General features: G+C 47.1%; 52 protein-coding genes. 38 read left to right on the top strand and 14 right to left on the bottom strand.

Going from position 1 to position 48438, the window contains the following annotated elements; translation table 11 throughout:
• The 5 genes from EOO50_RS12575 to EOO50_RS12595 form a co-directional block, all read right to left on the bottom strand.
• Positions 1-328, bottom strand: a 328-nt coding sequence (locus EOO50_RS12575) for an alpha/beta hydrolase (protein ID WP_290840620.1), incomplete at its 3' end; no start/stop codon positions are given.
• A complete protein-coding gene (locus tag EOO50_RS12580) occupies positions 328-1902 on the bottom strand; it encodes an NADP-dependent glyceraldehyde-3-phosphate dehydrogenase (RefSeq protein ID WP_290840621.1) in 1575 nt (524 codons plus the stop codon). The genes EOO50_RS12575 and EOO50_RS12580, both read right to left, overlap by 1 nt.
• 362 nt (positions 1903-2264) lie before the next feature.
• Positions 2265-2576, bottom strand: a complete 312-nt coding sequence (locus tag EOO50_RS12585) for a rhodanese-like domain-containing protein (RefSeq protein WP_290840622.1) — start codon at positions 2574-2576, stop codon at positions 2265-2267.
• Between the two features lie 33 nt (positions 2577-2609).
• Complete coding sequence (locus EOO50_RS12590; RefSeq protein ID WP_290840623.1) at positions 2610-3215, bottom strand: thioredoxin family protein; 606 nt, start codon at positions 3213-3215, stop codon at positions 2610-2612.
• Positions 3216-3219: 4 nt separating this feature from the next.
• Complete coding sequence (locus EOO50_RS12595; RefSeq protein WP_290840624.1) at positions 3220-3738, bottom strand: redoxin domain-containing protein; 519 nt, start codon at positions 3736-3738, stop codon at positions 3220-3222.
• A gap of 141 nt (positions 3739-3879) precedes the next feature.
• Here EOO50_RS12595 and EOO50_RS12600 point away from each other — a divergent pair, with 141 nt between their 5' ends.
• The 16 genes from EOO50_RS12600 (at position 3880) to EOO50_RS12675 (ending at position 19078) form a co-directional block, all read left to right on the top strand.
• Positions 3880-4332 (top strand): MarR family transcriptional regulator, encoded by a 453-nt coding sequence (locus EOO50_RS12600; protein ID WP_290840625.1) that lies wholly within the window; start codon positions 3880-3882, stop codon positions 4330-4332.
• A gap of 21 nt (positions 4333-4353) precedes the next feature.
• Complete coding sequence (locus tag EOO50_RS12605) at positions 4354-4989, top strand: NAD(P)H-dependent oxidoreductase (protein WP_290840626.1); 636 nt, start codon at positions 4354-4356, stop codon at positions 4987-4989.
• Positions 4990-5021: 32 nt separating this feature from the next.
• Positions 5022-5588: a YceI family protein gene (locus tag EOO50_RS12610; protein ID WP_290840627.1), complete on the top strand. Its 567-nt coding sequence runs from the start codon at positions 5022-5024 to the stop codon at positions 5586-5588.
• 785 nt (positions 5589-6373) lie between these two features.
• Positions 6374-7774: an anthranilate synthase component I family protein gene (locus EOO50_RS12615; RefSeq protein WP_290840628.1), complete on the top strand. Its 1401-nt coding sequence runs from the start codon at positions 6374-6376 to the stop codon at positions 7772-7774.
• A gap of 297 nt (positions 7775-8071) precedes the next feature.
• A complete protein-coding gene (locus EOO50_RS12620; RefSeq protein ID WP_290840629.1) occupies positions 8072-8635 on the top strand; it encodes an aminodeoxychorismate/anthranilate synthase component II in 564 nt (187 codons plus the stop codon).
• Positions 8636-8671: 36 nt separating this feature from the next.
• Positions 8672-9664, top strand: coding sequence for an anthranilate phosphoribosyltransferase (trpD, locus tag EOO50_RS12625; protein ID WP_290840630.1), 993 nt, complete (start codon positions 8672-8674; stop codon positions 9662-9664).
• A complete protein-coding gene (gene trpC, locus EOO50_RS12630) occupies positions 9661-10452 on the top strand; it encodes an indole-3-glycerol phosphate synthase TrpC (protein ID WP_290840631.1) in 792 nt (263 codons plus the stop codon). Before trpD ends, trpC begins: the two co-directional genes overlap by 4 nt.
• A complete protein-coding gene (locus EOO50_RS12635) occupies positions 10449-11051 on the top strand; it encodes a phosphoribosylanthranilate isomerase (protein WP_290840632.1) in 603 nt (200 codons plus the stop codon). Before trpC ends, EOO50_RS12635 begins: the two co-directional genes overlap by 4 nt.
• A complete protein-coding gene (gene trpB, locus EOO50_RS12640) occupies positions 11048-12229 on the top strand; it encodes a tryptophan synthase subunit beta (RefSeq protein WP_290840633.1) in 1182 nt (393 codons plus the stop codon). Before EOO50_RS12635 ends, trpB begins: the two co-directional genes overlap by 4 nt.
• Positions 12230-12343: 114 nt before the next feature.
• Positions 12344-13105, top strand: coding sequence for a tryptophan synthase subunit alpha (trpA, locus tag EOO50_RS12645; RefSeq protein ID WP_290840634.1), 762 nt, complete (start codon positions 12344-12346; stop codon positions 13103-13105).
• Positions 13106-13202: 97 nt separating this feature from the next.
• Positions 13203-13829 (top strand): TetR/AcrR family transcriptional regulator, encoded by a 627-nt coding sequence (locus EOO50_RS12650; RefSeq protein WP_290840635.1) that lies wholly within the window; start codon positions 13203-13205, stop codon positions 13827-13829.
• On the top strand, positions 13816-15153 hold the full coding sequence (locus EOO50_RS12655) for a TolC family protein (protein WP_290840636.1): 1338 nt from the start codon (positions 13816-13818) through the stop codon (positions 15151-15153). Before EOO50_RS12650 ends, EOO50_RS12655 begins: the two co-directional genes overlap by 14 nt.
• A gap of 6 nt (positions 15154-15159) precedes the next feature.
• Positions 15160-16257, top strand: coding sequence for an HlyD family secretion protein (locus EOO50_RS12660; RefSeq protein WP_290840637.1), 1098 nt, complete (start codon positions 15160-15162; stop codon positions 16255-16257).
• A 277-nt stretch (positions 16258-16534) separates the two neighbouring features.
• A complete protein-coding gene (locus EOO50_RS12665) occupies positions 16535-18130 on the top strand; it encodes an MDR family MFS transporter (protein ID WP_290840638.1) in 1596 nt (531 codons plus the stop codon).
• 95 nt (positions 18131-18225) lie between these two features.
• Positions 18226-18579, top strand: coding sequence for a hypothetical protein (locus EOO50_RS12670; RefSeq protein ID WP_290840639.1), 354 nt, complete (start codon positions 18226-18228; stop codon positions 18577-18579).
• Between the two features lie 43 nt (positions 18580-18622).
• Positions 18623-19078 (top strand): GNAT family N-acetyltransferase, encoded by a 456-nt coding sequence (locus EOO50_RS12675; protein WP_290840640.1) that lies wholly within the window; start codon positions 18623-18625, stop codon positions 19076-19078.
• A 164-nt stretch (positions 19079-19242) separates the two neighbouring features.
• Here the strand turns inward: EOO50_RS12675 and yaaA are convergent, their stop codons facing one another.
• From yaaA to EOO50_RS12690, 3 genes are all read right to left on the bottom strand, one after another.
• The gene (gene yaaA, locus EOO50_RS12680) at positions 19243-20001 is read right to left on the bottom strand and encodes a peroxide stress protein YaaA (protein WP_290840641.1); all 759 of its coding nucleotides are present in this window, start codon (positions 19999-20001) and stop codon (positions 19243-19245) included.
• An 85-nt stretch (positions 20002-20086) separates the two neighbouring features.
• Positions 20087-21142, bottom strand: a complete 1056-nt coding sequence (locus EOO50_RS12685) for an RluA family pseudouridine synthase (protein ID WP_290840642.1) — start codon at positions 21140-21142, stop codon at positions 20087-20089.
• Entirely contained in the window at positions 21135-21758 is a 624-nt protein-coding gene (locus EOO50_RS12690) for a PASTA domain-containing protein (RefSeq protein WP_290840643.1), read from the bottom strand. The genes EOO50_RS12685 and EOO50_RS12690 overlap by 8 nt, the downstream gene beginning before the upstream one ends.
• 244 nt (positions 21759-22002) lie before the next feature.
• Here EOO50_RS12690 and EOO50_RS12695 point away from each other — a divergent pair, with 244 nt between their 5' ends.
• The 6 genes from EOO50_RS12695 (at position 22003) to EOO50_RS12720 (ending at position 26937) form a co-directional block, all read left to right on the top strand.
• Complete coding sequence (locus EOO50_RS12695) at positions 22003-22980, top strand: D-alanine--D-alanine ligase (protein WP_290840644.1); 978 nt, start codon at positions 22003-22005, stop codon at positions 22978-22980.
• 57 nt (positions 22981-23037) lie between these two features.
• Positions 23038-23502, top strand: a complete 465-nt coding sequence (gene coaD, locus EOO50_RS12700) for a pantetheine-phosphate adenylyltransferase (RefSeq protein WP_290840645.1) — start codon at positions 23038-23040, stop codon at positions 23500-23502.
• Between the two features lie 183 nt (positions 23503-23685).
• On the top strand, positions 23686-25413 hold the full coding sequence (locus EOO50_RS12705) for a M14 family metallopeptidase (RefSeq protein WP_290840646.1): 1728 nt from the start codon (positions 23686-23688) through the stop codon (positions 25411-25413).
• A 104-nt stretch (positions 25414-25517) separates the two neighbouring features.
• Positions 25518-25991, top strand: a complete 474-nt coding sequence (locus tag EOO50_RS12710) for a hypothetical protein (RefSeq protein WP_290840647.1) — start codon at positions 25518-25520, stop codon at positions 25989-25991.
• A gap of 265 nt (positions 25992-26256) precedes the next feature.
• Positions 26257-26709, top strand: a complete 453-nt coding sequence (locus EOO50_RS12715; protein WP_290840648.1) for a nuclear transport factor 2 family protein — start codon at positions 26257-26259, stop codon at positions 26707-26709.
• Positions 26710-26730: 21 nt separating this feature from the next.
• Positions 26731-26937 carry a GyrI-like domain-containing protein gene (locus tag EOO50_RS12720; RefSeq protein ID WP_290840649.1) on the top strand — a complete coding sequence of 69 codons (207 nt, stop codon included), beginning with the start codon at positions 26731-26733 and terminating at the stop codon, positions 26935-26937.
• A 50-nt stretch (positions 26938-26987) separates the two neighbouring features.
• Here the strand turns inward: EOO50_RS12720 and EOO50_RS12725 are convergent, their stop codons facing one another.
• On the bottom strand, positions 26988-27407 hold the full coding sequence (locus tag EOO50_RS12725; RefSeq protein WP_290840650.1) for a DUF1801 domain-containing protein: 420 nt from the start codon (positions 27405-27407) through the stop codon (positions 26988-26990).
• Positions 27408-27578: 171 nt separating this feature from the next.
• Positions 27579-28175, bottom strand: a complete 597-nt coding sequence (locus EOO50_RS12730) for an NUDIX domain-containing protein (RefSeq protein ID WP_290840651.1) — start codon at positions 28173-28175, stop codon at positions 27579-27581.
• Between the two features lie 7 nt (positions 28176-28182).
• Between EOO50_RS12730 and pyrE the strand changes: the two genes are divergently transcribed.
• From pyrE to EOO50_RS12755, 5 genes are all read left to right on the top strand, one after another.
• Positions 28183-28830, top strand: a complete 648-nt coding sequence (pyrE, locus tag EOO50_RS12735) for an orotate phosphoribosyltransferase (protein ID WP_290840652.1) — start codon at positions 28183-28185, stop codon at positions 28828-28830.
• 11 nt (positions 28831-28841) lie between these two features.
• The gene (locus tag EOO50_RS12740; RefSeq protein WP_290840653.1) at positions 28842-29234 is read left to right on the top strand and encodes an SRPBCC family protein; all 393 of its coding nucleotides are present in this window, start codon (positions 28842-28844) and stop codon (positions 29232-29234) included.
• A gap of 150 nt (positions 29235-29384) precedes the next feature.
• Positions 29385-29825: a response regulator gene (locus tag EOO50_RS12745; protein ID WP_290840654.1), complete on the top strand. Its 441-nt coding sequence runs from the start codon at positions 29385-29387 to the stop codon at positions 29823-29825.
• A 14-nt stretch (positions 29826-29839) separates the two neighbouring features.
• Complete coding sequence (locus EOO50_RS12750; RefSeq protein ID WP_290840655.1) at positions 29840-30448, top strand: biliverdin-producing heme oxygenase; 609 nt, start codon at positions 29840-29842, stop codon at positions 30446-30448.
• Positions 30445-32709, top strand: a complete 2265-nt coding sequence (locus EOO50_RS12755; RefSeq protein ID WP_290840656.1) for an ATP-binding protein — start codon at positions 30445-30447, stop codon at positions 32707-32709. Before EOO50_RS12750 ends, EOO50_RS12755 begins: the two co-directional genes overlap by 4 nt.
• Position 32710: 1 nt before the next feature.
• On the opposite strand, the gene EOO50_RS12760 is transcribed toward EOO50_RS12755, so the two are convergent.
• Positions 32711-33439, bottom strand: coding sequence for a biotin--[acetyl-CoA-carboxylase] ligase (locus EOO50_RS12760; protein WP_290840657.1), 729 nt, complete (start codon positions 33437-33439; stop codon positions 32711-32713).
• A 95-nt stretch (positions 33440-33534) separates the two neighbouring features.
• Here EOO50_RS12760 and rsfS point away from each other — a divergent pair, with 95 nt between their 5' ends.
• The 9 genes from rsfS (at position 33535) to EOO50_RS12805 (ending at position 41977) form a co-directional block, all read left to right on the top strand.
• Positions 33535-33906 carry a ribosome silencing factor gene (rsfS, locus tag EOO50_RS12765; protein WP_290840658.1) on the top strand — a complete coding sequence of 124 codons (372 nt, stop codon included), beginning with the start codon at positions 33535-33537 and terminating at the stop codon, positions 33904-33906.
• Positions 33907-33921: 15 nt separating this feature from the next.
• The gene (gene ftsH / locus EOO50_RS12770; protein ID WP_290840659.1) at positions 33922-35853 is read left to right on the top strand and encodes an ATP-dependent zinc metalloprotease FtsH; all 1932 of its coding nucleotides are present in this window, start codon (positions 33922-33924) and stop codon (positions 35851-35853) included.
• 114 nt (positions 35854-35967) lie between these two features.
• Complete coding sequence (locus tag EOO50_RS12775; RefSeq protein WP_290840660.1) at positions 35968-36570, top strand: lactate utilization protein B/C; 603 nt, start codon at positions 35968-35970, stop codon at positions 36568-36570.
• A gap of 1 nt (position 36571) precedes the next feature.
• Positions 36572-37372, top strand: a complete 801-nt coding sequence (locus tag EOO50_RS12780) for a phosphatidate cytidylyltransferase (RefSeq protein WP_290840661.1) — start codon at positions 36572-36574, stop codon at positions 37370-37372.
• Complete coding sequence (locus tag EOO50_RS12785) at positions 37362-38021, top strand: phosphatidylserine decarboxylase family protein (protein WP_290840662.1); 660 nt, start codon at positions 37362-37364, stop codon at positions 38019-38021. The genes EOO50_RS12780 and EOO50_RS12785 overlap by 11 nt, the downstream gene beginning before the upstream one ends.
• Positions 38014-38283, top strand: a complete 270-nt coding sequence (locus EOO50_RS12790) for an acyl-CoA-binding protein (protein ID WP_290840663.1) — start codon at positions 38014-38016, stop codon at positions 38281-38283. Before EOO50_RS12785 ends, EOO50_RS12790 begins: the two co-directional genes overlap by 8 nt.
• A 2-nt stretch (positions 38284-38285) precedes the next feature.
• Positions 38286-39050, top strand: a complete 765-nt coding sequence (locus EOO50_RS12795; RefSeq protein WP_290840664.1) for a superoxide dismutase — start codon at positions 38286-38288, stop codon at positions 39048-39050.
• Positions 39047-40141 carry an acyltransferase gene (locus EOO50_RS12800; RefSeq protein ID WP_290840665.1) on the top strand — a complete coding sequence of 365 codons (1095 nt, stop codon included), beginning with the start codon at positions 39047-39049 and terminating at the stop codon, positions 40139-40141. The genes EOO50_RS12795 and EOO50_RS12800 overlap by 4 nt, the downstream gene beginning before the upstream one ends.
• A gap of 18 nt (positions 40142-40159) precedes the next feature.
• Positions 40160-41977 carry a glycoside hydrolase family 2 TIM barrel-domain containing protein gene (locus EOO50_RS12805; RefSeq protein WP_290840666.1) on the top strand — a complete coding sequence of 606 codons (1818 nt, stop codon included), beginning with the start codon at positions 40160-40162 and terminating at the stop codon, positions 41975-41977.
• Between the two features lie 156 nt (positions 41978-42133).
• Here the strand turns inward: EOO50_RS12805 and EOO50_RS12810 are convergent, their stop codons facing one another.
• On the bottom strand, positions 42134-44761 hold the full coding sequence (locus EOO50_RS12810) for a valine--tRNA ligase (RefSeq protein WP_290840667.1): 2628 nt from the start codon (positions 44759-44761) through the stop codon (positions 42134-42136).
• A 160-nt stretch (positions 44762-44921) separates the two neighbouring features.
• On the opposite strand from EOO50_RS12810, the gene EOO50_RS12815 reads away from it, so the two are divergent.
• The gene (locus EOO50_RS12815; RefSeq protein ID WP_290840668.1) at positions 44922-45359 is read left to right on the top strand and encodes a DUF1573 domain-containing protein; all 438 of its coding nucleotides are present in this window, start codon (positions 44922-44924) and stop codon (positions 45357-45359) included.
• A 33-nt stretch (positions 45360-45392) separates the two neighbouring features.
• Here the strand turns inward: EOO50_RS12815 and EOO50_RS12820 are convergent, their stop codons facing one another.
• Positions 45393-46721: an aspartyl protease family protein gene (locus tag EOO50_RS12820; RefSeq protein WP_290840669.1), complete on the bottom strand. Its 1329-nt coding sequence runs from the start codon at positions 46719-46721 to the stop codon at positions 45393-45395.
• Between the two features lie 125 nt (positions 46722-46846).
• Here EOO50_RS12820 and EOO50_RS12825 point away from each other — a divergent pair, with 125 nt between their 5' ends.
• Positions 46847-48040 carry a pyridoxal phosphate-dependent aminotransferase gene (locus tag EOO50_RS12825; protein WP_290840670.1) on the top strand — a complete coding sequence of 398 codons (1194 nt, stop codon included), beginning with the start codon at positions 46847-46849 and terminating at the stop codon, positions 48038-48040.
• A gap of 208 nt (positions 48041-48248) precedes the next feature.
• Here EOO50_RS12825 and EOO50_RS12830 read toward each other — a convergent pair.
• Positions 48249-48438, bottom strand: a 190-nt coding sequence (locus tag EOO50_RS12830) for a T9SS type B sorting domain-containing protein (RefSeq protein ID WP_290840671.1), incomplete at its 5' end; no start/stop codon positions are given.

The raw sequence follows: 48438 nt of genomic DNA on the forward strand, positions 1-48438 counted from the left end.
CACCAATGCTGTGCCCGATGAGAACAACCTTCTTTTCAGAAAAACCGTCGACGGCGAAATGAATTGCGGTCTCGAGGTCGTTCGCGCCCCAATCGACTGCATCGCAATCGGCGTCGGTCAATTTGTCGGGTTTCGATTCGGCGATTCCGCAATAATCGAACGTCACGACGCTGACACCATTTTGAGATAGCCAGGTCGCGAAGTTCGAATAGAATTTTTGAGGCACTCCAGTTGCGGGTGCGATCACGACAATCGAATCGCCGACCGCCGCGAAATGACGCACGGCAATCGAATATCCGTTTGGCGTTTGCAGCGCGAGGGTTTGCATCACAAAATATAATCGGTGTTTACGAAATTCGATTGTTTGCTGTCGATGATCGCCGTCAGGATGTCGTTGTTGTATTCGTTTTCCTTGGCCGCGACGAACGTCCTGATCGAGAACGAACGCAGACCGTCGTGGATGCTCAATGTTCCCGCCGCCGAATCTTTGCGTCCCGTGAACGGGAAAACATCGGGGCCGCGCTGGCACGAACTGTTCAGGTTCACGCGGCAGACGAGATTCGTAAGCGCGTCTATGAGCGGCGATAAGGTTTTCACGTCGCTTCCGAAAAGGCTGACCTGCTGACCGTAATTCGATTCGGCCATATCGTCGAGCGGTTCGTCTATGTTCTTGAACGGCAAAATCGGGATCACAGGCCCGAATTGTTCCTCGTGATAGATACGCATTTCCTTGTTTACAGGATAAACCACTGCCGGGAAAATGAAATTGTCGTAGTGCTTACCACCGTTGGCGTTGCGGATTTTGGCACCGTTGCGCGTCGCATCGTCGATCAGGCCCTGAATGTATTCAGGTTTGTCGGGTTCAGGCAACGGCGTGAGTTTGACGCCGTCTTCCCACGGATTCCCGAATTTGAGCGCGTCAACCTTCTCGCTGAAACGCTTGTTGAACTCATCGGCTATATCTTCGTGTACGTAAATGATTTTCAGCGCCGTGCAACGCTGTCCGTTGAACGAAAGCGTGCCTGTCAGACATTCTTCGATCGCCAAATCCAGATCGGCGTCGGGCAAGATGATCGCGGGATTCTTGGCCTCTAGGCTGAAAATCATGCGCAGTCGGTTTTTGTGCGGATGCTGATCCTGCAACGCTCTCGCCGAAGTGGAATTCCCGATAAGTGCCAACACGTCGACCTTTCCCGTCTGGACGATCGGGCCGGCCACTTCCCTACCGCGTCCGTAAATGATGTTGATCGCGCCCGGAGGAAAACTCTCGGCGAACGCAGGCAAGATCGGCGATAACGCCAAAACCCCGAATTTGGGCGGTTTCAAGATCACGGTATTTCCCATGATCAACGCGGGAATCAACAGCGAGAAGGTTTCGTTGATCGGATAATTGTATGGCCCGAGGCAAAGCACGACACCAAGCGGGCCGCGGCGGACCATCGCGTGAACGCCTTCAGACTTTTGGAAACGAGCGCCCTCGCGGTCCATCTTCTTGTATTCTTCGATCGTATTTTTTATGTAATCGACGGTACGATCGAATTCCTTTTGGGAATCTCCGAGCGTTTTCCCGATTTCCCACATGAGGAATTTCACGACTTCCTCGCGCGTGGTCTTCATTTTCGCGACGAATTTTTCCATGCACTTGATGCGGTCGGCGACTTTCATCGTGGGCCACAAACCCTGGCCTTTGTTGTAGGCATCGGCGGCTGACTGGATGGCTTCGAGACCTTCGGCTTCGCCCATTGCAGGTGTCGAACCGATTAGCGTCGGCGCGTATTCGTCAGTTGTTGAGATTGGTGAATAGACGTCGGCGAATTTGCCGGTCCAGGTTTTGAGCTCGCCGTTCACGAGCCAGGTTTCTTGTTTGAATGGGGTTATTTTGTGTTGTTCGGGTATTGTCATGTTTCGTTGTTTAGAGTTTAGCGTTCGACGTTTTAAAGGTTCCTTTAAAGTTAAAGAACATTCGTGTATTCCCGACGTGGAAAAATAGGTTTGTGGAAAAGTTAACTTCCAATTGGAAATGCATCCGCGTGAGGGATGCGAGTGGAAATCCTTTTTGACAATCCTGCAAGGTTTACAAAACCTTGTAGGTATCAAAAAGATTGGAACGGGTCAGCCCGACAGCGGCCGGTAAAATGCGACCAGCTTTTTACCGGCCGGTGGCACGCCCACAAATTTAAACCATTAAGACCATTGCGTTCATCAAGACAAATTCTTAAAGAACTTAATGAACTTAATGGTTCAAAATGTAATTCGCGTAAAAATTACGGCAAAACGCTATCGCCGTTCCACTGCGAAAATCCGCCTATCAAATTATACGTCGTATCAAAACCCAATTGGTTCATGATCGCGCAGGCCTGAGCCGAACGTCCGCCGGCTTTGCAATACACGTAATAATTCTTGGTCTTGTCGAGTTGGTCGACCTCGTAGATGAAACCCTGGCCTTTGTAAATGTCGATGTTGATTGCGCCCGGAATAATCCCGTCGTTCCATTCATCTTCAGTGCGCACGTCGAGGATTACGGCGTTGGCGTCGTTTTGGAGTTTGTCGCTCCAGTCCTGTTGGTTTAAATCCATTTTATTTTTAAGTAATGAGATATACGTAGTGAGTTAGGCTTTGATCGAACAGCCGATTGCTTTGGTTTCAGTTACTTTAACCGGTTGTCCTCGCAGCAAGGCGTCGAGTGCATTTTCAGCGTATTTCTCTTTTACGGCCGACGGTTCTTCGTGGTTGTCATCGATCGCGCCGATGTATTTCACTTCATTTCCCTTCGCGGTTTTCTGTAAAATGTACACGTGAGGTGTTTTTGTCGCTCCGTATTGCGGATAGATTTTCTGGCCTTCGTCAAACAAATACGGGAACGTGAATCCTTTTTCCTTGGCGCGCGCCTGCATCAATGCGAAACTGTCCTCTTTTTGCTTTTCAGGATTGTTCGGATTGATCGCAATGACGGGATATCCAAGCTTTGCGTACTTTTTATCGAGCGCGATGATGCGATCTTCGTAAGCCTTCGCGAACGGGCAATGGTTACACGTGAACACGACGATGAATCCTTTGGCCGACTTGTAATCAGACAGGGAAACCATTTTACCGTCGACATTCTTCAATTTGAAATCGGTGGCGACGTCGCCCACTTTATATCCCGAGCCCGGAGTCGTGAATGCCGATATGAACGCGATGATCGCCACGGCTGCTAAAATTCTCATTGTTTTCATTTGGTTATTGTATAAAAGGTTTGACTTCAGTTTCGAGTTGTTCATATGTGAACGATTGCTCATAAAATTTGCGCTGGTTTCCTTTATAGATCACGGTCGCGGGGATCGCGCCGGTCCAATCGGGGTTTACTTTTGAAATCCAGGAATTCATGTCGGGATCGCTCAGGAACACGACTTTCGATTTCAGGTTTCTGCGTTTTATGAACGGAATCAGGCTTTTTTCGACCTGCTTTTTAAAATCGAGGCTGACCAACAGCACACTTACTTTTTTGTCTTTGTATTGGGCGTTGAGTTTTTCGAAATTCGGAAGTTCGGCAATGCAAGGTGCGCACCAGGTCGCCCAGAAATTGACCACGTACGTTGAGTCGTTGTTCTTCTCAAGTAGCGCTTTGAACGTTTCGTAGTTGTAGGATTTTACTGTGATTTCGTCTTTTGTGAACGTTTCCAGGGGTTTTGGCTCGGCTTGGGAATATCCGCTCAAACTTGCCGCAAATATCGCAAGAACGACAAATAACCTCTTCAATTTTACTACATTTTTCATCCCGTTAAAAGTAACCATTTCAAAAACGCTCTTTTCCATTTAACAAAAAAATAACAACAACATTTGTACATACAAATATAAATATCGCCTACATTTGTGCCTACAAATTTTGTATTTACAAATATGAAAATCGAAGATATCATAAAAAGCAGTATTCCGCTGTCGGCATCGAAACGAGTCGTGCTGAATTTGGGATACACGCAAAAAGTGCTGTCGGATCAAATTCTCGGGATTTTGAAACCATTCGATATTTCAATCGAGCAATTCAATGTTCTGAGAATCCTGCGCGGGCAAAAAGGAAAGCCCGCCAACATGAACCTAATCCAGGGACGCATGATCGCCAAGACAAGCAATACGACGCGATTGGTCGACAAATTGCTCGCGAAGGATTTCGTAACGCGCAAAGTTTGCCCGAACAACCGCAGGAAAATGGAAGTCGGGATTACGCAAAAAGGTCTTGATCTACTCGTGGAACTCGATCCTTTAATTGAAAAGCACGAGGAATCTCTTACTTCTAATCTCACGCCCGATGAACTCCTGCAACTCAATTCGTTGCTCGACAAATTGCGCCAATGATAACATCATTTTAACACTGTTATGAATACCTTTATATCCAATTTGAACTGGCGTTATGCCACAAAAAAATACGACGCGTCGCGCAAAATTTCAGCCGACGAACTTGACATTTTGAAACAGGCGATCCGCTTCAGCCCGTCGTCTATGGGGTTGCAGCCGTACAAGGTTCTGATAATCGAGGACAGGCAAATTCGCGAACAACTCGCCGAAGCATCGTTCACGAACAAGGATTCGATCCTCAACGCTTCTCATTTATTCGTATTCGCGAACATCGTGGATTTCGGAAAAACCGACGTGGATGATTTCATCGGAAACCTGGGTCAAGTACGCGGCATTCCGGTTGAAAACCTCGAGGAAATGCGCACGAAGGTAAATTCGTACGTCGGGTCGAGAGACGCTTCGATCAACAATATCTGGACGTCGAAACAAACGTATATCGCTTTGGCAAACTTATTGAATGCGGCCGCATCGCTTGAAATAGACGCGACGCCAATGGAAGGTTTTCAAGCCGACAAATACAACGAAATCCTTGGCTTGATTGAAAAAGGCCTCAGCGCATCGGTGATTGCGACCGTCGGATACAGGCTAGAGGACGACAGTTTCCAACACCTCAAAAAAGTTAGGAAACCTGAAAACGAATTGTTCATCACATTATAATCAATAACTTAATCTTTAATTATTTACATCAAATGAAAAATTTCAAAACAATCGCAATCGCTTTATTTTTGGCTGTAGGAACTGTGGTTTCGGCCCAAAGCAAGAAAATCGACGTTTCTAAAAGCGCGATCAAATGGGTCGGTAAAAAAGTAACCGGTCAACACGAAGGAACCGTGAGTTTCAAAGACGGTGCAATCGTGACTAAAGGCGGAAAACTGTCGGGCGGAAGCTTTACTGTCGACATGACGTCGATCGCAGTTACCGATCTTGAAGCCGGAAAAGGAAAAGAAAAATTGGAAGGTCACTTGAAGAATGACGATTTCTTCGCTACCGACAAATTCACCACTGCGAAACTTGATTTCAAAACGATCACCGCAAAGCCGAACAACGTATACACGGTTACTGCCGATTTGACTATCAAAGGAAAAACGGCTCCCGTAACTTTCGACTTGACGTTGGGTAAGAATACCGCTTCGACTACATTCAAGATCGACCGCGCCAAATATGACGTGAAGTATGCTTCAAAAAGCTTCTTCGACAGCCTTGGCGACAACGTGATCTATGATGAATTCGACGTTACCGTTAACCTCGTGTTCTAATTTTAGTTATTATATATTGGAAACCCCGGAGTTCGCTTCGGGGTTTTTCTTTTTAGTGCCTGAGTACCTGAGTGCCTGAGTGCCTGAGTGCCTGAGAGCCTGAGAGCCTGAGAGCCTGAGATTCGTAATACACAACGATATTTTACAAAGACGCGACGAAAAAAATTCGTGCATTCGTGGCAAGAAAAAAACTAACCTCAAATTAAAGTAAGAAACTTCAATAACCAATTTAAAAACAACTTCGCGCCTTCGTGCCTTCGTGGCAAAAAATAAATCCAACCTAAGTGAACGTAAGAAATTCAATCGCCAAAATAAAAACAACTTCGCGCCTTCGTGCCTTCGTGGCAAAAAACAAATCCAACCTTAAGTGAACGTAAGAAACTTCAATCGCCAAAAGAAAAAACAACTTCGCGCCTTCGTGCCTTCGTGGCAAAAATAATCCTACCTTAAGTAAAAGTAAGAAACTTCAATAACCAAAATAAAAACAACTTCGCGCCTTCGTGCCTTCGTGGCAAAAAATAAATCCAACCTTAAGTGATAGTGTGCAACTTCGATCGCCAAAATAAAAACAACTTCATGCCTTCGTGGCAAAATCCAAAATCAAAAATATTTCCCAACATCAACCCAAACTTAAAACCAATTCCTATATTTGCGACATATGAAAGTCACAAACAACAACTGGTGGTGGAACTCTTTACGTCAAAATCCGTGAAGCGTCCGCTGTTAGTATAAAATATACGAAAGGCCCGTCAATCACGACGGGCCTTTTTTTATATCAAAAAATCATGATAACCTACACATTCAAAAGTTCCTACCGCGAAATCCTCGCCGACACGATCACTCCCGTGGGCGTGTATCTGAAACTGCGCGACAAATTCGCGAATTCGCTGTTGCTCGAGAGTTCCGACTATCAGGCTGGAAACAACAGTTATTCATATGTGTGTTGTGATCCGATCGCATCCATTAAAGTCGAAAACGAAATCATCACGCAGCAATTTCCCGATGGTTCGACCGAGACGAAATCGGCCCGCGAAAACGACGTGATGAAAACCGTCAGCGAGTTCGCCTCCCGCTTCAAGATGGAAAGATCAGTGCACAAATGCATACAGGGCGGGCTTTTCGGATATATCGCCTACGACGCCGTGCGTTATTTCGAATCGGTGGAAATCACCAAAAAACAAGGCGATACCGAGATTCCCGATTTGTATTACGCGGTTTACAAAAATGTGATCGCCATCAATCATTTCAAGAATGAGGCGTATTTGTTCTGTCATTCGACCGACGAAACCGACAACCTCGACGAAATCATCGGACTGCTCCAAAACAGTGCGTTGCCCAAATATCGTTTCGCCAAAAATGGTGAAAAGACAACGAATTTGTCCGACGCCGATTACCGAAACCTCGTCGCCAAAGCAAAACAGCATTGCCAGCGCGGCGACGTGTTCCAGCTCGTGCTTTCGAGGCGGTTTTCACAACAGTTCAAAGGCGATGACTTTAATGTGTATCGCGCTTTACGCCGAATAAATCCATCGCCTTACCTGTTCTTTTTCGATTATGGGAATTTCAGGATTTTCGGGTCGTCGCCCGAGGCACAATTGGTCGTCGAAAATCGCAAGGCCGAAATCCATCCGATCGCGGGAACATTCAAACGAACCGGAAACGACGAAGAAGACGCGATTCTTGCGCGGGCATTGTCGCAGGACAAAAAGGAAAATTCCGAACACGTGATGCTCGTCGATTTGGCGCGAAACGATCTGAGCCGAAACGCCACGCAAGTCACCGTCGAGAAATACGCCGAGTTGCAGTTCTTCTCGCACGTGATCCATCTGGTTTCCAAAGTCACCGGGAAATTACGCGACAATGCGCACACGTTGCAAGCCGTGGCCGACACATTCCCCGCAGGAACACTGTCGGGCGCGCCCAAACACCGCGCGATGCAACTTATCGAAGAACTCGAAAACCTCAATCGCAGTTTTTATGGAGGCGCGATCGGATTCATGGATTTTGACGGAAATTTCAACCATGCGATAATGATTCGTACCTTTTTAAGCAAAAAAAACACGTTGCATTATCAAGCCGGCGCGGGTTTGACCGTCGCGTCCGATGAGGAAAAGGAATTACAGGAAACGTATAATAAATTGGCGGCTTTGGATAGGGCGATTGAGGAAGCGGAGGAGATTTGTTGATTTGGTCATTTGTTGATTTGTTGATTTGTTGATTTGTTGATTTGTTGATTTGAGTTCATGCCTTCCGAACGAAACCTAACGTCAATCAACAATGAAAATTTCCGTCAAAGACACAACCCTAATTCAAATAAACGAATAAACGCATAAACAAATCAACCATCAAAACATCCGTCAAAGACACAACCCTAATTCAAAAAACGAATAAACGAATAAACAAATCAACCATCGAAACATCCGTCAAAGACACAACTGACTTTTCAAATAAACGAATAAACAAATCAACGCATAAACAAAAAAATGAAAGTACTGATAATCGACAACTACGACTCCTTCACCTACAACCTCGTCCACTATCTCGAAGATCTGGGCGCCGAGGTCAGCGTGATGCGCAACGATGATTTCGAGATTGACGAGATCGAGCCGTTCCATAAAATATTGCTGTCGCCCGGGCCCGGAATTCCCGATGAGGCCGGACTTTTGAAACAAGTCATCAAAACCTACGCGCCGAGCAAAAGCATACTTGGAGTTTGCCTCGGTCAACAGGCGATAGGCGAAGTTTTCGGAGGTTCGCTATCGAATCTGGAATCGGTTTTTCACGGCGTTTCAACTAAAGTAAAAATCCTCGATACGAACGAAATCCTGTTTCAAGGTTTAGGCGATGAGATCGAGGTCGGACGTTATCATTCCTGGGTCGTAAATACCGATTTACCCGACGTTCTGATCGCGACTTCGGTCGACGAAAACGGCCAGATCATGTCGCTCAAGCACCAAACCTACGACCTGCGCGGCGTGCAATTCCATCCTGAAAGCGTGCTCACGCCCCACGGGAAACAAATCCTCAAAAATTGGCTTGGCTGTTAATCATCGCAAGAGGAAATTAACGCTAACTAACACGAAATGAAAACGATATTAAATAGATTAATCAACCACGATACGCTTTCGCAACAGGAAGCGTACGATACGCTCACGTCGATTTCGGCCGGAAATTACAATCCGTCGCAGATCGCGGCTTTCCTTACCGTTTATATGATGCGTCCGATTACGACCGCAGAACTTTACGGCTTCCGATCGGCACTTCTCGACCTGTGCGTCCGAATCGACCTGAGCGATTTCGAAACCATCGACTTGTGCGGAACGGGCGGCGACGGAAAAGACACATTCAACATTTCCACGCTTTCGTCGCTCGTCGTTGCGGGTTGCGGCATCAAAGTCGCCAAACACGGGAATTATGGCGTTTCGTCGGTTTCGGGCTCGAGCAACGTCATGGAAAGTCTGGGCGTGAGATTCAGTAACGACGAGTCATTTTTGAAGCGTTGCATCGATGAGGCGAATATTTGCATTCTGCACGCGCCGTTGTTCCATCCGGCGATGAAAAACGTCGCGCCGATCCGAAAGGAACTGGCCGTAAAAACCTTCTTTAACCTGCTCGGCCCGCTTGTGAATCCGGCGTTTCCGCAGAACCAATTGTCGGGCGTTTTCAGTCTTGAACTGGCTCGGATGTATGCGTATCTGTTGCAGGAAACCGATGTGAATTTTGGGGTTTTACATGCGCTCGACGGATATGACGAAATCTCGCTGACGGGAAATACGAAAGTCATTTCAAACCTCGAAGAAACGCTTTTTTCGCCCGCCGATTTCGGATTCGAAAAGCTTAACCCGTCTGACATAAAAGGAGGAGAAACCGTTGCCGATTCGGTAAAAATCTTCACCGAAATACTTCACGGAAACGGAACCCAAGCCCAACAAAACGTCGTATATGCGAATGCCGCGCTCGCGATAAAAATGATGAAAAAATGTTCGCTGGAGGAAGCGATCGCGTCGGCAAAAGAAAGTTTAAAATCGGGAAAAGCCTTACAGACATTACAAAAACTACAACAACTATCTTCATGAATATTCTAGAGAAAATCGCCGCCAACAAGGCCCGAGAGATCGAATTACGCAAAAAGATAATACCACGATCGTTACTTGAAAACACCCAATTATTCAAACGCCCGACGTTTTCGTTAGCCGATTCATTGGCTTCGAGCGACTTCGGGATCATCGCCGAGCACAAACGCCGCTCGCCTTCAAAAGGCACGATCAACCACTCGATTCCGATCGCCGATGTCGTGGAAGGTTATGCGAACGCCGGCGTTTCGGGGATTTCCGTATTGACCGACACGACGTATTTTGGCGGTTCCGTCGATGATATATTGCTTGCGCGCGCCTCAGTTTCGACGCCGTTATTGCGAAAAGAATTCATCTTGGACGAATACCAGATCATCGAGGCGAAATCGATCGGCGCCGACGCAATCCTGCTACTCGCATCGATGCTGTCGGCCGAAGAAATCAAGAAATTCGCCGTGCTCGCGCTCAAACTCGGCATGGAATCTTTGCTTGAAGTGCGCGATTTCGAGGAATTGGATCGATCGATGTGTTCGGAAATCTCGCTCATCGGTGTCAACAACCGCAACCTCAAGGATTTCAAGACTGACATTTCCACGAGTATCGAAATGGCGCAACACATTCCAAGCGAATGCATAATGGTGTCCGAAAGCGGGCTCGACGATGCGAAAACAGTAGCCGAATTGCGTCGTGCAGGTTATCGCGGTTTCCTCATCGGGGAACATTTCATGAAGACCGACGATCCCGGAAAGGCCGCAAAAACATTTATGGACGAAATCAAAGAAGCGCTATGAAACTCAAGGTTTGCGGCATGAAATACAGCGATAACATATCGGAAACGGGCTCGCTCCTACCCGATTTCCTGGGATTTATCTTCTGGGAGAAATCGTCTCGTTATTTCGATGGTGAAATTCCCGAATTGCCGCAAACGATCAAAAAAGTCGGTGTTTTCGTCGACGCCGATGCCGATTTCGTTCGGTCAAGAATCGCAAAACACGAACTGAATGTAGTGCAATTTCATGGAAACGAATCTGTTCAATATTGTGCCGACTTTCAAAATTCGGGCGTTGAAATCATCAAGGTTTTTTCAATAGAAACGGCTCAAGATTTCGCTAAAACCGAAGATTATCAAAGCGTTTGCGATTATTTCCTTTTCGATACCAAAGGAAAACTTCCGGGTGGAAACGGGTTCGCGTTCGACTGGAAAATCCTTGAAAAGTACAAATCGCGAAAACCGTTTTTTTTGAGCGGCGGAATCGGTCCGGAATCCATCGAGGATATCAACAAATTATCTGTAAAACCATTCGCGATCGACATCAACAGTCGGTTCGAAATTTCGGCCGGGCTTAAAAATGTGGCCGAAATCAAACAATTCAAATACGATTTACTATGAAATATTCGGTTGACGAGAAAGGGTTTTACGGGAATTTCGGCGGCGCGTTCGTGCCTGAAATGCTGTACCCGAATGTAGAGGAATTAAGGCAAAAATACCTCGAAATCTGCAACACGCCGGAGTTCCAAAAAAGATTCCGAGATCTATTGCGCGATTATGCGGGACGTCCGACGCCGCTGTATTTTGCGTCACGCCTGTCTGAAAAATACAAAACGAAAATTTACTTGAAGCGCGAAGATCTTTGTCATACGGGCGCGCACAAGATCAACAATACGATCGGTCAGATCCTGCTCGCACAGCATCTCGGCAAGAAACGCATCATCGCCGAAACCGGTGCGGGACAACACGGCGTCGCGACGGCAACGGTCTGTGCGCTCGCAAATCTCGAATGTATCGTTTACATGGGCGAGGTCGACATGAAACGCCAGGCGCCCAACGTGGCCAGAATGAAAATGCTCGGTGCCGAAGTCAGGCCTGCGACATCGGGTTCGAAAACGTTGAAAGACGCGACGAACGAGGCGATCCGCGATTGGATTTCGAATCCCGAGGATACGTATTATTTGATCGGCTCGGTCGTCGGGCCGCATCCGTATCCCGATTTGGTGGCGCGTTTCCAGTCGGTGATCTCCGAAGAAATCCGAAAGCAACTTCTCGAAAAGGAAAACCGCGAAACGCCTGATCACGTGATCGCTTGCGTAGGCGGCGGGAGCAATGCGGCCGGGGCTTTCTATCATTATCTCGACGATAAAAACGTGAATTTGATCGCCGTTGAAGCGGCCGGACATGGAATCGATTCGGGTGAAAGCGCCGCGACGTCGGTTCTTGGAAAACCCGGAATCATACACGGCAGCAAGACGCTTTTGATGCAGACCGACGACGGGCAGATCACCGAACCGTATTCGATTTCGGCAGGTTTGGATTATCCCGGAATCGGACCGTTGCACGCTCACCTTTTCGATTCGAAACGCGCCGAATTTTTGAGTGCGACCGACGACGAAGCGATGGAAGCCGGACTTGAATTGTGCCGTCTCGAAGGAATTATTCCAGCGATTGAGAGCGCGCATGCGTTGGCGGTTTTGAAACAGCGGACATTTAAAAGTGACGATGTCGTGGTGATTTGCTTGTCGGGACGCGGTGATAAGGACTTGGCGACTTATATAGATTATTTCAAAATATAACTTCTAAACAATTAAGATAGTTAAGATTAGTTAAGCAAAATGTTGAAAACAGACAGAGTTTCGTTAAAACTCCTCAACTACTCTTAACTATCTTAATTGTTCAATTTTTTTTCCATGACGAGACTTTCCAATATCTTCAATTCCGACCAAAAACTCTTGTCGGTATACTTTACGGCCGGATATCCCAAATTAGACGATACTGTAAAAATCATTTCCGAACTCGAAAAATCAGGCGTCGACTTCCTCGAAATCGGGCTTCCGTTCAGCGATCCATTAGCCGACGGACCCGTAATCCAGCACAGTTCGACAATCGCGATCGAAAACGGAATGACCGCGAAATTGCTGTTCGAACAACTGCGCGACATCCGCAAAAGCGTAAAAATCCCGTTGCTGATCATGGGTTATTTCAATTCGATGCTGCAATTTGGAATCGAGGCGTTTTTGCAAAAGTGTTCCGAAACGGGAATCGACGGATTGATCATTCCCGATTTGCCGCTCGATGTGTATGTTTCCGAGTACGAACCGGTGTTTAAAAAATACGATTTGCCGTTGATTTTCCTCGTCACGCCACAGACTTCTGAAGAACGGATACGAGAAATAGATTCGGCATCGAATGCGTTTATCTATTTGGTTTCTACCGCTGCGATTACCGGAAACAGCGCTGATTTCGGACAAAAGCAGGAAGATTATTTCAAGCGGATTGCAGATTTGAAACTCAAAAATCCGTGTGTTGCAGGTTTTGGGATTCATGACAAAAAAACGTTTGAAGCGGCGACGCGATTCACTTCGGGCGCGATTGTCGGGTCGGCGTTTATTCGAAATCTCGAACAAAATGGCATTTCTTCGATTGCTGACTTCATCTCAAAATTCAACTAAAACGTTTTCAATTGTTAAAGAAAAGTTAAACCAAAAACTAAACAAACGTTTAACTTAAACAATCGTTTAATTTTGTGACCGATTTCAAATGAAAACGATGTCTGCATTAAACGAGAAACAAGAACGAATCCTGCAAGTGGCCGAGAAGCTGTTTGCCGAGAAAGGTTTTGACGGAACTTCGATCCGCGACATTTCAAAGGAGGCGAAGATCAACATCGCCATGGTTTCCTATTATTTCGGTTCGAAAGACAAGATGCTCGAGGCGCTGATCCTCTTTCGCGTCGACGACATGCGCCTGCAGCTCGAAAACCTGCTGAAGCTCGACATCGATCCGTGGGATAAACTCGAGAAGCTTATCGAACTCTACATCGCACGCGTCAATAAAAACCGCTGCATTTATCAGATCATCCATTTTGAACTCGCGAACAAGAAACGCGATTTGAACATCGGTTCGTTCAATGAGATGAAGCTCAAGAATCTCGAAACCATTAGAAAAATCATCAACGAAGGCCAGGAAAAAGGACTGTTCAACAAGGACGTGATGATCGAACTCATTCCCGTAACCGTAGTCGGAACTTACTTCCAATTCCAGATGAGCCGCTCGATCTACGAGCAGATTTTCAATCTCAAGACCGAACGCGACTACGAAAACTTCGTCAAAAACGAACTCACCCAACATATTAAACAAGTAATAAAAGCCCTGCTCAAAAATGAAAATCACTAAGATCATCGCTTTGACACTGCTGGTTCTCGGCACTTCGCTCGCACAGGCACAAAAGAAAAGCCTGCCGCTTGGCGAAGCCGTGAAAATGGCCGTTACCCAAAGCAATCAGGCGATTTTGGCCGACACCAAGGTCAACACCGCAAACTTTGAAACCCAATCGGTGAAGATGAACCAATATCCCGACCTCAAGATTTCGGGACAATATTTACGATTGACGAACGCCGACATCAACCTTAAAAGCACAAATGAAGCCACTGACGGCGAAGATACGGGCGAAGGAAGCTCAAGTCCCAAAGTCAACCAATTGATCTTTGGCCAGGCGAGTTTGTCGATGCCGATCTATTCGGGCGGAAAACTGCGCAACAGCATCAAGGCGTCCGAGAATCTGTACAAGTCGCAACAAGCGTCGTCGGCTCATTCGAAAGAAGAAGTCGCGATGGAAGTCGTGCAATACTACGCCGATCTGTACAAGGTTCAAAAATCGATAGAACTGCTCAACGAAAGCCTAAAAAGCAGCAAACAACGCGTCACCGATTTCACGAATATGGAGGAAAACGGCCTGATTGCGAGAAACGATTTGTTGAAGGCGCAGCTCGCGTCGTCGCGCATCCAATTGTCGTTGGACGAAGCCGAGAAAAACGAACGCGTGATCAATTATTACCTCGTCACGCTTTTGAAACTTCCCGCGGGAACGCAAATGCAGATCAGCCCCGATAACATCAACCAGGATATCTTCAGCCTTACGTTGAATTCAGAGGAACAAGCGCTTAAAAGCCGGAAAGACCTCGAGGCGTTGCAATATGCGAAACAGGCGTCAGACGCGCAGATCAAAGTCGCCAAAGCCGATTACTATCCGCAATTGGCATTCACGGCGGGTTACGTCGGGCTTGACTTGCAGAACGTCGTGCGTGTCGAGAACGCGATGAACTTCGGAGTCGGAATATCTTACAACGTAAGTTCGATCTTCAAAAACGGAAAGCAGGTAAAAGTCGCCAAAAGCCGTGCGTTCGAAATCGAAAACCAACAGGCGATGCTTACCGATGAGATCAAACAGGAAGTCGTCCGAGCAAACGAAAACTACCAGTTGTCACTGAAACAAGATAAGGTCTACAACGAAGCCGTGGGCCAAGCTGATGAGAATTACCGCATCGTCAAAGACAAATACGACAACGGCCTGAGCGACACGAACGACCTGCTCGAAGCCGACGTCGATGACTTGAACGCCAAGATAAACGTCGCCTATTCACGCGCCAACATCGTGCTCAAATACTACGAGCTGCTCGAGGCAAACGGACAACTAACACAATCATTCAACCTGAACTAACATATCATGAAAGAAGAAAAACAAGAGGAAAAGAAAAAAACGAACAAGAAATTCCTTGTCATTTTCGCTGTGCTGATCCTGGTTGGAGGCAGCTACGGCATCTACAAATACATCCACTCGCTCGCGCACGAATCGACCGATGACGCCCAGGTAGAGAAAAACATGAATCCGATCATCCCGCGCGTTTCGGGTTATATCACGAAAGTCTACGTGAAAGACAACGACTTCGTGAAAAAAGGTGATACGCTTTTCACGATCGACGATAAGGATTATGTCGTTAGAGTCGAGGACGCGAAAGCCGCGTTGGCTGCTGCCGAAGGAAATTTGGCGGTTTCGAAGGCCGACATCGGAACGGCATCGGCAGGTGTTTCAGTATCCGAAGCCAACGTGCAATCGGCCGGTGGAAACATCGAAAGCGCAAAGATCCGATTGGGTCGCGCACAAGCCGATTACGACCGTTACAAAAATTTGTACGACAAACGTTCGATCACGAAACAACAGTTCGAGCAGGCTGAAGCGACGTACTTGGAAGCCAAAAACCAGGTCAAGATTTTACAGGACCAGCAACGTGCGAGTTCATTCCAAAAATCGGTAAGCCAAGCCAGGAGCGCGGTTTCAGGAAAACAGACTGAGGTTGCCGCAGCGAACATCAATCGTGCGAAAGCCGCATTGGCCGCCGCCGAACTGAACTTGACGTACACGATCGTAACGGCTGCCGTCGACGGACAGATCTCAAAGGTGAACGCCCAGCCGGGACAATTGGTACAGCCGGGACAATCGTTATTCTATATCATCAACAACGCCGAAGTCTGGGTCGTTGCGAACTTCAAGGAAACACAGGTCGACAAGATGGTCGTCGGGCAAAAAGCAAGCGTCAAGGTCGATGCGTTTCCAGATACCGAATTCGAAGGCGAAATCACCTCATTTTCTCCGGCTACGGGAGCGAGATTTTCGCTTTTGCCGCCTGACAATGCCACCGGAAACTTCGTAAAAACCGTGCAACGTCTGCCTGTCAAAATTTCATTGACCGATAAGAACGATGCCGAGAAATTGAAGCGTTTGCGTTCGGGGATGAACGTGGAGGTTGATGTGTATGTGAAGTAATTGATAATTGATAATTGACAATTGACAAGTGATAATTGACGATTATCTGAAGTTGATGAACGATACGCTTTTAGCCCGGATGGTAGCGGTTAGCCCACAGGCGGAAAAGCGATTTTACACCAAGTTGGCACGGCGACCAAAGGAAGCCCGATGCGAATTTGAGTGTAAAACGATTTGGCGCCGAGGACTAAAAGCGGACAGCCGGAATAGCTCCTAAAATAACTTGAATTTCAGGTTTTAGCCTAAAGCTTAAAGCCTATTGCCTAAAGCAAAAAATATGTCTGCACCTGCAACAACACACAACCCCGATGAACTCGTAGAATACGGCTTCCGACGCGTGATCATCACGATTACGGCCGTGATGTGCGCGCTTCTCGAGATCGTCGACACAACCATCGTGAACGTCGCACTGACGCACATGCGCGGTTCATTGGGCGCAACGCTTACCGACGTGGCCTGGGTCATTACGGCCTACGCGATCGCAAACGTGATCGTGATCCCGATGACGAGCTGGCTGTCGCAACAGTTCGGGCGTCGCAATTATTTCGCGGCCTCGATCATCATATTCACGATCGCATCATTTCTCTGCGGAAACGCAACAAACATTTGGGAACTCGTCGCCTTCCGCTTCATTCAGGGAATGGGAGGCGGTGCGCTTCTCGTGACCGCACAGACTATAATCACCGAATCCTATCCTTTGGCGAAACGTGGGATGGCACAGGCGATTTACGGAATGGGCGTAATCGTCGGGCCGACTTTGGGGCCGCCGCTCGGAGGCTGGATTACCGACAATTGGGATTGGTCGTGGATTTTCTACATCAACATCCCGTTGGGAATCATCGCGACTTTCCTCACGCTTTCGTTCGTTAAAAGCCCGAAATACGCCGACAAACTCAAGGCCAGCCAAGTCGATTGGTGGGGAATTATCTTCCTGATCGCGTTCATCGGATCGCTGCAGTTCGTATTGGAACACGGCCAACAGGACGATTGGTTCGACGATGGCCTGATCGTGACGCTCAGCGTGATTTCGTTATTCGGACTGCTGGCATTCATCTGGCGCGAGCTTACCTATAAACACCCGATCGTGAATTTGAGTGTGCTCAAGGATTCGAACCTAAGGATCGGGACATTCATGTGTTTTATCCTCGGTTTCGGATTGTACGGTTCGACGTTGATCATTCCGATTTATACCCAACAAATCCTGGGTTGGACGGCCACCGACGCCGGATTGCTGCTGATTCCGGGATCGCTCGTCACGGCTTTCATGATGCCGATCGTGGGAAATGCGATCCAAAAAGGCGTGAAACAACCGTATCTCGTCGCCGTCGGATTCTTGATCTTCTTCATCTTCGCGTTCTGGATGTACAGCGTCATGACGCCCGACACGGGGGAAGAACACTTATTCTGGCCGCTCATCATGCGCGGTTTGGGATTGAGTTTGCTTTTCGTCCCTATCACAACGATGTCACTTTCGACATTGAAAGGAAAACACATCGGCGAAGGTGCGGCGTTTACGGGCATGATGCGACAACTGGGCGGTTCGTTCGGGATTGCGATCATCACGACGTTCATCACGCGTTTCAGCCAATCGCATCGCGTGGACCTGGTCGCGAATATCGATATCACGAAACCGGCCGTAGCGACGCGCGTGCAGCAGATCCAACAAGGATTCATGGCGAAAGGATTTCCTGAGAACGAAGCCTACTCGAAGGCATTGCAGGCGATGGATTTTTCAGTGATGAAACAGGCGACAGTAATGTCGTACATGGATATCTTCATTTACCTGGGCGTGTTGTTCCTGCTGTGTATTCCGATCATACTGTTCATCCGGAAAGGCAAAAACAAAATCGATCCAAACGAGGCAATGCATTGATATTCAACATCGTGTTGTTAAAAAATAATCACAAAAAAGTTATATCCGCTTTAATTTTTGGCTATATTTGAGTTACCTCTATAAAAAACGACAAAATGGGACTATTCGGAAACAACATCAAAAAGATTATCCGTGAGATAAGGAAGATGAGCGAATACTACTCAAATGACTTAAGCAAGGAAATCAAGGAATCTTTCGAAGATTTGAAGGAAGCTTATGACGCCAACAGCGACGTAGTGCCTGAATTCGAGAAACTCGTCAGCGAACTCAAACCGAAACTGGACAGCGCCGATGCCAACAAGCTCGAAGCGTTCGTAAACCGGATTTCACGCGTGGACCGCAACGCCCAAAAAGGTGTCGACGCCATGTATGAACTCTCGCGAAACCAACGAAAGATCACCACCGAAAGTCTTCGCGACATCGAAGAACTCGAAATGGAATTGAAATAACAACAACCGCTGAAAGGCGGTTTTTTTTTACGACCTTTTTTAAATGGAAATACAAAACGCGACCACCAATGATCACGAAATTCTCACGTTCATCACCAAAACGTCTAAAAACATTTGGGGTTACGGCGACGAGCAGATCGAGAAATGGAGCGACGTACTCACGATTACAACTGATTATATAGAAAAAAACGTGTTGCGGAAATTGGTCGACGATGGGCGGATCATCGGCTATTACGCGCTGATGCAAGTCGATCCCAAAGAAATGCGTCTCGATTATATGTTCGTGCTGCCGGAATTTACAGGGAAAGGTCTCGGAAAATTGCTGGTCGAAGATGCGATTGACACGGCGCGCAACTTAAAGTACACCAAAATCTCGCTCGACGCCGACCCGAATGCCGAAGGTTTTTACGAACGGCTTGGCTTTTCATTGGTCCGGAGAATGGAAAGTACGATTCCGGGGAGATTTTTGCCGGTGATGGAAATGTTGTTGATTTGTTGATTTGTTGATTTGTTGATTTGAGTCGATGCCTTCCGGGTTGATTTTCGGATTTTAGTAAAATATCGTAAATAAGAAATAGTCAAACGGCAGGCAACATTTCTAATCAACGAATCAACGTATCAACGTATCAACGTATCAACGCATCAAAACATCAACGAAACAAATCAGCGCGTAAAAACCAACGTATTTCCCTTCGACAAATTCGCATCGAATGAATAACCATCGTAATTGAAACCTTTCAAATCGTCTATGGTTTCAGCGCCGGTGTCAATGATGTATCGTACCATCATGCCGCGCGCTTTCTTCGCGAAAAATGAGATCATCGAGAGCTTGCCGTTTTTGTAGTCCTTGAATTCGGGCGTGATTACGGGAACTTTGAGTGCTTTGGCATCGATGGCCGAAAAGTATTCGTTACTCGCGAGGTTCACGAACAGTTCGCCTTTTTTGAGTTCTTTGTTGAGCGCTTTCGTGAGATTGGATTTCCAGAATGCGTACAGGTTTTTATCGTCCCCGACTTCGAGCGAAGTTCCCATTTCGAGTCGGTACGGCTGGATCAGATCGAGCGGTTTGAGCAATCCGTAAAGTCCCGACAGGATTCGCAGTTTGTGTTGCAGATCGTCAAGTTTTTCGGCAGGGATGGAATATGAATCAAGCCCGATGTAGACATCGCCGTTGAATGCGTAGATTGCCGGGCGCGAATTTTCAGCAGTGAAAGGCGTTTTCCATTTCTTGTTGCGTTGCCAGTTCAGATCGGCGAGTTTGTCTGAAATATCCATGAGTTCCATGAGCTCTTTCGGTTTCTTGGCCTTGAGCGCCTTGTGGACTTTGCGCGACGCGGTCAGGAACGCGGGTTGCGTGTGGCGTTGCGTCGGTAATGGCGTTTCGTAGTCGAGTGTTTTGGCTGGGGAAATGACGATTTTCATTGTTGTTTTGAATGTTGTGTTTTGAATTTTAAATGTAGGGCGACTGTCGCAGAAATCAAAATCCAAAATTTAAAATTCAAAGTAATCAATCCTCTTCTTCCTCGACTTCCTTCACCGACGAATACGCACGCCATTTGTCGATAACCGATTGCATATCTGCCGGAATTTCCGTGTCGAAACGCATCATTTCGCCTGTCGTCGGATGTTTGAAACCCAGTGTTTTGGCATGAAGCGCCTGCCTCGGAAGCAACTTGAAACAGTTGTCGACGAATTGTTTGTATTTCGTGAACGTCGTGCCTTTTATGATCTGGTCGCCTCCATAGCGTTCGTCGTTGAACAACACATGCCCGATGTATTTCATATGCGCTCGTATCTGGTGCGTACGTCCCGTTTCCAATTTGCACGAAACCAGCGTCACATATCCGAAACGTTCGAGAACCTTATAATGCGTAACGGCGGGTTTCCCGATTTCAGGATCTTCAAAAACCGCCATTTGCATGCGATCCTTGAGATGGCGCGCGATGTTTCCCGTAATCGTGCCCGAATCTTCCTTCACATTTCCCCAAACGAGGGCGACATATTCGCGCTCCGATGTCTTGAATTCGAATTGGGCCGCGAGATTCGCAAGCGCCTGTTCGGTTTTTGCGACGACCAGAAGTCCTGACGTGTCCTTGTCTATTCGGTGGACCAAACCGGGCCGATTGCTGGAATTTACCGGCAAATTCTGGAAATGATAGACCAGGGCGTTAACCAAGGTTCCTGTGTAGTTTCCGTGTCCGGGATGTACGACGAGGCCGGGCGGTTTGTTGAGCACGATCAAGACGTCATCCTCGTATATGATGTCAAGCGGAATATTTTCAGGATCGATGCGGTTCTCGAACGGCGGATGCGCCAATAAGATTCGGATCACATCGAACGGCTTGACCTTATAATTCGATTTTACTGGAACATCGTTCACATAAATATCGCCGTTGTCGGCCGCGTTCTGGATCTTGTTGCGCGTGGCATTCGGAATCAGGAACGTCACGTATTTATCGATGCGCAAAAACGCTTGGCCTTTTGGGACTTCGAATCGGTAATGCTCAAAAAGCTCGTCGTTCGTTTCCTGGCTTTCGAGGTCGAAATCGGGTTCGTTAGTCATTGCTTTCTTCTTCTGTTTGAGGCGCTACACTCGTGCTGTCCGGTTCTTCTTCCGATTCTTCGAAACCTACTTTTCCATCGCCGAGCACAAGATCGATCTTGGACGATTTCCAGACCTTGTCGCCGGGTTTGAGTTTCTTTCCATTGAGGCGCATTTCAAGAACCATGTCCTTGCCCAAGTACGGTCTATACGTAATTTTTCCTTCTTCAAGTCCGAGCGCTTTCAACGTAGGCGCGGCCTGGCGATACGTCTTTTCGATCAGGTCAGGCATGCGCACCGACGTGAATCCCGACGAATTGATCTTGATATAAATCTTGCGGCCTTCTTTAACTTTCGCTCCGGGTTCCGGATCCTGGGTCACGACGCTGTGCTTCGGATAATCCTTTACGTAATCGACGCTGTCCAGCAACACGTATTCCAAGTCGAGCGCATCGAGCTTCTCCTCTACCTGTTGTTCGCTGAGTTTGCGCAAATCGGGAACAGAGATTTCGGTTCCGTGATCGGTCGTAAAAGTCAGCCAATGCATGAAAACGAAACCAAGCGCGAATATGATCAGGATCGCTGCTACGATCTGCAATACGAAAACACGGCTTGTAAGATATTGTTTGAGACTCATTGTCGAGAAGTTTTGCGCAAAGATATAAAAATTGGGATGGGCATGGGTTTGGAAAAAATAGTTAATTTTGGAGTGCCTGAGTACCTGAGTGCCTTAGTGCCTGAGCTCGTGCGAAACGTGAATTGGATCAAAATTTTTCCGCGGAAGGCAACGACTCAAATCAACAAATCAACAAATCAACAAATGAACACCCGAGGCGCAGCCGAACTGATGGAGCGCAGCGGAATAAATCAACAAATCAACAATGAAAAACATCGCCATCGTCATGGGCGGCTACTCCAGCGAATTCGAAATCTCGCTCAAAAGCGGCAATGTCGTATATCAATATCTTGACAAATCGCGTTACCGAGGTTTTCGCATCCATATCTTCAAGGAAAAATGGGTGTTCGTCGATGATGACAACAATGAAATCCCAGTAAATCGCGCCGATTTCTCGATTACCGTAAATGACGAGCGCATCACGTTCGACGCCGTTTTCAATGCCATACACGGAACGCCCGGAGAGGACGGTTTATTGCAGGCGTACTTCGAATTGCTCGGCATTCCGCAGAACACCTGCGATTTTTACCAGGCCGCGCTCACGATGAACAAACGCGATTTATTGTCGGTGCTGAAACCTTACGGAATCAAGACGGCCGAATCGTACTACCTGAACAAAGGCGATCACATCGATACTGAAGCCATCGTCGCGAAAGTCGGTTTGCCGTGTTTCGTGAAGCCGAACAAATCGGGATCAAGTTTCGGGATTTCAAAAGTGAAGACCGCCGACGAATTGCCGATCGCGATCGAAGTCGCCTACAAAGAAGACAACGAAATTATCATCGAGAGTTTCCTCGACGGACCCGAAGTTTCGGTCGGTGTGATCAATTACCAAGGCGAAGTCATCGTGCTGCCGATCACCGAAATCGTGTCCGAAAACGACTTCTTCGATTACGAAGCGAAATACCTCGGGAAATCACAGGAAATCACACCCGCCCGATTGCCCGACGAAACGGCTGAAAAGGTACGCGCAGTCGCCAAACGCGTATACGAAATATTGAAAATGAAAGGATTCTCGCGCAGCGAATACATTCTCGTCGACAACGAACCGCACATGCTCGAGATGAACACGATTCCCGGTTTGACTACGGAAAGTTTGATTCCGCAACAGGCGAAAGCAGCGGGAATTTCGCTTGAGGAATTGTTTACCAACGCAATCGAACTCGCATTGGCGGGGAAATGAATTATTAATTTGAATGTCTGGGTCCTTCGACTTTCGACTTTCGACTTTCGACTAAAAATGAGAAAAGCAATATTCCCCGGATCGTTCGACCCGATCACAAACGGACACTACGACATCATAAAACGCAGCCTGCCGCTGTTCGACGAGATTGTCGTGGCCATCGGGATCAACGCCGAAAAGAAATACATGTTCAGCCTCGAAGAACGCAAACGCTTCATCGAGGAGAGTTTCGCCGACGAACCCAAAGTCTCGGTCATCACCTATGAAGGTTTGACGATCGACCTGTGCAAGAAACTGGGCGCGAAATTCATCTTGCGCGGCCTTCGCAACCCGGCCGATTTCGAGTTTGAGAAAGCGATCGCGCATACGAACAGGCAGTTGTCTAAGATTGAAACCGTGTTCTTGTTGACGGCCGCGAAAACGTCGTACATCAGTTCGAGTATCGTTCGTGATGTGTTGCGGAATGGAGGCGATTATACGGTTTTGGTTCCCGACGCGGTAAGAGTTGCTACGAATAAGTGATTTTTTTGAACCATTAAGGACATTAAGTTCATTAAGATTTTGCTTTCGTGTTATTTGCATAATTATTTTCGTGAGTATACCGGTTAGTAAATTCGACGGTCGTTCCACAATTATATATACTTGAACTCCTCACGCTTAATGAGCTTAATGCCCTCAATGGTTAAATTTTAGATTTCCATTCGCATGACTAAAATCATACTTTTTCTCACAGCCTTTCCGCTATTTGTTTTCGCCCAAAAACCCGACTACAAAACAATCTTCGAAAATGGAAACGGCAACCAAGGCGCGAACTACGACCAAACCATAGCCTTCTACGAAATGCTCGCCAAGGATTTCCCGACCTTAAAAATCGAGGAATGTGGCTTGACCGACAGCGGAAAACCGTTGCATCTCCTATTGTTTTCATCGGACAAAGACTTCAGCTATCCGTCGGCCAAAAAATCGATAATCCTAGTAAACAATGGCATACACGCGGGCGAACCCGACGGAATCGACGCGACGATGCAATTGATCCGCGATCTGGCGACGGGAAAAATCAAGGCGCCGAAAAACGTAATCTTCGCGACAATTCCCGTGTACAACATCGGCGGATTCCTGAACCGGAATTCGACTTCGCGCGTAAACCAGGACGGCCCCGAAGAATACGGATTTCGTGGCAATGCGCGCAACTTCGACCTCAATCGCGATTTCATAAAGTCGGACGCGCGGAACACGAAAAGTCTCACCGATATTTTCCGAAAACTCGACGCCGACATCTTCATCGACAACCACGTGAGCAACGGCGCCGATTACCAATATGTCTTGACGTACATCATGACGCAGCACAACCGACTCGGCAACGCGCTCGGCGATTACATGAATAAGGAATTGACGCCCGCTTTGGTTTCGGATCTCAAAAAGAAGAAAATCGAATCGACGCCCTATGTGAACGCTTGGGGAGAAACGCCCGACGCTCACGGTTTCGCGCAGTTTTACGACGGCCCGAGATATGCGACGGGTTATACTTCGCTGTTCAATGCGATCGGTTTTGTCGTGGAAACGCACATGCTCAAGAAGTACGACAAGCGCGTGAAGGCAACGTATGAATTCATGATTTCCGCGATTGATTTTGCCGACAGCCACGCCTCGGAAATCAAATCGAAACGGCTCGAAAACGAAAAGCAATTCACCGCCGGAAACAAATACGCGATCGCGTGGCAGATCGATTCATCGAAGGTTGAAAAAATTGAATTCCTCGGCTACGAAGGCAGCTACAAGAAAAGCGATGTCACGACCGGCGAGCGTTTGTTTTACGACCGAAAGAAACCGTTCAAAAAACAAATCCCGTTTTACAAGGAATACAAACCCGCGAAAGAAATCACGATTCCCGAAGCGTACGTGATCCCGCAAGGTTGGTGGAACGTAATCGGCTTACTGCAACAAAACGGCATCCGCGGCGGCCGCATCAAAAAAGACACGGTCATCGAGATCGAAAGTTATCGCATCGCCGATTACAAAACGGGCACGAATGCGTACGAAGGACATTACCAGCACCGAAACACGAAAGTCACGTCGGCTAAAATAAAGATGCAATTCCACAAAGGTGATTTCATCTTCCCGACGAACCAAAAAGGCGCGAAATATTTGCTCGAAACGTTGGAGCCCGAGGCCGGGGATTCGTTCTTCAACTGGAATTTCTTCGATTCGACCCTACAGCAAAAGGAAGGCTATTCGGATTATGTGTTCGAGGATTTGGCCGCCGAAATTTTGCGCAAAAATCCCAGTCTTAAAGCCGAACTCGACGAAAAGCGTAAGTCGGACGAAGCGTTTGCGAAAAATCCCGAAGCGCAACTCGACTGGGTATACAAACATTCGAAATATTATGAAAAGGCGCACTTGCAATATCCCGTTTATAGAATCGTGAAACCATGAACAAACTTATTTGCTTTGTAATTTGCGCGATGTTTTTAGCGTGCGAGCAAAAACAATCCGAAAAATCATCCGATTCTTCAGTTTTGTCTGAACAAAAACAAAACGTGCTTTCAATCTCCGACGTGAGCGGGAAAACATTTTCATTCGGCCCGGAATTGATTGCCGAAACCTGCGAGATTTCAGCCGAATGCGATTGTTGCGGTTCCGACTTTTTGTTCCTCGACGACTCGCGTTTTGTCGTCGTCGCCTATTGTCTTGAAGGCGATACTTTTTTGAAAGGTAAATATGAAGTCGTCGGTTCAAAAATCAAAATGACGTATGAAGGCGAAATGATCGTGCAGGAAACAAATTGGGAAAAGGAAGCCGATTCGACCAAAACCGACGCACCCGATTATTTCGAAAAGACCGAACCCGCGCCCAAAATCGGTTTGACGTTGAGCCGAACGCACTGCAACGGCGACCGTTTGATCCTCAAACTTGAAGGCAACGAAAACGATTTTGGCGCCGAGGACGGAAAACTTCAGCAGGCGATCGCGCAATTGAAAACGTCGGGAATTTGGGAAAAGCTCAAACCTTAATTTATTGAGCGTCGATATTGAATAGTCGGTCGAATTGTTGTAAAATCAGGGCTTTGAATATGAAAAACTGCATAATTCAAAGCGACATGGAAAATCTAAAGCAAGTAGTACGAAAATAGCGCACTTCTGCCAACAGCGTCTCTCGACTTTCGACGGTTTTAGGTAACAAGTTCGACCCTTTTCAATAACTTCGTGTGCGTTCGGCAGAGAATATAATCTCGGAAATGCCGCGACATCCTAGAAATCCGGTTTAAGAAACACCAATATGAAATCTACCAAAAATATCTGGCTTGCAATTTTTCTGTTTTTAGGTTTCAACCTGAACGCCCAACCAAAGGATTCGTTGGATGTTGCAAAAGCTACCCAAAAATTCGTCAAAGCGTTCAACGAATTCGATTGGGAAACTTTTAGAGGTTGTTTTGCAAATGACGCGACTATATTTTTTCCGGGTGAATTTGGCGAACGGAAAACAGGACGGAATGAGATCGAGAAATCATGGAAAGAAATTTTTCCGGAATTCGTAGATAAGACGAAGCATTTCGATTTGAATTTGATTCCTGAAAATATGATCATCCAAGTGTATGAACGCTCCGCCGTCGTCACTTTTCAAATGGGAAGCGGCGACAAACATCTGTCGCGCAGGACGTTAGTTTTCGTAAAAGAAAATAAAATGTGGAAGATTGTCCACTTACATGCGTCGAATTTCAGTCGTGATTAGGAATTGTCGATTGCAAACGGCTTGATCGGACGAGAATTTACGTCGGATAATTTCCGAAAATTTGTCGCGAAAGGAAAATTGCCCGACGCCGTGGCGAAAACATGGAGCGACATTTGGCAAACCGACAAAGAATTAAACCGAAAGTATATTTGCGATTATGAAGTCTACGGCGATACAACTCAAAATGGAGAAGATTCGGAAGTTGAAATTTTTATAGCCGTAAAATAAAAGCGGAATGATTTTCTCGAAATGTCGGCGCAAGAAAGTTTCGGCCGCGTTCACGGATACATTTTCCTCGTATGGTTCATTGAGGCGACGATCATCTGCTCCAAAATTCCCATGTCGATATCGGCGAGTTTTTTCACGTAAACACAACCTTTACTTACTTTGTGCTTTCCGATTTTCGAAAGCAAATCTTCTTTTTCGTCGTACACAGGCTCAAAGTAAAACGTGAGCGCATCTTTTCTAGGTGAAAAACCTGCGAGTGGCGCGTCGCCTTCATGTCCCGACGCGTATTTGTAGTGATAGCTTCCGAATCCGATTATCGTCGGTCCCCACATTTTAGGCTCGAATCCCGTCAATTTTTGATACAGCTCGACGAGTTTGAAACTGTCGCTGCGTTTGGTCTCGTCAGGCACGGCAGATATGAAGTCGGTGACGGAAACTTGGGTTGCTTTGGTTTTGGTTTCGTAAGCCATATTTGAATTATGAATTATGAATTATAAATTATAAATTATGAATTATAAATGGTGACTAATTGGAACTGATTGCGATGGTTGAACGAAAGACGAATCAAACCCGTTAAGTACTCGATTTTTCGTCGTACACCGATTTCAATTCATAATTCATAATTCATAATTCATAATTAATTAAGAAAGTTGTTCCTCAAAAAGCAACTTGATATTCTCATAAGAATTCTCAAGCGCCTGCCCTATTTCCTCGGGTTTCAGCCAAGCGACTTTTTCGATGCCTTCCTCGAGTTGCGGATGCAGCGGCCCGTCGAAATCGCTTCTCATTTCAAACCAATGCGTGACCTTGAGCTTGTAGCGCCCGTTGCGTTTAAAGACGTGATAGGTTTTTTGGAGTTTGCGAACAATTACGAGTTTTCCTACACCGGTTTCTTCTTCGACCTCTCGCAAGGCCGTGTATTCGATTTTTTCACCTTTTTCGATGCCGCCTTTGGGCAAGTCCCATTTGCCGTTCCTGAAAATGAAAAGTATTTCGCCCTTGCTGTTGTATACGAGACCGCCGCCGGCTTTCTGGACGGGCAGTTTTTCCTTCATCGCACGCATAATCGCCTTTTCGTCAGGGTGATATAAGTACGCCTTTTTCACCTTGTTCGAAAACAACTTCGAGATGAGTTGCGAAAAGTCGATGCCTTCCAGCAAAAACAACTGGAAATCGGTCTCCTTCTGAATCTCATTCGTGAGGAAAAGTGGTTTGTCGTTTACAAAAACTTTATACATTTGCAGTATGATTTTCAATAAAGATACAGCCGAGAAAACCGCAGAATTGCTTTTGCAAATAAATGCAATAAAATTGAATCCCAAAAATCCTTTTACATGGGCTTCAGGCTGGAAATCGCCGATTTATTGCGACAACCGAATGGTGCTCTCGTTTCCGCCGATACGAAATTATATCCGAGAGGAATTTTCGAAGCAAATCGAAAAGCAGTTCGGCAAGCCTGACGTGATCGCCGGAGTCGCCACAGGTGCGATCGGAATCGGGATGTTGGTCGCCGAATACATGGGATTGCCATTCGTCTATGTTCGTCCCGAGCCTAAAAAACACGGACGCCAGAACCAGGTCGAGGGCTTCTTGCAGAAAGGACAGAACGTCGTGATCGTCGAGGACTTGATCAGCACCGGGAAAAGCAGCCTCCTGGCCGTTGACGCGTTGCGCGAGGCAGGTTCGAACATCAAGGGAATGGTCGCGATCTTTACATACGGATTCCAGATCGCCGAAGAAAACTTCAAGAACGCGAACGTCGATTTGTACACGTTGAGCAACTACCAAAACCTGCTCAACCTCGCCGTCGCGAAAAAATACATCACCGAGAACGAGCTCGAAACGCTTAAAGAATGGAACTCAAACCCTGCCGAATGGGGCGTTGAAGCTTAATCAATACACTTATGAATCTAGAAAGCCCGAAGGTTTCAGTAGACAAACCTGCCCAATATCTTTTCGAACAGCTTACCGACGTGAAGAATTTCGAGAAACTCATGCCCGATTCGATCGCGAAGTTTGAAGTTACCGACGAAAATTCGTTCATCTTCGGACTCAAAGGAATGCCCGAAATCAAGTTGCGTCTCAAGGAACAAACCGCTCCGTCGTATATCAAATTGGGCGCGGCGAGCGATAAGCTGCCGTTTAGCCTGGAAGCGAAAATCGATTCGGTTTCCGACAGCAAATCGGATGTGCAACTCTTCTTCGATGGAGAATTCAATGCGATGATGGCGATGATGGTGAAAGGCCCGATCACGAAATTCATTGAAACGCTTGCCGCGAACATGCACAAGTTGTAATCGATATAAAATTTTATAGGAAAAGTCTTTCTGTCTAACGGAAAGGCTTTTTTTTTGAACAAAAGCAAAAGTCAAAGTAAAGTGGGAATTTTGTAACTTTTAACAAGAAAGTATTTCGTTTATTTGCTCGTTAACGACAACATTTATCCCATGAATCCACGCCAAAATTTCACGATATTTTACACCGATGATGATCCCGAAGATTTGGAGTTCTTCATGGAAGCCGCCGAAAGCCTTGGAAGCGATGTCGAAGTCGTGACGCACAGAAACGGTCAAAATTTAATTGATGCCTTGCACAATCCGCCGCCGACGCCTCATTTATTGTTCCTGGACGTGAACATGCCGGGACTTACGGGATTCGACGTGTTGCAGGAATTGCGCAACGGCGAAAAATTCAAGAACATTCCCGTGATTATTTTCACGACATCAAGCGACGATTCGACTATCGAAAGAAGCCTCGACCTCGGCGCAAATTTCTTCGTACCCAAATCAGGACATTTCCCGACACTCAAAAAATCAATCGAATACGCGCTTCAAATCGACTGGTCGACATTCCGTCCGACCGCTGAAAACTTTGTTTACGCCGCCTAATATTTTACATCTTAATGAATCCCGACACGCTCAAAGCCGCAACGCCTGAATCTTTATTTATTGAACAACTTAGAGCCAGGACATCGGCGGCGCATAAAAGCCTCGAACAATTGCCGGTTTCATCGTCGATTTTGGATCCGTCGGTCACGAAAGAACAGTACGCGCATTATCTGCAGCTGATGTACGACGTCGTTAAAAGCCTCGAAACAACAATTTATCCGCTGATCGAGCGAATCATTCCCAATTTGTCCGACCGCGAAAAATCACGTAACATAGAAAACGACCTTCACGTATTGGGATATCAAACTCCCGACGCGAACACGACCGTCTTTTCAACTGAAAACCTGTCGGTTCCGTTTGCGCTCGGCATCGCGTATGTCGTTGAAGGTTCGACACTTGGCGGACGATTCATCCTCAAAAACATCGAATCGGTTTTGGGTTTCGATGAAAATTCGGGCGCGACGTACTTCGCAGGCTACGGAAACAAAACGGGCAGCCGTTGGAAAAACTTCCTTGAATCGGTTACGGGCTACGCGGTCTCAGGCGATTCGTCAGGCGAAATCATCGAAGGAGCCGAATTCGCATTCAACAGAATCGGTAAGCATTTGCAGACGCGACCATGAAGATAAAGGACATCGTAAACCGCGAACTCGTCAATCTCACGAACTGTGAACACGAACCGATCCACATTCCGGGCAGCATCCAGCCGCACGGATTTTTGCTTGGCATAAAAATCGGATCGGGTATCTTGGATTTTTGCAGTGCGAACACGATCGAATACATAAAACTCGAACACGAGGCTTTGCTTGGAAATCATTTTTCGGCCGTTGTCGGAAAAGAACAGTTCGCCGAATTCGAGAAATATACGAGCACGATGTTGTCGTCATCGCCGCTGAAACTCAACATCCAGGGCGAGATTTTCAATTGCACGATCCATAAGAGCGGCGACGTTTTCATTCTCGAAGGCGAACCGATCGTCGACGAGGAAAAACAGCAAGCCAGCATTTACGATCAGACGTCGCAATTCCTTTCGTACATGCACGAAACGCATACGCTCAAGGATTTATGCCAACTCGTAGCTGAAGGAACGCGCGACATCACGGGCTACGACCGCGTCATGGTCTATCGTTTCGACAAGGATTACAATGGGGAAGTTTTCGCTGAGAGTTGCACCGACGAGATCGAACCGTTTTTAGGTCTGCATTATCCGCATACCGACATTCCGAAGCAGGCGCGCGAACTTTATCTGCAGAATCTACTCAGGCTCATCGTGGACATCGGTTACACGCCGGTCCCGATTTACACGGTCGATGATGCGCCCGGAAAGAATCTCGATTTGGGACATTCGGTATTGAGAAGCACCTCGCCTATCCATATCCAATATTTGCAGAATATGGGCGTGGGCGCGACGTTGACGATTTCACTTATCCACCAGAAAAAACTTTGGGGATTGATCGCATGCCACCATTATTCGGCCAAGAATCTTACGCCCGAAATCAGGCTGGCCGCGCAGTTGCAGGGGAATTTCCTGACTTCGCAGATCGATGTCCGACAATCGAACGAAGAATACGAAGTCGCGCGAAAAACTAATGCGGCGCTCGAGAAAATGAATTCGCTGCATTTGCTCCCCAAGATGGAATCGCTTGCTGAAGTCATCGACCAAGCCGAATTGCTCGAATTGTGCAACGCTTCGGGCGTTTCGATCCAGTTCGGCGATCGTGTTTTCACGAAGGGTTTTGTCCCTGAAGACCACGTCATCAAGGAACTTTCGTCCTGGCTGTTTTCATATACGTCGGGCAGGAATTTTAGTACGGACCGGCTCGTCGATTTCCTGCCACATTCGCCCGCGATCTGTCAAGGCGTTTCAGGCTTGCTGTATCACTCGCTTGGCACCGATTTTAAGAACAACATCATTTGGTATCGCGCCGAAACAGAAACCCAGGTAAATTGGGCCGGCGATCCGAGCAAGGCGATCATCAAGGATGAAAAAGGGCTTTACCCGCGCAATTCTTTCAAACTCTGGAAGGAATTCGTGAAGAACCAAAGCTTGCCGTGGATTTCCCCCGAACTTATTTCGGCGGCGAACTACGCACATTCGTTGCAACGCCAGATGAATTTGATGTTGCTCACCGAAGAAGGCCGACGCAACGGCGAACTCAATGAAATCCTTAAGGAAACCAACCGCGAACTCGAGAACATCAACTGGATCAGTACGCACGATTTGCAGGAACCGTTGCGGAAGATACAGCTTATCGCTTCGCGCCTGTTGTCGAAGGAAGATGAAACGATGTCGGCCGGAGTCGTGGATTCCTTGATGCGCATGAACAATTCGGCCAAAAGGATGCAGACGCTGCTCATCGACATCTTGAAATACACGAAAATCCAGCATACGAAAGCGCCTTTCGAGACGGTCGACCTCGAGAAATTGATTGACGATGTCGCGAATGATCTTGGCGAAACCGACAAATCGTCGAACGTTGAAATTGGCGATCTGCCGCAGGTTTACGGCATTCCTTTCCTGCTCAAGCAATTGTTTTCCAATTTATTATCGAACTCGTTCAAGTATAGGAACGAAGAATCACCCGTAGAGATATCAGTCGCTTACGAAGGCTTGCAAGCCTCGCCCCAATCGAGCGAACCCGACAAATTGTTCCATGTGGTTTCATTTGCCGACAACGGGATCGGTTTCGAACCTAAATTCTCGGAATCGATCTTCAACATCTTTACGAGATTGCACGCGTCGTCTGAATACAAGGGCGCGGGCGTCGGTCTGGCGTTGTGCCGCAAGGTGATGCAGACGCATAAAGGTTATATCAGCGCGACTGGAACTCCGGGCAAGGAAGCGGTTTTCAGTTTGTTCTTTCCTGCCGACGGCGCAGAATAATTCAATACAGCATCGTAATTTGCTTGATTCCGAACGACTTGACGCTGTCGTCCTCAAGCTTTACATACAATTTTCCATCGCGTCCGGCTTCATCGATCATTCCCATGAATCGGTTTCCGGATGCGTCTTCGAATGTCGTCGGTTTTCCTTTTCGGAATAATTTCGAATCAAAATTTTCCCAGATGTTTTCAGGATTTTCGCGTAACTGTTCGAGTTGTGATTGGATCGAAACCACTATGGAAAGCATCAGTTCGTCCATATCGAAAGTGCGTTGCGTGACCACGGCTAACGATGAGGCGTTCGGCAATCCATTGAAATCAAGTTGGTTTACGTTGAGCCCGATTCCGATTACCGACGCGACGTCATCGGCGGTTTTGACACTGTTTTCGATGAGTATTCCGCCAAGTTTTTTTTTGCCTGACATAATGTCGTTCGGCCATTTTATCGATAATTCGGGGATTTGGAAATTTTCGAGCGCCTTGATTATTGCGGTTGCGACGGCGACATTGAGGTCAAACAATTGCGCCAGGTTAATTCGGGAATCATTAACGAGTACACTCATAGTCAGGTTCTTGCCGGGTTCCGACAGCCATTTTGCGCCCATTTGCCCGCGTCCGTTTGTTTGTGTCCGGGCCGTGACGACCGTGAAATTACCGGGCGAACCGTTTTGAAGAAGTTCCTTCAAATAGTCGTTCGTCGAACCGATGGCATCGAGTTTGATTACGTGCATTGAAATAGGTTGTGATTCCTGAGTTTAATCTTTTGTTAAGTGTCAAAATTAAACACAAAAAATGGTAACTTTGCGAACTTATATAAAATTGTTAAATGACGAAAAAGAACACCAATAACGATATCCTGCTTGCCAACATTATCAAAGGCATTGAAGAGGTAAAAGGCAATGATATCGACATCCTGGACTTGAGGGAAATTGACAACTCCGCATGCGATTACTTCATAATCTGTAACGGAAATTCGAACACGCAGGTCAATGCCATCGTAAGTTCAGTCCAAAAAACAGTTTCCAAAGAATTGAAAGACAAACCCTGGCACGTCGAAGGGGCTGAAAACGCCGAATGGGTGCTTATGGACTATGTGAACATCGTCGTACACGTTTTCCAGAAACATATCAGGGAATATTACAACATCGAGAGCTTGTGGGGCGACGCCAAAATCACGAGCATCGCAAACAAATACTAACTCCCATTACGCTAAATGGCCAAAGACCCTAATAACCCGACCCCAAATAAAATGAGGATCAGCCCATGGCTTATATACGCCGCGGTCGCCTTCATTTTCCTTTTCATAAGCATCGCGACCGGAGACTCCGCGTTTCAGGAGCCCGTAAAGATCAGTTCGCCAAAGTTCGACACGTTCCTTGAAAAAGGCGATGTCGAAAAAGTGATCATCTACAACAAGACCGAGGGCGAGGTTTTCCTTACCAAGGCCGCGTTGAAAAGCCCATCTCACAAAGATGTCGCACTGGACTTGCTCGAGCGACCGAACAAAGGACCACACTACAGTTTCGAGATCGGAAACGACGAAATCTTCGAGAAAAAACTTCAAGCCGCAATTACGGCCGGAAAACTAAAGGATTATTCGTTCCAGCCCAAAAGCAATTGGACCGACATTTTCCTCACGTTATTGCCGATCTTCGTCATCGTCGCCATCTGGATCTTCATCATGCGACGCATGTCGGCTGGCGGACCTGGCGGCGGCGGACAAATTTTCAACATCGGGAAATCCAAGGCGCGTTTGTTCGACGAGAAGACCGACATTAAGACCACGTTCAAGGACGTAGCCGGTTTGGAAGGCGCGAAAGAAGAAATACAAGAAATCGTAGAGTTCCTTAAAAACCCGGACAAATACACGAGCCTCGGTGGTAAAATACCGAAAGGTGCGTTGCTTGTCGGGCCTCCGGGAACCGGAAAGACATTGCTTGCGAAAGCGGTTGCGGGCGAAGCGAAAGTTCCATTTTTCTCGTTGTCGGGTTCCGATTTCGTAGAAATGTTCGTCGGAGTCGGCGCGTCACGTGTTCGTGATTTGTTCAAACAGGCGAAGGAAAAAGCGCCTGCTATCATCTTCATCGATGAGATCGACGCCGTTGGACGCGCTCGTGGGAAAAACAATTTCTCAGGCTCGAACGACGAACGTGAAAATACGCTGAACCAATTGCTTACCGAGATGGATGGTTTCGGCACGAATTCTCACGTAATCGTGTTGGCGGCCACGAACCGCGCCGATGTACTCGACAAAGCCTTGATGCGCGCCGGACGTTTCGACCGCCAGATTTTCGTCGATCTTCCGGACATCCGCGAGAGAAAAGAAATTTTCGAAGTGCATTTGGCGCCTCTTAAAAAAGTAGAAAACCTCGATACTGACTTTTTGGCAAAGCAAACACCTGGATTCTCAGGAGCCGACATTGCCAACGTTTGTAACGAAGCGGCCCTGATCGCGGCCCGTAAAAACAAGAAAGCAGTAGACAAACAGGATTTCCTTGATGCAGTCGATCGTATCGTCGGCGGATTGGAAAAGAAAAACAAGATCATCACGCCCGACGAGAAAAAAGCGATCGCCATCCACGAAGCCGGTCACGCGACCGTAAGCTGGATGCTCGAACACGCGGCTCCGTTGGTGAAAGTTACGATCGTTCCGCGCGGACAAAGTCTCGGCGCAGCCTGGTATCTTCCTGAGGAACGTCTTATCGTACGTCCTGACCAAATGCTCGACGAAATGTGCGCCACGATGGGCGGACGTGCCGCTGAGAAAGTAACGTTCAACACGATTTCAACGGGCGCATTGTCGGATCTTGAAAAAGTGACGAAACAGGCGCGTGCGATGGTGACTATTTACGGTTTGAACGAAAAACTCGGCAACGTGACGTATTACGATTCGTCGGGTCAATCCGAATATAACTTTTCGAAACCGTACTCTGAGGACACGGCGCTCACTATCGACAAGGAAATTTCAGCATTGATTGAAGGTCAATACCAACGTGCGATACAAATTTTGGAAGCCAATAAGGATAAGCTCAATCAGTTGGCCGACATTCTTATTGAGAAGGAAGTGATTTTCAAGGATGACCTTGAGCACATTTTCGGAAAGCGTCCTTTCGACAAAAATTTACAGGAAGAGATAAGCCTTTAACATATTATCGCTTCCACACATAAAAATCTTAATTCAAAAACTATTTGAATTAAGATTTTTTTATCTTTGAATGATTTCGAACCACAAATGAAATCTCATATTGTCTAATTGTCTATGAGTCTGTTCAGAAAATTTTTCGGCACCGGAAACGAAGCCAATCCAGGCGATGAAAAGGAAAGCGAATACCGCCCGGCAGCGCAACCCAATATGCCTGTAGACGAGTTGTTCACTTACAATTTCAAGAAAAACGGCGGCAAATTCCTGTATTGCGAGAACCTTGACGAGGTGCGCGACCAGTTCGAGAACATTCTCGAGGAAAACGATTGGTTCGAATCTCAGGCGGTTTGCTATGAGCCGAAGCTGTTCTCCATGCTTGAAGACAACAATATCGCGTTCGATAAACCCGAAACGCCGAAGTTCTTGCTTGCAAGTTGCGAAAATCTGATCGCCGATGAAGGCTCGGTGCTTTTCTCGTCGAACCAGATCAAGCAGAACAAGCCGAACGATCTTCCGTCAAACATCGTAATCCTTGCCACGACAAGCCAAATCCTTGAATCCAAAAGCGACGGATTGCGCACGATCAAGAAGAAATACGAAACCGCTTATCCAACGAACATTACGACTATAAAATATTTCGAAAAAGCCAAAGAAGAAGATTTCCTTCAATATGGAAGTGCTCCGAAAAACCTTTATTTGCTGCTTTTAGAAGATCTTTAATATGAATGAAACGCTCACCAGGACGCTTTCGGGGGCGGTGTATATTGTTATTTTAGTCGGTTGCGCCTTATTTCCTATTCCTTTCGTTGCCCTTTTCGGGATCTTTCTGTTGCTTGCGGTGTATGAATTCTGCGAGCTTGCAAACCTCGACAAGACGATTCCGTTGCTACTCGCTTTGGTGTTCTACTCTTTGTTTATCGTCGTAAATTGGACCGACGGCATTTCGATGGCCGTACTTCTGGCGACTTTATTCGTTTCGGTGAAATTGCTGCTGTTCCTTTTCTCGCCTCGGTTCGCCCCGCTCGATTTCACTTCAAGGTACGTTTGTCTGATCGGATATATAATTTTGCCGTTCATCATCATTTCGAAACTTCCATTCATCGGACAAGGTTTCAGGCCGACGGTTATCATAGGGATTTTTATTCTGATCTGGGCGAACGATACTTTCGCGTTTTTGGTAGGCAAAGCCATCGGAAAACGAAAACTTTTCGAAGCGGTTTCCCCTAAAAAAACGGTCGAAGGATTTTTTGGCGGTTGGATTTTTTCAATGCTTTTCAGTATTCCCGTTGCTTTATTTCTAGCGAAAGATTCGTGGTTACATTGGCTTGTAATCGCGACGATCGTGAGTTATTTCGGGACTTTGGGCGATCTCATCGAATCTAAATTCAAGCGCATCGCGGGCGTAAAAGACAGCGGACGTATCATGCCCGGCCACGGAGGTATTCTCGATAGGCTGGATAGTGTTATATTTGTAGCACCATTCGTATTTTTGTTTTATCAAATCATATATTATGTTTCATAAGGAAGGCGGAAAAATAATCCTCATATCAACTACGTTATTCGTCATTTTACTGTTGCTGGCCGACAAATTCATCGATATCGAATGGCTTCGGATGACGGTGATGCTCATCGGATTGTTCTTCCTGATCATGGTTCTGCAATTTTTCAGGAACCCGAAACGCTTCACGAATCCGTCCGATGAAATCGTAATCTCTCCGGTCGATGGAAAAGTAGTCGTCATCGAAGAAGTTTTCGAACCTGAATATTTCAAGGATCAACGCCTTCAGGTTTCGATCTTCATGTCGCCGATAAACGTCCACGTGACGCGTTATCCCGTAAACGGAAAAGTGAAATTCAGCAAATACCATCCCGGGAAATATCTCGTGGCCTGGCATCCAAAGGCGAGTACCGAGAACGAACGCACGACGGTCGTTGTCGAAAACCGCCTGTTCGGTGAAGTCTTGTACCGGCAGATCGCGGGCGCGCTTGCAAAACGTATCGTGAATTATGCGCAGGAAGGCATGCAGGTCGTCCAGGGAACCGACGCGGGTTTCATCAAGTTCGGGTCGCGTGTCGATTTGTACTTTCCCATCGGAACGGAAGTCAACGTAAAACTCGGCCAAAAAGCCATAGGAGGAAAAACCATCATCGCCACTACGAAAAATGGCTGAAAAAGATCTCGATACCCGTTTCAGGGAAGCGTTTGAAATGGCTTCCCAAATGTCGCAAACCGACTTGCCTCAGGACACGCAGCTACGGCTGTACGCCTATTATAAGCAGGGTTCGTTCGGCACGCCGTCGCTTAACTTCAATACGAGTTTTGACCTGAGGAACGCCTTTAAGACCAATGCGTGGATGCAGATCAGCAAAATGGAACCCGACGAGGCAAAACGCCTTTACATCGAACTTGTAGAATCGCTTCAAAACCTATAACCATGGAAAAAAAGACCGCTTTGCTCCTGCTGTGTTTTTCATTCCTGATTTCCTGCCAAAAGAAAAAACTTACTGAGGTCGTCGAAGTACCGCTTCCCGCTGCCGAAGAAAAAATGACGATCGGGCATCCCGATGACGTGTCGGCCCAAGCCGGCGCGTTCGAGATGTACAAACTGCCTTTCCAATACGACGCGCTCGCTCCGAACATCGACGCGATGACGATGGAAATACACTATTCGAAACATTATTTGACGTACACGAATAACCTGAACCGCTTACTCGACAGTACCGAACTGGCGAAAATCCCGATCGAGGACATCCTGAAAAAGCTCGACATGAGCAACGCCGAACTGCGCAACAACCTCGGCGGTTACTACAACCACACGTTGTATTGGGAAACCATCGGGCCAAAAGCCGGAGGCGAACCGAAAGACACGTTGGCGGCGGCGATCAAAAAAGAATTCGGGTCATTCGAATTGTTGAAATCGAAACTTGAATCGGCGGCGGAACGTCAATTCGGTTCAGGCTGGGCGTGGCTTGTCGTGGACCGCTCGGGCAAATTACAGGTAACAAGCACACCGAATCAGGACAATCCGCTCATGCCGCAAGCCGTCGTTCCCGGAAAACCGATTCTCGCGATCGACGTTTGGGAACACGCATACTATTTAGGCTACCAATACCGACGCAAAAAATACATCGAGGCATTTTTCAATGTCGTCAACTGGGAAAAGGTCGGCGAGAAATACGAAGAAGCCGTCAAGAAATGAGTACCGACGCCACATCGCTGGTGAAACATCCCGTAATTCCGGGACATCGCAAGAATAATTTTGACTTTCTGCGACTGTTGTTCGCATTGTCAGTGATCGTTTCCCATTCCTACGCGTTGTCGGGTCACGGAAATGTGGATTGGCTGTCACGGATTTCTTCGAAGCAAACCTTGTTTTCTTACATAGGCGTAAATGGATTTTTCGTCATCAGCGGCTATCTCATCTTCCAGAGCCTCGAACGCAGCAAATCGTTAGGCGACTACTTCTGGAAGCGATTCCTGAGACTTTATCCCGCGCTCACCGTCATGTTCATTCTTTGCATATTACTGGGTTGGTGGGTTTATGAAAATACCACAGCCGACTATTTTTCGAGCGAAAGCACCCTGTTTTATTTGCCACGCGGACTGACTATTTTTTACGGCACTTCAGGAATCGATGGCGTCTTCGTCAATAACGCGATACCGTCGGTCATGAACGGTTCGCTTTGGACGGTCAAATATGAAGTGACCATGTATCTTTTAGTCGCCGTGCTTTTCGTGATAAAAGATAAGAAAACGCTGCTCAAAGCGTTGCTCGCGATTGCGCTTATCATACTTTTTTCAATCCGTTTGTTTTTTCCCGAAGCGAATAAAATCTCGCTGCGATTCCTCAACACCGACTATTTTACCGGCTTGGCGCTCTACTTTGCCGCGGGTTCATTTTTGGCCGCTGTCCGATTTGAGAAAAACAATCGTTTGGGAATCATCGCAATAATCTCGGGTGCGTTGCTTGTTTTGGCGATCGCAACCGGAACGTTTTCGTGGGTTTGCTACTTCTGCATTCCGATGCTCACACTTTCAATCGGCTTGAGTTCGTGGAAATATCTGAACGACGTCGGGAAAATAGGCGATCTTTCGTACGGGCTTTATATTTACTCGTTTCCCGTCCAACAAGCGCTGTTCTATTTCCTGAAACCGACCGACATGCAAATGATGGCCTACACGATCGTCATCACGACTTTCATCGCATTCGCCTCGTGGCACTTGATCGAAGCCAAAGCGCTGACGTTTAAAAAATGGAATCCGTTTCGTCGCCTGCAAAAAAACTACTAAGAATCTAAACCATAACCAATGAAAAAAATAATCTACATTTTGTTTTTATTGGGTCAAGCCGCTTTCGGTCAGGAAAGCCTGCTTATCAACGCCTATAACCGTGCGGCGCAAAGCCTCAACGGCGACTGGAACTACATCGTCGATCCATACGAAAACGGTTATTACAACTACCGATACGAACCATACGACAAACAGGCCAAACCGTCCAAGAGCGCATTTTTCATGGACGCGAAACCCGACGACAAATCCGAACTGCTCGAATATGATTTCGACAAATCGCCAACGATGAAAGTTCCGGGCGACTGGAATACGCAGGAAGAGAAACTGTTTTACTACGAGGGAACGGTTTGGTTTCGGAAGACGTTCGATTTCAAGCCGAAGCAGGAAAACAATCGCCAATTCCTATATTTCGGTGCCGTAAATTACAAGGCCGAAGTCTATTTGAACGGCAAAAAACTCGGCACTCACATCGGCGGATTCACACCGTTCAACTTTGAGGTTACGGGAATTTTAAAACCGACCGGAAACTTCCTGGTCGTAAAGGTCGACAACAAACGCTCGAAAGACGCCGTTCCCACGCTGAACACCGACTGGTTCAATTACGGCGGAATCACGCGCGACGTTTCTTTGTACGACGTTCCGCAGACATTCGTGCGCGATTACGAAATCCAGCTCAACCCGAAAAATGCCAAAGAAATAAAAGGTTTCGTACAACTTGACGGAAAAGATGCCGCGCGACGCGAAGTCGGGATCGCTATTTTCGAAGCTAACATGGAGATATCGATAATCACCGATGAAAACGGTCGGGCTGAATTCAGCGCTCCGTTGAAGAAGTTCGAATATTGGTCGCCCGAGAATCCGAAACGCTACGATGTCGCCGTCGTGATCGAAAAAGACGGAATCAGTGAGAAAATCGGGTTTCGGACGATTCGGACGTCGGGACACAAAATCCTTTTGAACGGAAAGGAAACATTCTTAAAAGGAATCTGCATTCACGAGGAAACGCCCCAAAACGCCAGCCGATTGTCGAAATACGAAGACGCGAAAACGCTGTTGGCTTGGGCAAAGGAACTCGGTTGCAATTACGTGCGGCTCGCGCATTATCCGCACAACGAGCACATGGTCAGGGTCGCCGAGGAAATGGGCATCATGGTCTGGGAAGAAATTCCCGTGTATTGGACGATCGATTGGACGAATCCCGAAACGTATGCGAATGCTGAAAACCAATTGACCGAGATGATCTCGCGCGACAAGAACCGAGCGTCCACGATCATCTGGTCGGTCGCAAATGAAACGCCTTCGACCGACGCCCGAAATATTTTCCTCGGGAAACTCGCAGCCAAGGCGCGCAGCCTCGACAACACGCGACTCATCAGCGCCGCGATGGAACAAAGCCAAAGCAAGACGGACCCGAACGTTAAGGAAATCGACGATCCGTTCGCCGATGTGGTCGATGTACTGAGTTTCAACCAATACATCGGCTGGTATGACGGTCTGCCAAGCAAAGCCAAGAACATCAGTTGGGAAATCAAACAGGACAAACCTGTGGTCATTTCGGAATTCGGGGCCGACGCGAAATTCGGTTACCACGCTGACAAACTTACGCGCTGGAGCGAGGAATACCAGGAATGGCTGTATCAGGAAACGCTGCCGATGATTTCAAAAATCAAGCAACTCGCAGGTTTTTCACCGTGGATCTTGAAGGATTTCCGTTCGCCACGCCGACAGTTGCCGGGCATTCAGGATGGGTTTAACCGCAAAGGTCTGTTGAGTGACAAAGGCGAGAAAAAGAAGGCGTATTTTGTTTTGCAGGCGTTTTATATGTCGAGACGATAGTGATAGTTCGTTTTTGAACCAATCAAATTTTGGTTAGGCTTTTAACTTATTCTTCGATACTCGCAAATGAATTTTAACCATTAAGAGCATTAAGTTCATTAAGAGTATGATTTATTTCTTAATGAACTTAATGCTCTTAATGGTTTAAAAAAGTCTTTACTTTAGACTGCTCAAACTCTGCTCAATGGTCGCGATTTTAGCGAGCGCATCGGCTTCTTTTTTGCGTTCGTTCGCGATGACGGCCTCAGGCGCGCCGGCCACGAATTTCTCGTTCGACAATTTCGCCTGAACCGATTTCAGGAAACCTTTCGTGTAATTGAGTTCCTCGGTCAATTTCGCTGTTTCGGCCTCGACGTCGATGTCGCCCGTAATAGGTATAAAATATTCGTTCGACTTCACGCGGAACGACAAAGCGCCATCTACTTTTTCCTTCACTTGGCTGCATGAAACGACGTTGCCCAGTTTCATCAGGATCGGATGGAACGTCATCGGCGCATTTTCGTTGTCGAGCACCATGATATCGATTTTCTCATGGTTAGGGATATTTTTGCTTTTGCGGATGCTTCGGATTCCCGAAATCACTTCGGACGTAAACTCGAAATCCGAAATCAACTTCGCGTCGAACGGCTTTTGTTCGGGCCATTTCGAGATGATGAGCGCAGTTTCAGGAGTTCTTTCGGTAATATGTTGCCAGATTTCCTCGGTAAGGAACGGCATGAACGGATGCAATAACTTCATCACATTTTCGAGTGCTTCGATTGCGCTCGCGTATGTTTTGGCATCGATCGGTTGTTGGTAAGCGGGCTTGATCATTTCGAGGAACCACGAACAGAAATCGTCCCAAACGAGTTTATAGATTCCCATGAGCGCGTCGCTCAAACGGTATTTCTCGAAATTATCCTCGATGTCGACAAGCGTCTGTTGCAATTTTGCCTCAAACCATTTTACCGCGATGGCCGAAGATTCGGGCTGTTCGATGCTTTCAACGACTTCCCAGCCTTTCACCAGTCGGAACGCGTTCCAGATTTTGTTGGCGAAACCGCGACCATTGGCGCAAAGTTCCTCGTCGAACATGATGTCGTTTCCTGCAGAAGCTGAAAGCAACAACCCGACGCGAACTCCGTCGGCACCGAACTTCTCGATCAAATCAAGCGGATCGGGCGAATTTCCAAGCGATTTCGACATCTTACGACGCTGCTTATCGCGCACCAATCCCGTCAAATACACGTTGCTGAACGGCTTCTCGCCAGCATATTCGTATCCGGCTATGATCATGCGCGCGACCCAGAAGAATAAGATGTCCGGGCCGGTCACAAGATCATTCGTCGGATAGTAATATTTGAAATCCTTGTTTTCAGGCTCCATGATGCCGCCGAAAACCGCCATCGGCCACAGCCACGACGAAAACCATGTATCGAGTGCGTCGGCGTCCTGACGCAACGTTTCGGCTGTGATTGCAGGATTTTTGCCTTTCGCGAGTTCAAGTGCTTCTTCTTTTGTTTCGGCCACGACGAAATCTTCTTTCCCGTCACCGTAGAAATAGGCCGGGATCTGTTGTCCCCACCAAAGTTGGCGCGAGATGTTCCAATCGCGGATGTTCTCAAGCCAGTGGCGGTACGTATTATCGAATCGCTTCGGATATAATTTTATGTCGTCGGATTCCAAAACCGCCTTGATCGCAGGTTTCACCAAATCTTCCATTTTGAGGAACCATTGATCCGAAAGGCGCGGTTCGATTACGGCTTTCGTGCGTTCAGATCGCCCGACTTTATTCAAGTGCGTTTCTATTTTCGCGAGGTTGCCGAGGCTTTCCAGTTCCGTCGCGATTTCCTCACGTACCACGAAACGATCTTTGCCTTCATACTGCAAACCGAATGAATTCAACGTCGCATTCTCATTGAAGATGTCGATGATTTCAAGGTTGTGCTTCTCTCCGAGCGCCTTGTCGTTCACGTCATGTGCCGGCGTGACTTTCAAACAGCCCGTTCCGAATTCCATGTCGACGTAATCGTCCTCGATGATCGGGATCACGCGATTTGCGATCGGAACTATTGCTTTTCTACCTTTCAAGTGCGAATATCTCTCGTCGTTCGGGTTGATGCAGATCGCCGTATCGCCCAGAATCGTTTCGGGACGCGTCGTGGCGATCGTGATGAATTCCTCAGAACCCTCGATCTTATATTTAAGGAAGTACAGTTTTCCGTTTTGCTCCTCATAGATGACTTCTTCGTCGCTCAACGTCGTTTTGGCTTCGGGATCCCAATTCACCATTCGGTAACCGCGATAGATCAGGCCTTTGTTGTACAGGTCGACGAACGATCGTATCACCGACGCCGACATATCGGGATCCATCGTGAATTTCGTACGGTCCCAATCGCAGGATGCGCCCAACTTTTTGAGCTGGTCGAGGATTACGCCACCGTATTTGTCGGTCCATTCCCAGGCATGTTTCAGGAATTCCTCACGCGAAAGGTCGGCTTTGTTGATGCCTTCATCTTTTAGTTTGGCGACGACTTTGGCTTCGGTCGCGATCGATGCGTGATCGGTTCCGGGAACCCAACAGGCGTTGAAACCTTTCAGGCGAGCGCGTCGGATCAAGACATCCTGGATCGTATTATTGAGCATATGACCCATGTGCAAAACCCCGGTCACGTTCGGCGGCGGGATTACGATCGTATAAGGCGTCCTGTGGTCAGGTTCCGAATGGAAATATCTGTGTTCCATCCAGTAGTCGTACCATTTTTTTTCTATGCTTGCGGGATCGAATTGAGAAGGGATTGACATATTTTTGTAAAAGTAAGGTCTTTAAAATGGCGCGGTTCTTGTAAAAACCGCGTGCGAGCCACAAAAGTAAGGGTTTCCGTGCCTTTTAAAAAATTAAGAAGTAATAATTTGCACGTAACCCAAAACGCTTTATTTTTACGAACCAAATATACATTTACCCATGAAAAAATTATTCTTTTTGCTTGCTGTTGCCGCCACGGGATTTTCATCGATGGCGCAAAAGGGTCCAAAGATCGAATTCATGAATAAAGACAACACGGTCGATTTCGGCACCGTTTCCAAAGAGTCCGACAGCGGCGTCCGCTCGTTCGAATTCAAGAATACGGGCGACGCACCTCTTATCATCACGAACGTGCAATCGACTTGCGGCTGTACCGTCCCGTCAAAACCAACCGAGCCGATCATGCCTGGAAAAACAGGGAAAATCGATGTGAAATACAATATGAATCCCGGCCCGATAAGAAAAACGATCACCGTGGAATCGAATGCGATAAATTACGACGGCGGACGCATCGCTCTCAAGATAAAAGGTGAAGTCATCGTCAAGAAGGAAGAAAATCTTCTCGAGAAGAAAAAGACCAGCCCAATGATGCAGTAACAACAAAGCCTTTCAAATCGAAAGGCTTTTTCTTTATAATAAGGTGCGCAATTTGAATTTTGCCTTTATGAGCTGTCCTTTGCGTTCGACTTCGATCCGGATTTCCCTTCCGACTTCCGATCGCAGAATTTGATTTATTTGCTCGAGCGTGAGTTTGTAAGCGCTTTTCCCATTTATGGTTTTTAAGATGTCGTCTTTCTCGAGTTTCGCTTCGGCAGCAGGAGAATCAGGTCGGACATCTGAAATCTTGAACATCGGCTTGAGCTCGAATTTGTATTGGAAATCGTTTCGGACGCGCTCGAAATTCGAATCCAATTCCACCGCCAAATTCATGCTTGCTCCTTTTTGGACACTTTCCTTTATCCATTGCAGCCCCGCGTGTTCGACGTCGATTCCACTCATATTATAGTGAAATGGCGCGTCGAAATGGTCTCCTTTTTTCAAATACATCATTCGGTTTTGATAGTCGAAAACCACATCGAATCTCTTGAAAATTTCTCCGCCGATCGATCCGACGCGATCGCTCACGATGCTGACATGGCGAATCGAAGTCGAATCCGGAAACGCCGCGATCGGAGTTTCGAAAACAAACCCACCGAGTTCGAATGTGTCGATGCGGCCGCGCTTGCCGTGAATCTCTCCGCTAAAGCCGCGTCCGAGAAAATCGTCGAATGTCTTTTCAGGAATGTCGATGCTGTCTGATTTTTGTTCGAACAGCCAAACCGCGTCACTGTTGCCGATATCCGCCAAAAGTTTCGCGTGGAATCGCTTGCCATTTTGGGCGACTTTTGAAACGATGTAGGGTTTGCGGAATTCGATCGACATGGGAATGCCCGTGAACTTCCTATTGAATTTTTCGCGCGCCTTGTCGGCATTTTGATGCACGATGATCTTTTTGCTGTCGTAGTCGATTTCAACGAGATTGTTCCTGAAAAATTGGTAGCCGATGATCCCGTTTACAGGAATTCCGATGTGAGACGAAAAATTGAAATCCTGGTCAAGCACGATGTAAATATCGTGGTTGTCATCATGAAGATCCTTAAATTCCAATTTGTTCCGACTCGATTTCAATCCTTCGATCGACTCTTCCTTTCCGAGGCCACGCAACCTGATTTTTTCGACATTCTCGAATTGTATGTCGTCGGTCTCCTCCAAACTGAACAAAATCGTTTCCTCGACGCCCGTATCCAAAAGGAAATTCAAATTCACGCCGTTGAGTTTGGCGGGAACGATGATCAGGTTGTTTATAAGTTTAAATGGGATCGTCGTCTTCGATTTGGAAGTAGAGAATTTGAAATTCCCCTGAGATCTCATTGGCAGTATCACCAACAGCAATATAACCGAGACCAAAAATCGAATCATTGACAATTTTTTATAAAGTTACTAAATTAAGCGTATTGAAATTGGGAATTGTTGTGTCGATCGGCAAAATTCCTGCGTCGTACTTCGCAAAAAAATCGGACATTTGCACATCAAAATACTCTACCATGCCAAAAATATCAAACAAAGGGAAACACATGCCCGAATCGCCTATCCGCAAGCTGGTTCCTTATGCCGAAACCGCGAAGAAGAAAGGTCATAAAGTATATCATCTCAACATCGGGCAACCCGATATCAAGACGCCAAAAATCGCGATCGACGCCGTGAAAAACGTCGACATCGAAGTGTTGGAATACAGCCATTCCGCAGGTTTTGAAAGCTATCGCAAGAAGCTCGCGCAGTATTATTCCAACCACGGTTTACCTGTGGATACGGCAAATATCATCATAACGACGGGCGGTTCCGAGGCGTTGCTTTTCGCGATGGGAAGCACGATGGACGAAGGCGACGAAATCATCATTCCCGAACCATTTTATGCGAATTATAACGGTTTTTCGACGGCATCGGGCGTTACGGTCGTTCCTGTAATCTCGGGAATCGAAACAGGTTTTGCGCTTCCTCCTATTTCCGATTTCGAAAAACTCATCACGCCTAAAACAAAGGCAATACTCATTTGCAATCCCGGAAATCCAACGGGTTATCTGTACTCGAAAGAAGAAATGGAGCAGTTGGCGGCGCTCGTCAAAAAGCACGATTTATTCCTGATCGCTGACGAAGTCTATCGCGAATTCACATACGACGGCGGCAAGCATTTTTCAGTGTTGAACCTCGAAGGTTTGGAACAACACGCGATCATGATCGACTCGGTTTCCAAGCGTTACAGCATGTGCGGCGCGCGAATCGGATGTATCGTTTCCAAAAATCCTGAAGTTATGGCGACCGCGATGAAATTTGCGCAGGCGCGTTTGAGCCCTCCGACTTTCGCACAGATCGCGAGCGAGGCGGCACTCGATACGCCACAAAGTTATTTCGACGAAGTGATCGCTGAATATGTCGAACGTCGTGACACGCTCGTGGATGAGCTCAACAAGATCGAAGGCGTGACCGTCGCGAAACCGAAAGGCGCTTTCTATTGCATCGCGCGGCTTCCCGTTGCCAACGCCGACGATTTCGCCCAATGGCTTCTGGAATCCTTCGACCACAATGGAGAAACCGTTATGGTTGCTCCTGCGGCCGGCTTCTACTCGACTCCGGGCGTCGGTTTGAACGAAGTGCGAATTGCTTATGTGCTTAAAAAAGAAGATTTGATCCGTTCGGTCGAAATCTTAAAAGAGGCGATCAAACAATACAATTCAAAATAATTTTCAGGAGCTGATCCGGCTGTCCGCTTTTAGCTTTCTCAAAAAATAAGGTTTTGCAAGGCGTCGTTTCGTGGCTTCCTTTGGTCGCCCCAACCGCCGCGCAAAACCTTTATTTTTTCTCAAAAGGCTAGCCGCTCCATCCGGGCTAGACATAAAAAACCGCGACCTTTTTGGGGTCGCGGTTTTTTATGCGGTCTCTTGAAAGAACTTATCGTTTCAAAGAGAAGTGTGATCTGAACTCTTTTATCGCTCCGGTATTCGGATCAGGATACTCGATCATGAACCAGTAATCGGTCGACGGCATCGGGTGTCCGTTGTATGTTCCGTCCCATCCGTCCTGGCCTTCCTTGTTAGGGGCGATCTGCTTGATGAGTTTCCCATAGCGGTCAAAGATATAA

The organism is Flavobacterium sp., from assembly GCF_004211145.1.
Lineage (GTDB): Bacteria > Bacteroidota > Bacteroidia > Flavobacteriales > Flavobacteriaceae > Flavobacterium.

Bases quoted from the DNA above. Each gene is read 5' to 3' on its own strand.
- EOO50_RS12580 (WP_290840621.1), bottom strand. From the start codon at position 1,902: ATGACAATACCCGAACAACACAAAATAACCCCATTCAAACAAGAAACC.
- EOO50_RS12585 (WP_290840622.1), bottom strand. From the start codon at position 2,576: ATGGATTTAAACCAACAGGACTGGAGCGACAAACTCCAAAACGACGCC.
- EOO50_RS12590 (WP_290840623.1), bottom strand. From the start codon at position 3,215: ATGAAAACAATGAGAATTTTAGCAGCCGTGGCGATCATCGCGTTCATA.
- EOO50_RS12600 (WP_290840625.1), top strand. From the start codon at position 3,880: ATGAAAATCGAAGATATCATAAAAAGCAGTATTCCGCTGTCGGCATCG.
- EOO50_RS12605 (WP_290840626.1), top strand. From the start codon at position 4,354: ATGAATACCTTTATATCCAATTTGAACTGGCGTTATGCCACAAAAAAA.
- EOO50_RS12610 (WP_290840627.1), top strand. From the start codon at position 5,022: ATGAAAAATTTCAAAACAATCGCAATCGCTTTATTTTTGGCTGTAGGA.
- EOO50_RS12615 (WP_290840628.1), top strand. From the start codon at position 6,374: ATGATAACCTACACATTCAAAAGTTCCTACCGCGAAATCCTCGCCGAC.
- EOO50_RS12620 (WP_290840629.1), top strand. From the start codon at position 8,072: ATGAAAGTACTGATAATCGACAACTACGACTCCTTCACCTACAACCTC.
- trpD (WP_290840630.1), top strand. From the start codon at position 8,672: ATGAAAACGATATTAAATAGATTAATCAACCACGATACGCTTTCGCAA.
- trpC (WP_290840631.1), top strand. From the start codon at position 9,661: ATGAATATTCTAGAGAAAATCGCCGCCAACAAGGCCCGAGAGATCGAA.
- EOO50_RS12635 (WP_290840632.1), top strand. From the start codon at position 10,449: ATGAAACTCAAGGTTTGCGGCATGAAATACAGCGATAACATATCGGAA.
- trpB (WP_290840633.1), top strand. From the start codon at position 11,048: ATGAAATATTCGGTTGACGAGAAAGGGTTTTACGGGAATTTCGGCGGC.
- trpA (WP_290840634.1), top strand. From the start codon at position 12,344: ATGACGAGACTTTCCAATATCTTCAATTCCGACCAAAAACTCTTGTCG.
- EOO50_RS12650 (WP_290840635.1), top strand. From the start codon at position 13,203: ATGTCTGCATTAAACGAGAAACAAGAACGAATCCTGCAAGTGGCCGAG.
- EOO50_RS12655 (WP_290840636.1), top strand. From the start codon at position 13,816: ATGAAAATCACTAAGATCATCGCTTTGACACTGCTGGTTCTCGGCACT.
- EOO50_RS12660 (WP_290840637.1), top strand. From the start codon at position 15,160: ATGAAAGAAGAAAAACAAGAGGAAAAGAAAAAAACGAACAAGAAATTC.
- EOO50_RS12665 (WP_290840638.1), top strand. From the start codon at position 16,535: ATGTCTGCACCTGCAACAACACACAACCCCGATGAACTCGTAGAATAC.
- EOO50_RS12670 (WP_290840639.1), top strand. From the start codon at position 18,226: ATGGGACTATTCGGAAACAACATCAAAAAGATTATCCGTGAGATAAGG.
- EOO50_RS12675 (WP_290840640.1), top strand. From the start codon at position 18,623: ATGGAAATACAAAACGCGACCACCAATGATCACGAAATTCTCACGTTC.
- yaaA (WP_290840641.1), bottom strand. From the start codon at position 20,001: ATGAAAATCGTCATTTCCCCAGCCAAAACACTCGACTACGAAACGCCA.
- EOO50_RS12685 (WP_290840642.1), bottom strand. From the start codon at position 21,142: ATGACTAACGAACCCGATTTCGACCTCGAAAGCCAGGAAACGAACGAC.
- EOO50_RS12690 (WP_290840643.1), bottom strand. From the start codon at position 21,758: ATGAGTCTCAAACAATATCTTACAAGCCGTGTTTTCGTATTGCAGATC.
- EOO50_RS12695 (WP_290840644.1), top strand. From the start codon at position 22,003: ATGAAAAACATCGCCATCGTCATGGGCGGCTACTCCAGCGAATTCGAA.
- coaD (WP_290840645.1), top strand. From the start codon at position 23,038: ATGAGAAAAGCAATATTCCCCGGATCGTTCGACCCGATCACAAACGGA.
- EOO50_RS12705 (WP_290840646.1), top strand. From the start codon at position 23,686: ATGACTAAAATCATACTTTTTCTCACAGCCTTTCCGCTATTTGTTTTC.
- EOO50_RS12715 (WP_290840648.1), top strand. From the start codon at position 26,257: ATGAAATCTACCAAAAATATCTGGCTTGCAATTTTTCTGTTTTTAGGT.
- EOO50_RS12725 (WP_290840650.1), bottom strand. From the start codon at position 27,407: ATGGCTTACGAAACCAAAACCAAAGCAACCCAAGTTTCCGTCACCGAC.
- EOO50_RS12730 (WP_290840651.1), bottom strand. From the start codon at position 28,175: ATGTATAAAGTTTTTGTAAACGACAAACCACTTTTCCTCACGAATGAG.
- pyrE (WP_290840652.1), top strand. From the start codon at position 28,183: ATGATTTTCAATAAAGATACAGCCGAGAAAACCGCAGAATTGCTTTTG.
- EOO50_RS12740 (WP_290840653.1), top strand. From the start codon at position 28,842: ATGAATCTAGAAAGCCCGAAGGTTTCAGTAGACAAACCTGCCCAATAT.
- EOO50_RS12745 (WP_290840654.1), top strand. From the start codon at position 29,385: ATGAATCCACGCCAAAATTTCACGATATTTTACACCGATGATGATCCC.
- EOO50_RS12750 (WP_290840655.1), top strand. From the start codon at position 29,840: ATGAATCCCGACACGCTCAAAGCCGCAACGCCTGAATCTTTATTTATT.
- EOO50_RS12755 (WP_290840656.1), top strand. From the start codon at position 30,445: ATGAAGATAAAGGACATCGTAAACCGCGAACTCGTCAATCTCACGAAC.
- EOO50_RS12760 (WP_290840657.1), bottom strand. From the start codon at position 33,439: ATGCACGTAATCAAACTCGATGCCATCGGTTCGACGAACGACTATTTG.
- rsfS (WP_290840658.1), top strand. From the start codon at position 33,535: ATGACGAAAAAGAACACCAATAACGATATCCTGCTTGCCAACATTATC.
- ftsH (WP_290840659.1), top strand. From the start codon at position 33,922: ATGGCCAAAGACCCTAATAACCCGACCCCAAATAAAATGAGGATCAGC.
- EOO50_RS12775 (WP_290840660.1), top strand. From the start codon at position 35,968: ATGAGTCTGTTCAGAAAATTTTTCGGCACCGGAAACGAAGCCAATCCA.
- EOO50_RS12780 (WP_290840661.1), top strand. From the start codon at position 36,572: ATGAATGAAACGCTCACCAGGACGCTTTCGGGGGCGGTGTATATTGTT.
- EOO50_RS12785 (WP_290840662.1), top strand. From the start codon at position 37,362: ATGTTTCATAAGGAAGGCGGAAAAATAATCCTCATATCAACTACGTTA.
- EOO50_RS12790 (WP_290840663.1), top strand. From the start codon at position 38,014: ATGGCTGAAAAAGATCTCGATACCCGTTTCAGGGAAGCGTTTGAAATG.
- EOO50_RS12795 (WP_290840664.1), top strand. From the start codon at position 38,286: ATGGAAAAAAAGACCGCTTTGCTCCTGCTGTGTTTTTCATTCCTGATT.
- EOO50_RS12800 (WP_290840665.1), top strand. From the start codon at position 39,047: ATGAGTACCGACGCCACATCGCTGGTGAAACATCCCGTAATTCCGGGA.
- EOO50_RS12805 (WP_290840666.1), top strand. From the start codon at position 40,160: ATGAAAAAAATAATCTACATTTTGTTTTTATTGGGTCAAGCCGCTTTC.
- EOO50_RS12810 (WP_290840667.1), bottom strand. From the start codon at position 44,761: ATGTCAATCCCTTCTCAATTCGATCCCGCAAGCATAGAAAAAAAATGG.
- EOO50_RS12815 (WP_290840668.1), top strand. From the start codon at position 44,922: ATGAAAAAATTATTCTTTTTGCTTGCTGTTGCCGCCACGGGATTTTCA.
- EOO50_RS12820 (WP_290840669.1), bottom strand. From the start codon at position 46,721: ATGATTCGATTTTTGGTCTCGGTTATATTGCTGTTGGTGATACTGCCA.
- EOO50_RS12825 (WP_290840670.1), top strand. From the start codon at position 46,847: ATGCCAAAAATATCAAACAAAGGGAAACACATGCCCGAATCGCCTATC.